This is a genomic window from Paracoccus homiensis (assembly GCF_900111675.1).
Lineage (GTDB): Bacteria > Pseudomonadota > Alphaproteobacteria > Rhodobacterales > Rhodobacteraceae > Paracoccus > Paracoccus homiensis.
Genome location: NZ_FOHO01000011.1, coordinates 1 through 56,501, shown reverse-complemented (window position 1 = coordinate 56,501; position 56,501 = coordinate 1). Strand labels below are relative to the sequence as shown.

General features: G+C 63.4%; 51 protein-coding genes and 1 pseudogene (1 of these 52 running past the window's edge). 27 read left to right on the top strand and 25 right to left on the bottom strand.

The features are described 5' to 3' along the window. Together BMX67_RS14065 and bcoG are read right to left on the bottom strand one after the other, a co-directional pair. Positions 1-1,080: the 5' portion of a carnitine 3-dehydrogenase gene (locus BMX67_RS14065; RefSeq protein ID WP_090736274.1), read on the bottom strand. Its footprint begins 345 nt before the window's first position; only the first 1,080 of its 1,425 coding nucleotides appear in the window; it begins with the start codon at positions 1,078-1,080; its stop codon lies off the left edge, out of view. Positions 1,081-1,136: 56 nt separating this feature from the next. Next, entirely contained in the window at positions 1,137-2,054 is a 918-nt protein-coding gene (gene bcoG / locus BMX67_RS14060) for a 3-dehydrocarnitine:acetyl-CoA trimethylamine transferase BcoG (RefSeq protein ID WP_090736271.1), read from the bottom strand. Between the two features lie 255 nt (positions 2,055-2,309). Here bcoG and BMX67_RS14055 point away from each other — a divergent pair, with 255 nt between their 5' ends. Beyond that, positions 2,310-3,284 carry a GlxA family transcriptional regulator gene (locus tag BMX67_RS14055; protein ID WP_090736268.1) on the top strand — a complete coding sequence of 325 codons (975 nt, stop codon included), beginning with the start codon at positions 2,310-2,312 and terminating at the stop codon, positions 3,282-3,284. A 9-nt stretch (positions 3,285-3,293) separates the two neighbouring features. Here the strand turns inward: BMX67_RS14055 and BMX67_RS14050 are convergent, their stop codons facing one another. Genes BMX67_RS14050 through BMX67_RS14040 form a run of 3 tightly spaced genes read right to left on the bottom strand, consistent with a single transcriptional unit; the run spans position 3,294 to position 7,270 of the window. Beyond that, positions 3,294-4,079, bottom strand: a complete 786-nt coding sequence (locus tag BMX67_RS14050) for a carnitinyl-CoA dehydratase (protein ID WP_090736265.1) — start codon at positions 4,077-4,079, stop codon at positions 3,294-3,296. Then, positions 4,076-6,106: an acetate--CoA ligase family protein gene (locus tag BMX67_RS14045; RefSeq protein ID WP_090736263.1), complete on the bottom strand. Its 2,031-nt coding sequence runs from the start codon at positions 6,104-6,106 to the stop codon at positions 4,076-4,078. Before BMX67_RS14045 ends, BMX67_RS14050 begins: the two co-directional genes overlap by 4 nt. A 3-nt stretch (positions 6,107-6,109) precedes the next feature. Further along, positions 6,110-7,270 (bottom strand): acyl-CoA dehydrogenase family protein, encoded by a 1,161-nt coding sequence (locus tag BMX67_RS14040; RefSeq protein WP_090736260.1) that lies wholly within the window; start codon positions 7,268-7,270, stop codon positions 6,110-6,112. A 75-nt stretch (positions 7,271-7,345) separates the two neighbouring features. Between BMX67_RS14040 and BMX67_RS14035 the strand changes: the two genes are divergently transcribed. Beyond that, the gene (locus BMX67_RS14035) at positions 7,346-8,296 is read left to right on the top strand and encodes a GlxA family transcriptional regulator (protein WP_245739462.1); all 951 of its coding nucleotides are present in this window, start codon (positions 7,346-7,348) and stop codon (positions 8,294-8,296) included. A gap of 16 nt (positions 8,297-8,312) precedes the next feature. Here the strand turns inward: BMX67_RS14035 and BMX67_RS14030 are convergent, their stop codons facing one another. The 4 genes from BMX67_RS14030 to BMX67_RS14015 form a co-directional block, all read right to left on the bottom strand. Continuing rightward, positions 8,313-10,250, bottom strand: coding sequence for a monovalent cation:proton antiporter-2 (CPA2) family protein (locus BMX67_RS14030; RefSeq protein WP_090736253.1), 1,938 nt, complete (start codon positions 10,248-10,250; stop codon positions 8,313-8,315). Next, the gene (locus tag BMX67_RS14025) at positions 10,247-10,849 is read right to left on the bottom strand and encodes an NAD(P)H-dependent oxidoreductase (RefSeq protein ID WP_090736250.1); all 603 of its coding nucleotides are present in this window, start codon (positions 10,847-10,849) and stop codon (positions 10,247-10,249) included. Before BMX67_RS14025 ends, BMX67_RS14030 begins: the two co-directional genes overlap by 4 nt. Before the next feature lie 152 nt (positions 10,850-11,001). Then, complete coding sequence (locus tag BMX67_RS14020; RefSeq protein ID WP_090736248.1) at positions 11,002-11,718, bottom strand: glutathione S-transferase family protein; 717 nt, start codon at positions 11,716-11,718, stop codon at positions 11,002-11,004. A 37-nt stretch (positions 11,719-11,755) separates the two neighbouring features. After that, on the bottom strand, positions 11,756-12,355 hold the full coding sequence (locus tag BMX67_RS14015; RefSeq protein ID WP_090736246.1) for an NAD(P)H-dependent oxidoreductase: 600 nt from the start codon (positions 12,353-12,355) through the stop codon (positions 11,756-11,758). A gap of 140 nt (positions 12,356-12,495) precedes the next feature. Between BMX67_RS14015 and BMX67_RS14010 the strand changes: the two genes are divergently transcribed. Continuing rightward, entirely contained in the window at positions 12,496-12,864 is a 369-nt protein-coding gene (locus BMX67_RS14010) for a winged helix-turn-helix transcriptional regulator (RefSeq protein WP_090736243.1), read from the top strand. Between the two features lie 32 nt (positions 12,865-12,896). On the opposite strand, the gene BMX67_RS14005 is transcribed toward BMX67_RS14010, so the two are convergent. Beyond that, positions 12,897-13,934, bottom strand: a complete 1,038-nt coding sequence (locus BMX67_RS14005; protein ID WP_090736240.1) for a zinc-dependent alcohol dehydrogenase family protein — start codon at positions 13,932-13,934, stop codon at positions 12,897-12,899. Between the two features lie 136 nt (positions 13,935-14,070). Between BMX67_RS14005 and BMX67_RS14000 the strand changes: the two genes are divergently transcribed. Further along, complete coding sequence (locus BMX67_RS14000) at positions 14,071-14,541, top strand: Lrp/AsnC family transcriptional regulator (protein WP_090736237.1); 471 nt, start codon at positions 14,071-14,073, stop codon at positions 14,539-14,541. A 6-nt stretch (positions 14,542-14,547) separates the two neighbouring features. Here BMX67_RS14000 and BMX67_RS13995 read toward each other — a convergent pair whose 3' ends face one another. Beyond that, positions 14,548-15,219: a TetR/AcrR family transcriptional regulator gene (locus BMX67_RS13995; protein ID WP_175479914.1), complete on the bottom strand. Its 672-nt coding sequence runs from the start codon at positions 15,217-15,219 to the stop codon at positions 14,548-14,550. Positions 15,220-15,458: 239 nt separating this feature from the next. Here BMX67_RS13995 and BMX67_RS13990 point away from each other — a divergent pair, with 239 nt between their 5' ends. Together BMX67_RS13990 and BMX67_RS13985 are read left to right on the top strand one after the other, a co-directional pair. Continuing rightward, complete coding sequence (locus tag BMX67_RS13990) at positions 15,459-16,529, top strand: efflux RND transporter periplasmic adaptor subunit (RefSeq protein WP_175479913.1); 1,071 nt, start codon at positions 15,459-15,461, stop codon at positions 16,527-16,529. Beyond that, positions 16,526-19,576 (top strand): efflux RND transporter permease subunit, encoded by a 3,051-nt coding sequence (locus BMX67_RS13985; protein WP_090736231.1) that lies wholly within the window; start codon positions 16,526-16,528, stop codon positions 19,574-19,576. Before BMX67_RS13990 ends, BMX67_RS13985 begins: the two co-directional genes overlap by 4 nt. Positions 19,577-19,791: 215 nt before the next feature. Here the strand turns inward: BMX67_RS13985 and BMX67_RS13980 are convergent, their stop codons facing one another. The 5 genes from BMX67_RS13980 to BMX67_RS13960 all read right to left on the bottom strand — a co-directional run bounded on the left by BMX67_RS13980 (position 19,792) and on the right by BMX67_RS13960 (position 24,307). After that, positions 19,792-21,069 (bottom strand): TRAP transporter large permease, encoded by a 1,278-nt coding sequence (locus tag BMX67_RS13980; RefSeq protein ID WP_090736228.1) that lies wholly within the window; start codon positions 21,067-21,069, stop codon positions 19,792-19,794. Between the two features lie 3 nt (positions 21,070-21,072). After that, positions 21,073-21,612, bottom strand: a complete 540-nt coding sequence (locus BMX67_RS13975; RefSeq protein ID WP_175479912.1) for a TRAP transporter small permease — start codon at positions 21,610-21,612, stop codon at positions 21,073-21,075. Between the two features lie 59 nt (positions 21,613-21,671). Continuing rightward, positions 21,672-22,607, bottom strand: coding sequence for a sialic acid TRAP transporter substrate-binding protein SiaP (locus BMX67_RS13970; protein WP_245739460.1), 936 nt, complete (start codon positions 22,605-22,607; stop codon positions 21,672-21,674). Between the two features lie 253 nt (positions 22,608-22,860). After that, complete coding sequence (locus BMX67_RS13965; protein WP_090736219.1) at positions 22,861-23,280, bottom strand: DoxX family membrane protein; 420 nt, start codon at positions 23,278-23,280, stop codon at positions 22,861-22,863. 169 nt (positions 23,281-23,449) lie between these two features. Further along, positions 23,450-24,307, bottom strand: a complete 858-nt coding sequence (locus BMX67_RS13960; RefSeq protein ID WP_090736217.1) for a MurR/RpiR family transcriptional regulator — start codon at positions 24,305-24,307, stop codon at positions 23,450-23,452. Between the two features lie 265 nt (positions 24,308-24,572). Between BMX67_RS13960 and BMX67_RS13955 the strand changes: the two genes are divergently transcribed. From BMX67_RS13955 to BMX67_RS13940, 4 genes are read left to right on the top strand one after another with little or no spacing between them, the layout of a single operon-like run. Next, positions 24,573-25,535, top strand: coding sequence for a Bug family tripartite tricarboxylate transporter substrate binding protein (locus BMX67_RS13955; RefSeq protein ID WP_175479911.1), 963 nt, complete (start codon positions 24,573-24,575; stop codon positions 25,533-25,535). Continuing rightward, complete coding sequence (locus BMX67_RS13950) at positions 25,532-26,470, top strand: BMP family protein (RefSeq protein WP_175479910.1); 939 nt, start codon at positions 25,532-25,534, stop codon at positions 26,468-26,470. Before BMX67_RS13955 ends, BMX67_RS13950 begins: the two co-directional genes overlap by 4 nt. Then, positions 26,458-26,898: a tripartite tricarboxylate transporter TctB family protein gene (locus BMX67_RS13945; protein ID WP_090736209.1), complete on the top strand. Its 441-nt coding sequence runs from the start codon at positions 26,458-26,460 to the stop codon at positions 26,896-26,898. Before BMX67_RS13950 ends, BMX67_RS13945 begins: the two co-directional genes overlap by 13 nt. A gap of 1 nt (position 26,899) precedes the next feature. Continuing rightward, positions 26,900-28,417, top strand: a complete 1,518-nt coding sequence (locus tag BMX67_RS13940) for a tripartite tricarboxylate transporter permease (RefSeq protein ID WP_090736206.1) — start codon at positions 26,900-26,902, stop codon at positions 28,415-28,417. Between the two features lie 94 nt (positions 28,418-28,511). Here BMX67_RS13940 and BMX67_RS13935 read toward each other — a convergent pair whose 3' ends face one another. The 4 genes from BMX67_RS13935 to BMX67_RS13920 are packed head-to-tail and all read right to left on the bottom strand — an operon-like array spanning position 28,512 to position 32,918. Continuing rightward, positions 28,512-29,348 carry a PPC domain-containing DNA-binding protein gene (locus BMX67_RS13935; RefSeq protein ID WP_090736204.1) on the bottom strand — a complete coding sequence of 279 codons (837 nt, stop codon included), beginning with the start codon at positions 29,346-29,348 and terminating at the stop codon, positions 28,512-28,514. A gap of 5 nt (positions 29,349-29,353) precedes the next feature. Beyond that, positions 29,354-30,949 (bottom strand): acyl-CoA synthetase, encoded by a 1,596-nt coding sequence (locus BMX67_RS13930; protein WP_090736201.1) that lies wholly within the window; start codon positions 30,947-30,949, stop codon positions 29,354-29,356. After that, positions 30,946-32,115: an acetyl-CoA acetyltransferase gene (locus BMX67_RS13925; protein WP_090736199.1), complete on the bottom strand. Its 1,170-nt coding sequence runs from the start codon at positions 32,113-32,115 to the stop codon at positions 30,946-30,948. The genes BMX67_RS13930 and BMX67_RS13925 overlap by 4 nt, the downstream gene beginning before the upstream one ends. Before the next feature lie 5 nt (positions 32,116-32,120). Beyond that, on the bottom strand, positions 32,121-32,918 hold the full coding sequence (locus BMX67_RS13920; protein WP_175479909.1) for an IclR family transcriptional regulator: 798 nt from the start codon (positions 32,916-32,918) through the stop codon (positions 32,121-32,123). 158 nt (positions 32,919-33,076) lie between these two features. Between BMX67_RS13920 and BMX67_RS13915 the strand changes: the two genes are divergently transcribed. The 9 genes from BMX67_RS13915 to fba all read left to right on the top strand — a co-directional run bounded on the left by BMX67_RS13915 (position 33,077) and on the right by fba (position 41,092). Then, on the top strand, positions 33,077-34,084 hold the full coding sequence (locus BMX67_RS13915) for a DctP family TRAP transporter solute-binding subunit (RefSeq protein ID WP_090736193.1): 1,008 nt from the start codon (positions 33,077-33,079) through the stop codon (positions 34,082-34,084). A gap of 52 nt (positions 34,085-34,136) precedes the next feature. Next, the gene (locus BMX67_RS13910) at positions 34,137-34,616 is read left to right on the top strand and encodes a TRAP transporter small permease (RefSeq protein WP_090736382.1); all 480 of its coding nucleotides are present in this window, start codon (positions 34,137-34,139) and stop codon (positions 34,614-34,616) included. Further along, a complete protein-coding gene (locus BMX67_RS13905; protein WP_090736190.1) occupies positions 34,609-35,922 on the top strand; it encodes a TRAP transporter large permease in 1,314 nt (437 codons plus the stop codon). Before BMX67_RS13910 ends, BMX67_RS13905 begins: the two co-directional genes overlap by 8 nt. Before the next feature lie 25 nt (positions 35,923-35,947). Then, positions 35,948-36,703, top strand: coding sequence for an SDR family NAD(P)-dependent oxidoreductase (locus tag BMX67_RS13900; protein WP_090736187.1), 756 nt, complete (start codon positions 35,948-35,950; stop codon positions 36,701-36,703). Between the two features lie 335 nt (positions 36,704-37,038). After that, on the top strand, positions 37,039-37,812 hold the full coding sequence (locus BMX67_RS13895; protein WP_090736171.1) for a DeoR/GlpR family DNA-binding transcription regulator: 774 nt from the start codon (positions 37,039-37,041) through the stop codon (positions 37,810-37,812). Positions 37,813-37,823: 11 nt separating this feature from the next. Continuing rightward, complete coding sequence (locus tag BMX67_RS13890) at positions 37,824-38,582, top strand: triose-phosphate isomerase (protein ID WP_090736168.1); 759 nt, start codon at positions 37,824-37,826, stop codon at positions 38,580-38,582. Positions 38,583-38,594: 12 nt separating this feature from the next. Then, positions 38,595-39,056: a D-erythrulose-4-phosphate isomerase gene (gene derI / locus BMX67_RS13885; RefSeq protein WP_090736165.1), complete on the top strand. Its 462-nt coding sequence runs from the start codon at positions 38,595-38,597 to the stop codon at positions 39,054-39,056. 18 nt (positions 39,057-39,074) lie between these two features. Next, on the top strand, positions 39,075-40,052 hold the full coding sequence (locus BMX67_RS13880) for a class 1 fructose-bisphosphatase (RefSeq protein ID WP_090736156.1): 978 nt from the start codon (positions 39,075-39,077) through the stop codon (positions 40,050-40,052). Between the two features lie 5 nt (positions 40,053-40,057). Beyond that, positions 40,058-41,092 carry a class II fructose-bisphosphate aldolase gene (gene fba, locus BMX67_RS13875; RefSeq protein WP_090736153.1) on the top strand — a complete coding sequence of 345 codons (1,035 nt, stop codon included), beginning with the start codon at positions 40,058-40,060 and terminating at the stop codon, positions 41,090-41,092. Positions 41,093-41,155: 63 nt separating this feature from the next. Here fba and BMX67_RS13870 read toward each other — a convergent pair whose 3' ends face one another. The 4 genes from BMX67_RS13870 to BMX67_RS13855 are packed head-to-tail and all read right to left on the bottom strand — an operon-like array spanning position 41,156 to position 46,226. After that, entirely contained in the window at positions 41,156-42,094 is a 939-nt protein-coding gene (locus BMX67_RS13870; RefSeq protein WP_090736379.1) for a sugar-binding transcriptional regulator, read from the bottom strand. A 55-nt stretch (positions 42,095-42,149) separates the two neighbouring features. Next, positions 42,150-43,082: a sugar phosphate isomerase/epimerase family protein gene (locus BMX67_RS13865; RefSeq protein ID WP_090736150.1), complete on the bottom strand. Its 933-nt coding sequence runs from the start codon at positions 43,080-43,082 to the stop codon at positions 42,150-42,152. 10 nt (positions 43,083-43,092) lie between these two features. Continuing rightward, positions 43,093-44,610: a glycerol-3-phosphate dehydrogenase gene (locus tag BMX67_RS13860; RefSeq protein WP_090736149.1), complete on the bottom strand. Its 1,518-nt coding sequence runs from the start codon at positions 44,608-44,610 to the stop codon at positions 43,093-43,095. Next, complete coding sequence (locus tag BMX67_RS13855; RefSeq protein WP_090736144.1) at positions 44,607-46,226, bottom strand: FGGY-family carbohydrate kinase; 1,620 nt, start codon at positions 46,224-46,226, stop codon at positions 44,607-44,609. Before BMX67_RS13855 ends, BMX67_RS13860 begins: the two co-directional genes overlap by 4 nt. Positions 46,227-46,786: 560 nt before the next feature. Between BMX67_RS13855 and BMX67_RS13850 the strand changes: the two genes are divergently transcribed. The 7 genes from BMX67_RS13850 to BMX67_RS13820 all read left to right on the top strand — a co-directional run bounded on the left by BMX67_RS13850 (position 46,787) and on the right by BMX67_RS13820 (position 55,254). Then, entirely contained in the window at positions 46,787-47,452 is a 666-nt protein-coding gene (locus tag BMX67_RS13850; RefSeq protein ID WP_090736142.1) for a DUF2291 family protein, read from the top strand. Then, on the top strand, positions 47,449-49,005 hold the full coding sequence (locus BMX67_RS13845) for a sugar ABC transporter ATP-binding protein (protein WP_245739459.1): 1,557 nt from the start codon (positions 47,449-47,451) through the stop codon (positions 49,003-49,005). The genes BMX67_RS13850 and BMX67_RS13845 overlap by 4 nt, the downstream gene beginning before the upstream one ends. Before the next feature lie 26 nt (positions 49,006-49,031). Next, positions 49,032-50,078: an ABC transporter permease gene (locus BMX67_RS13840; protein WP_090736141.1), complete on the top strand. Its 1,047-nt coding sequence runs from the start codon at positions 49,032-49,034 to the stop codon at positions 50,076-50,078. Positions 50,079-50,176: 98 nt separating this feature from the next. Continuing rightward, the gene (locus BMX67_RS13835) at positions 50,177-51,124 is read left to right on the top strand and encodes a D-ribose ABC transporter substrate-binding protein (RefSeq protein WP_090736140.1); all 948 of its coding nucleotides are present in this window, start codon (positions 50,177-50,179) and stop codon (positions 51,122-51,124) included. A 97-nt stretch (positions 51,125-51,221) separates the two neighbouring features. Beyond that, entirely contained in the window at positions 51,222-52,085 is an 864-nt protein-coding gene (locus BMX67_RS13830) for a DeoR/GlpR family DNA-binding transcription regulator (protein ID WP_090736137.1), read from the top strand. Between the two features lie 17 nt (positions 52,086-52,102). Further along, positions 52,103-53,617, top strand: coding sequence for an FGGY-family carbohydrate kinase (locus tag BMX67_RS13825; RefSeq protein ID WP_090736135.1), 1,515 nt, complete (start codon positions 52,103-52,105; stop codon positions 53,615-53,617). After that, entirely contained in the window at positions 53,614-55,254 is a 1,641-nt protein-coding gene (locus BMX67_RS13820; protein WP_217645859.1) for a glycerol-3-phosphate dehydrogenase/oxidase, read from the top strand. Before BMX67_RS13825 ends, BMX67_RS13820 begins: the two co-directional genes overlap by 4 nt. 133 nt (positions 55,255-55,387) lie before the next feature. Here the strand turns inward: BMX67_RS13820 and tnpC are convergent, their stop codons facing one another. Next, a complete protein-coding gene (gene tnpC / locus BMX67_RS13815; RefSeq protein WP_245739458.1) occupies positions 55,388-56,266 on the bottom strand; it encodes an IS66 family transposase in 879 nt (292 codons plus the stop codon). Here tnpC and BMX67_RS13810 point away from each other — a divergent pair. Continuing rightward, positions 56,232-56,492, top strand: a pseudogene (locus tag BMX67_RS13810) (transposase); the annotation flags it as partial. The gene tnpC and the pseudogene BMX67_RS13810 sit on opposite strands and share 35 nt — an antisense overlap. Positions 56,493-56,501: the final 9 nt, after the last annotated feature.

The following is a 56,501-nucleotide window of genomic DNA, read 5'->3' as shown; positions in this document are numbered from 1 at the left end:
TTCCATGAAGCGGTCCGTCGCCTGCGCGGAAACCTCGCTGTAATGCGCCTCGTTCATATGGCCGTTGTAATCGGTCCAGCTTTGGGGGACGGGGCGGTTGACGGTAACCGGCAGATCGGCGGCGGCGGGGACCTGCAGCCCGGCTTCGTGGGCGTTGATCGTGCCGCCCGCGCCGGTGCCGGATTTCTTCAGGGCCCGCATCATGCCGACAAGGTTGTCGTCGCGCAGTCGTTCCAGATCGCGGATCGACATGTGGCCCGATTGGGCATCCGACTGGCCGGCGATCAGATCGACCAGCTCTTCGGTGAAGGCAGGCACATCCATCAGCTTGGTCCAGGGCCATTCCAGCGCCGGGCCGAACTGGGCCATGAAATGCTTCATCCCGGCCTCGCCCCCGGCGATGCGATAGGTTTCGAACAGGCCCATCTGCGCCCATCGCAGGCCAAAGCCCATGCGGATCGCCTCGTCCAGTTCCTCGGTCGTGCAGATGCCGTCCTTGATCAGCCACAGCCCCTCGCGCCAGACGGCTTCCAGCAGGCGATCTGCGATATGGGCGTCGATTTCCTTGCGCACGGTCAACGGATACATGCCGATCTGACGCAAGATGTCCGAGGCCCGCGCACAGGTTTCCGCATCCCCGACCAGTTCCACCAGCGGCAGCAGATAGACCGGGTTGAACGGATGCGCGACGACGGCCCGCGCGCCCTGTGCGTTCAGGTCCGATGGCTTGAACCCTGAGGTCGAGGACCCGATCACCGCATCCGCAGGTGCATGGGCCTGAATCTGATCGTGGATGCGATGCTTCAGATCCAGCCGTTCCGGCACGCTTTCCTGAACCCATGCGGCATTCGCCAGCGCCGATGCCATGTCGTCGTGAAAGCTTAGCCGACCTTCGGCGGGCAATGCCCTGTCGTAAAGCGATGGCAACGATCGGCGGGCATTGGCCAGCACCTCGCCGATCCTGCGCTGTGATTGTGGGTCGGGGTCAAAGACCTGCACGTCCCAGCCGTTCAGCAGAAATCGCGCGGCCCAACCGCCGCCGATGACGCCGCCGCCAATGATTGCCGCTGTTCTGGTCATGCCGGGTTTCCTTCCGTTTGCGTGGTTCGGGGTCGCAGCAGATGCACTGGCTGGGCTCATGCCGCCACCGGGACGCGCTTGGTCAGGCCAAGTTTGGCGCGCACGGCCTCGGGGCCGATGATCCGCGCGCCCATTCCCTCGATCACGCCGACCGCGCGTTCGACCAGCTGCGCGTTGGTGGCCAGAACGCCCTTGTCCAGAAACAGGTTGTCTTCCAGCCCGACACGGACATTTCCGCCCGCCAGAACCGATTGCGCGGCATAGGGGATCTGGTCGCGCCCCAGCGAAAACGCCGACCATGTCCAGTCGGAGGGCACATTGTTGACCATCGCCATGAAGGTGTTCAGGTCGTTCGGCGCGCCCCAGGGCACGCCCATGCACAGCTGCACCAGTGCGTTGCCCGCCAGGATACCTTCCTGCACCAGTTGCTTGGCAAACCACAGATGGCCGGTGTCAAAGGCCTCGATTTCGGGCTTCACGCCAAGATCGGTCATCATCCGACCCATCGCCCGCAACATGCCGGGCGTGTTGGTCATGACGTAATCGGCCTCGGCGAAGTTCATCGTGCCGCAATCCAGCGTGCAGATTTCCGGCAGGCATTCCGCGATATGGGCCATGCGTTCCGTGGCCCCGATCATGTCGGTTGCGGCCGCGTTCACCGGAAACGGCGCTTCGGTCGAGCCAAAGACGATATCGCCGCCCATGCCCGCTGTCAGGTTCAGGACCACATCGACCTCGGACTCGCGAATGCGGTCGGTCAACTCGCGATACAGGGCCAGATCGCGCGATGGCACGCCGGTTTCGGGGTCGCGCACATGGCAATGGACGACCGCCGCGCCTGCCTTGGCGGCGGCGATCGCCGAGTCCGCGATCTGTTTGGGCGAGCGCGGCACATGCGGCGATTTATCCTGCGTCCCGCCCGAGCCGGTGACGGCGCAGGTGATAAAGACGTCGCGATTCATGGTCAGGGGCATTGTGCGGCTCCTTTCGGGTCAGGTCATGCGGTCGGTGTCCGGCCCGCAGGCGGCACCGGGCTTCGGTGGATCAACGTTTCCAGGCATGACGACGGGATCGGCCGTCCGGTTGCGGCGGCCATGGATCGCACCTTGACCGACAAGGGTGCGAGGGGTGGTGACATCCTGCGGCTCAGGCCGGGAAACTTGACTTCCCGCTTGGGTAGCGCAGAACCTGACCTTGGGTTTATACAATTTCAGCCATATTCTGCACCAATGTCGCCAAAATCGCCGCATATCTTCGAGTTCCTGCTGTTTGACGGCTTTTCCAACATGGTGCTGGCCAGCGCGATGGAGCCGCTGCGCACGGTGCGGATGAATCTGGGGCAGGGCGTGGCGGATTGGCGGGTCACCTCGGGTGATGGTGCGCCCGTCACAAGCTCTAGCGGCCTGAAGATCACGCCCGATGCCGCATTCGATGACGGGCGCGGCGGGCGCAATCTTGTGCTGGTCGCGGGTTACGACGTGCGCGAGCAGGCCAGCCCTGCATTTCTGACGCGGCTGCGCAGGGCTGTGCGCGGGGCCGACAGTGTTCTGGCACTGGACAGTGCCGCCTGGCTGCTGGCCAGTGCCGGGGTGCTGGACGGCCACAAGGCCACCATCCACTGGCAGGAACTGGACGCCTTCGTGGATAGCTTTCCAAGGGTCGAGGTTCTGACCGCGCGGTTCGTTCGGTCGGGGCCGTTTCTGACCTGCGGCGGGGCCAGCACGGCGCTGGACATGATGCTGGCGCTGATCCGGCAGATCTATGGCCCGGCGGCTGCCTTCGGGGCCTCGACCATGTTCGTCTATGACCCGTCGCGCCAGTCCGAATTGAACCGCGGTGCCGCGCGATTGCAGCAGAAGGGGTCGCCAAAGGTGCTGCAAGCCACGAACCTGATGGTCGAGACGATCCAGTCACCCCTGCCGATGGCGGTTCTGGCAAGACGGGTCTCGCTGTCGGAACGCAGTCTGGATCGCGCCTTTCAGCGCGAGCTGGGCATGACGCCGGGCAAGTATTACAAGCTGCTTCGCCTTCAGCACGCCCGCTATCTGTCCGAGGAAACCAATCTCAGCCTTGAACAGATCGCGCTGCGCTGCGGGTTTTCATCGGCCTCGTCGCTGGCGCGGTCCTATGGCGGGCATTATGGCCGCACCATCCGCGAGGGGCGCACACAGGAACGCCCCTGGACGGTGCCGGATGACGAATAGCCGCGTCGCCTAGCGGCCCGTCCAGACCGGATCGCGCTTTTCGGCAAAGGCGCGCGCCCCTTCTTTCTGATCTTCGGACCGATACAGCCGTTCGACGGTTTCGAACTGGCTGCGGGTGATGCGGTTCATGGCGTCCTGAAACTTCATGTCCTCGGCCTCGCGGACGACCTCCTTGATCGCGGCGAATACCAGAGGCGGGCCAGAGGCCAGATCATCGGCCATGGAACGCGCGGTCGCCATCAGGTCAGCGGCGGGCAGCACGCGATTGACCAGACCCCAGCGCGCGGCCTCGTCGGCATCGAACCAGCGACCGGTCAGCAGCATCTCCATCGCGATGTGATAGGGGATGCGCTTGGGCAGCTTGATCGAGGCGGCATCGGCCACGGTTCCGGAACGGATTTCCGGCAGGGCGAAGGTCGCGTGATCGGCGGCAAGGATGATGTCGGCGCTAAGCGCCAGTTCCAGACCGCCGCCGCAGGCGATGCCGTTCACCGCCGCGATCACGGGCTTGTTCAGCCCGCGAAGTTCCTGCAACCCGCCAAAGCCGCCCTTGCCGTAATCGCCATCGACGGCATCCCCACCGGCGGCGGCCTTCAGATCCCATCCGGGGCAGAAAAATTTGTCGCCCGTCGCGGTCAGGATGGCGACGCGCAGGTCGGGATCATCGCGAAACCGGGTAAAGACCTCGCCCATGATCCGGCTGGTGGCAAGGTCGATGGCATTGGCCTTTGGCCGGTCAAGCGTCACCTCGAACACGGCGCCGCGACGTTCGGTGCGGATGGGGTTGTCGGTCATGGGGTCTCTCCTTGGCGGATGATGGCGTCGGCGGCGATGGCATCGGTCGGGGTGCAGATCAGGGGATTGACCTCGACCTCGTGCAGCGTGGCAAGATTGGCCTTTACAAAGGCCTGAACGGCAAGCACCGCGTCCAGCACGGCTTCCAGATTGGCGGGCGGCTTGCCGCGATACCCCGCCAGCAGCGGCCAGCAGCGCAGGCCTTGCAACGCGGTGCGGATCTGATCGCGGCTGGCGGGCAGCAATAGCGACGTTGTGTCGCGCATCAATTCGGTCAGCACGCCACCCGCCCCCAATGTCAGCACGAAGCCATGCGCGGGGTCGCGCACCACCCCGATCAGCAATTCGGCAACGCCGCCGGGGATCATTTCTTCGATCAGATAGCTGTCGGCGACCATTTCGCGGGCCGCCCGTTCCACGGCCTGCGGGTCGGCCAGGTTCAGGACAACGGCGCCGGCCTCGGTCTTGTGGGCGATGCCCTCGCCCTTGATCACGACCGGAAAGCCGATCCGCGCGGCGGCGGCGGCAGCCTCGGGCGGGGTCTGGGCCCGTGCCGCACCGGGACTGCGCAGCCCGGCCGTGGCAAGGGCGGCCTTGGCCTCGGCCTCGGTCAGGGTTCTGTCGCCTTGCGGATCTCCGGGCTGCCAGGGGTCCGGGGTGATTGCGGGCCTGACCATCCCTGCGGCGATTGCGATGGCGGCCAGCGCCTGGGACATGCCGGCAAAGGGAACGATGCCGCGCGCAATGCAATCCTGCGCCACGGCTTCGGGCATGTTTTCGGGCAGGGATGAGATCACCGCCAATGGTGCGCGGCCATCCGTCAGCGCCATCGCATCCAGCACCTGTTGCCATTCCGGTGCGGCAAAGCGGTCGGGTCGCGGAAAATCCAGAACCACACAGCCAAGCGCCAGATCGCCGCGCATCATCGCGCCGAAGCAATGCGCCATGGCCTGCGTGTCGCCCCAGATATAGGTGTGATAATCCAACGGATTGGCCAGCGCGACACGCGGCCCCAGCGCCTGTCGCAGCCCCTCGCGCTGTGCAAAGCCAAGCTGGGGGAACACGATGCCCTGCGCCTGTCCCAGGTCGGCCATCAGGCTGGCCTCGCCCCCCGAACAGGACATCGAGGCGATCCGGTTCGACGTGATCCCCCCGGTCACATGCAACAGCTTCAGCGTTTCCAGAAACACCGCCGGATCATCGCAGATGCCGATGCCCAGACGGTGCAGCAGGGCCCGAGCCCCGGCATCGCTGCCCGACAGCGACGCGGTATGCGAAATCATCGCCGCCTGCGCCGCCTGCGAGGCCCCGACCTTCAGCGCCACGACCGGCTTGCCCAGATCCCGCGCCTGACGGGCCAGCGCCAGAAACGCGGGCAGATCGCCGATGCCTTCGATATGCAGCCCCAGCGCCGTCACGCGCGGGTCGTTCAGCAGCGCCGCGCCGATCTGGGCCAGTCCGATCTGCGCCTGATTGCCGGCCGTGGCCATATAGGCGATGGGCAATCCGCGCCGCTGCATCGTCAGGTTGATCGAGATATTCGAGGATTGCGTGACGATGGCCACGCCCTGCGTGCAGCGCTGCATCCCGTGCAGATCGGGCCACAGCGCGGCACCGTCCAGCGCGTTGATCAGCCCATAGCAGTTCGGCCCCAGAATTGGCATGGATCCGGCCGCCGTGACCAGTTCGCGCTGACGCTGCGCCCCGTCCGGCAATTCTGCCGCCGCCTCGCTGAACCCCGAGGCAAAGCAGATCGCGCCCCCGGTCCCGCGCTGTGCCAGCTGCCCGACGATCTGGACGCTGGCCTCGCGGTTGACGCCGATGAAGGCCGCGTCCGGGGCGGCGGGCAGGTCGGCGATACTGGCAAAGGCGGGCAGGCCCTCGATCTGGTCCCTGGACGGGTGGACCGGCCAGATTGGGCCGTCAAAGCCGATCTGGCGGCATTGCGCGATCACGTTCCGGCACCATGTGCCGCCGCCCACGACCGCGATGCTGCGCGGACGCATCAGCCGTTCCAGCCGGGTCATGGCCTAGGCCCCCAGTGGGCGGAACAGGTCGCGGCTGATGATATGGCGCTGGATCTCGCTGGTGCCGTCCCAGATACGCTCGACCCGCGCATCGCGCCAGAACCGTTCGATCGGGAAATCATCCATCAACCCCATCCCGCCATGAATCTGCAACGTCGCATCGGTCACACGCGCCAGCATTTCGGATGCGTAAAGCTTGGCCGAGGCGATTTCGCGGTTCGCGGGCAGGCCCTGATCCAGCCGCCACGCCGCCGCCAGCGTCAGCCAGTCTGCGGCGTCGATTTCGGTGATCATGTCCGCGACCTGAAAGCCGACGCCCTGAAACCGGGCGATGGGCTGGCCAAATTGCCGCCGCTGGGTCGCATAGGACAGCGCCATGTCGAAACAGCGCCGTGCGCGCCCGACGCAGAAGGCCGCGACCGTCAGGCGGGTTGCGTAAAGCCAGGTGTTCATGACGTCGAAACCGCCATCAACCGCGCCCAGCACCTGCGCATCGGGCAGGCGGCAATTGTCGAAATACAGCACATAATTCTTGTAACCGCGATGCGAGACCGAATTGTAGCCCGGCTGCACCTGAAATCCCGGCGTGTCGCGATCGACCAGAAAGCAGGTGATGCGCTTTTTGGGGCCATGCGGCGTGTCATCGACCCCGGTTGCCACGAAGACGATGAAGAAATCCGCATGTTCCGCGCCCGAGATGAAATGCTTGGACCCGTTCACCACCCAGTCGCCGCCTTCGCGCTGTGCGGTGCATTTCATCCCGCGGATATCGGAGCCGGCATCGGGTTCCGTCATCGCCAGTGCATCCATGCGTTCGCCACGCACGGCGGGCAGCAGGTAACGGTCGCGCTGATCGCCGGTGCAGGCCATCAGGATGTTCTGCGGCCGGCCAAAGAAATGCGTCAGCGCCATCGACCCGCGCCCCAATTCGCGTTCGACCAGCGTGAAATCCAGATGCGACAACCCGGCGCCGCCAACCTCTTCGGGGAAATTGCAGGCATAGAAACCCAGGTCGATGACCTTTCGCCTGATCTCTTCGCCCAGTTCCAGCGGCACCGTGCCGCTGCGCTCTACCTCGGCCTCATGCGGATAGATTTCGTTCTCGACGAATGCGCGAACGGTCGAGACGATCATTTCCTGTTCGTCGTTCAGCCCAAATTGCATGTGACACCTCTTGTCGCTTTGGTGCGATGATGCGTAGGCTTCGGTCGCTGGATCATGCAGAGATGGGCGATTATCGTGCAGATATGGAAATCTTCGGAAACCTGCCGCAGCATCGGCGTGCTGCTGTTCGACGATTTCTCGAACCACTGCCTTGCCAATGCGATCGAGCCATTTCGCGCGGCCAATACGATGGCGCGCAAGCAATTGTATCGCTGGCAATTTCTTAGTCTGGACGGTGCGGCGGTCGTGTCGTCCAGCGGGCTGCCGGTGCATCCCGGCGCGGCCTTGGCCCGGCATCCGGGGGGCGATTACCTGTTCGTCATGCCCAGCTATGGGTTTCAGGCGCATGCGACCCCGGCCTGTGCGCGCGGACTACGGGCGGCGCGGCGGCGGTTTCGCACGCTGGTCGGGATGGATACGGGCAGCTGGCTGCTGGCCGATGCCGGGCTGTTGGAAGGGCGGCGGGCCACGATCCACTGGGACGAGCTGGGAAATCTTGCCGAAACCTATCCGGGCACGCGGGTCACCGATGACCGCATGGTCGATGATGGCGATATCCTGACCTGTGGCGGCGTGACGACAACCTTCGATCTGGCGCTGCACCTGATCGAGGCGCATCACGGCGCGATGCTGCGGCTGGAGGTGGCATCCCTGTTCATGCATGGCGAGGCGGCGGCCCCCCTGCCGGGTCCGTCGCAGATGCCGCGCAACCGCAAGGCCGAGGCCGCCGTCGCGCTGATGCGCCGCAATATCGAAACGCCACTGCCGATCCCCGACATCGCCCGCCAGATCGGGTTATCGGCCAAGGCGCTGTCGCAGATCTGCCAACAGCGCCACGGTCTGGGCGCGGCGCAGTTGTATCAGGCGATCCGCCTGCGCGAGGCGCGGCGGCTGATCGAGCAGACGGGCTTTGGCATCGAGGAAATCGCCGGGCGCTGCGGCTATCAGAATGCCAGCGCCATGACCCGTGCCTTCCATCGCGAATTTGCCACGACCCCGCGTGATCTTCGGCGGTCCGGCCCGTGACCCCGGCGGATGGGGGCTATGATCCCTGGCTGTCGGCGGCGGCCTTCACATCCGCGGGGCTTGGCGGGGTCCAGCCACGTTCGGACCGTTCGTGGAATGCGCCACGGCCACGGGCGCGGATCTGCTGGGCCTGTTCTTCCAGCAATTCCTTGGCGCGTTCGCGATAGGCGTCGTTCTTGTGATTAGGGATGTCCGGGTCATACAGCCCTGCCAATTCGCGCAGGGTCCGCTGGTTTTCATCGACAAAGGCGCGGGCGGCGCGTTCAGCCTCGAAGGCATGGGTGCCAAGCGCCTCATACACGGAACGGCCCGTGCGCACCGCGCTGTCGAACGTGTCGCGGATGATGTCGCGACAGCCCGCGCCCCACAATTCGTAGACATGGTTGCGGTCCATGGCCCGCGCGGTGATATGCACATGCGGGTGGTGTTCGGTGACATAGCGGACCATTTCGGTCGCGCGGTGGCGGTCGTCGATGGCGATGACCAGCACCTTCGCCTGCTCGATCCCGGCGGCATGCAGCAGGTCGGGCCGCGTGGCATCGCCGTAAAAGGCCCGGACACCGAAGGCGCGCAAACGCTCCAGCATCTCGGCATTGTGGTCCAGAACCGTGGTTTCATGGCCCGCGCTCAGCAGCATCCGGTTCACGACGCTGCCAAAGCGGCCATGCCCTGCGATGATGATATGGCTGGGGGCGGTGATTTCGTCAGCCTCGCGCGGTTCGGCATCCTCGAAGCGGGGCAGGACCAGCTTTTCATAGGCGATGAACAGCAGCGGCGTCAGCATCATCGACAGCGTGACGATCAGTGTCAGACGCGGCGCGATATCGGGCGGCAGGACCGAACTGGCCGCCGCGAACGAGATCAGGACAAAGCCGAACTCGCCCGCCTGCGCCAGCCCCATGCCGAACAGCCAGCCCTGTTCGTCGCGGACCTTGAAGATACGGGCCAGCGCGAACAGAACCCCCGCCTTCAGCGCCATCACGCCCACCGTCAGGCCAAGGATCAGCATGGTTTCACGGCCCAGAAGGCCGAAATCGATCCCTGCGCCGACGGTCATGAAGAACAGGCCCAGAAGCAGCCCGCGGAAGGGGTCGATATCGCTTTCCAATTCATGGCGATATTCGCTGTTGGCCAGCACAACGCCGGCCAGAAAGGTTCCCAGCGCCGGCGACAGCCCCACCAATGTCATCAACAGGGCAATCCCGATCACGAAGGTCAGGGCGGCGGCGATGAAGATCTCGCGCAGATGCGCCTGTGCGATAAAGCGAAAGGCCGGGCGGGTCAGATACATCCCCGCCGCAATGACCAGCGCAATTGCCGCCAGCGTGACCAGCGCGGTCTGCCATCCCGCCAGACCATCGACCAGCGACAGCGTGGCGCCGTGATCGCCCTCGGCCCCATGGCTGTCGCCGCCATGCGCAGCCCCGCTGCCCGCCAGCCCCGGCAGCGCCAGCAGCGGCAGAAAGGCCAGCATCGGAATGACGGCGATGTCCTGAAACAGCAGGACCGAAAACGAAGCCTGCCCGCCATCGCTTTTCATCAGGCCCTTTTCGTTCAGCGTCTGCAACACGATCGCGGTCGAGGACAGCGCGAAGATCAGCCCGATCGCGACCGAAACCTGCCAGACCTGCCCAAAGGCATAGGCCGCCGCAGCAACCAGCGCCGCCGTCACCCCCACCTGCAGGCCGCCAAGGCCCAGCAGTCGGGCACGCATGTCCCACAGCAGGCGGGGCTCCAACTCAAGGCCGACAAGGAACAGCATCATCACGACGCCGAATTCCGCAAAATGCTGGATCGAGATCACATCCACATGCAGCAGCGCCAGCACCGGGCTAAGCAGAATGCCCGCGATCAGATAGCCCAGCACCGATCCCAGCCCAAGACGCGAGGCGATGGGCACCGCGATCACCCCGGCGATCAGGAACAGAAAGGCCAGAAGCAGGAAATCGGTCATGTCGGCGCGCCTTCGGTCAGGGGAAGCGTGTCATGTGTCAGGAATTGCGCCTGCTGGGCCCGTGACAGATCCAGCCGGTCATCGCGCAGCGCACGCAGCAGATCTGCAAAGCCGCGCGCATGGGGTGCGGGGTCTTCCTTCAGCGCGCCGAACTGGACATAGGGGGCCAGGAAAGTCATCTGCGACAGCCGCGCGGTCTGTTCGAACGGGGTCAGAAAGGTGCGCAGCTCGAAATGCTGATAGCCTTGGTGGCTATAGGCGTCCTGCGGCCCGCCCGCAGTCACGGCCAGCATCATCTGCTTGCCGCGCAGCCGGTCGCCGCCCTGACCATAGGCAAAGCCGTGTTCGAATGTCAGATCGATCCATTCCTTGACCAGCGCGGGCGCGGAATACCAGAACAACGGAAACTGCAGCACAAGCACGTCGTGATCCACAAGACGTTGCTGTTCTTTTTCGATATCAATCGCATAGCGTGGATATGTCGAATACAGATCAAGGCTGTCGATGCCGTCGATCCCCTGCGCGGCCCGCCACATCGACAGGTTTACCCGCGAGGTGGCGCGTCCGGGATGGGCAAAGATATGCAAAAGTCTGGCCATGTTTGCGGTCCTTTCGTCATGTCCCGGACCGGCGATGGCGCGGGGCGCGTGCAGCTGGTCACTGTCAACTGTGTCACAGGCGCGCGCCCGAATGCCAGCCCGCGCCCGAAACCGTGTGACCTTTTCCCGCTATGACGCGGATGGCCCGATCCTTAGTCCCTGGCGTCATGGGCAAAGCGGGCGGCGTTCTCGGCGGCGAAGCTGTCATCCTCGGCACGGGCATCCCAGAATTGCGGCTGCGGTGTTGGGATGGTCAGGGCCTTTTGCACGGCGGGGCGGGCATCGATGCGGTCGAACCAGGCTTGCAGATGGGGCAGGCCGTCCACCTGGACCCTGGCCCAGGGATAGGCGCGGGCCCAGGGATACATGGCCATGTCGGCAATCGTATATTCATCGCCGGCCAGCCAGTCGCGCCCCCGCAGGCGCGTATCCAGAACCTGCAACAGGCGGCGGCTTTCGTCGCGATACCGCTTGATCGAGAAGGGCTGATCATGCCCGTTCGGCGCGGCGATACGCTGAAAATACATCGCCTGTCCCATCATCGGCCCGACATGGCCGACCTGAAAGAACAGCCATTGCATCACCTCGGATCGCGCCACTGCGTCATGGGGCAGGAATGTCCCGTATTTCTGGGCCAGATGCCACAGGATCGCGCCGGATTCGAAAATCGCGCGGCCCTCGGCGCGATCCACGATGGTCGGGATCTTGCCGTTCGGGTTCAGCTTCAAATAGTCGGGCGCCTTCTGTTCCTGCCGTCCGAAATCGACCAGCGTCAGGTCATAGGGAACGCCTGCCTCTTCCAGAAAGATCACCGGCTTGTAGCCGTTCATCGTGGCAGCGGTGTAAAGATGAATGTCGGTCCGGGTCATGACGCTGGTCCTTGTGTGTGGGGGCGTGGGGCGGCGGTCAGGCAGGAACAACCGCGAAGATATCCCGAAGATGTGCGTCGAACCGCGCAAGATCCAAGGCGATGTCGGGGTTTTTCATCACGTCAAAGGCGGCAAAGCTGGGCAGCGGGGTCATGCCGAAGAACCTGGCGTTCAGGTGCAAGGGGCGCAACAGATCGTCCAGCGATAGGCCCTGAAAGAATGGCTGGGCGGGATCGTCGAAGGCCTCGGCCGGGGCGTTCAGCGTGGCCGACAGCAGATAGCTGGTGCCCTGCAAGCTGCCGCCCATGCCGTAATTGGCCTTGGGATCCCGGGCGTGGCGGCCATCCCCGGCACACAGGCGTCCGTCCATGCCCGCGGTATAGACCTCATCCATGTATTTCTTGAACGTCCAGGGCGCGCCCATCCAGTTGACCGGAAACTGCATGATGACGGTGTCGGCCCAGACATGGTTGTCGACCTCGGCCTGGACATCATAGCCCTCATCAATCGTGGTCACGCGGACCTCGTGGCCCAGGGATGTCAGCAGCGATCTGGCACGGTCGGTCAGCGTGGCATTCAGCCGCCCGGGCGCGAAGTCGTAGGGCTGCGTTCCGTTCACGATCAGGATCTTTGTCATGGTTCGGGTTCCTTGGGTCCGTCATGTTGCATCGCCGCCCCTTGACCCGGGGCGGGCTTGCGATGAAATGCGCAGGACGGAAACCTAAATCAACCAGTATACTTTTGGTAACCTAGAGGCGCCGCGATGAGGAGGGTCCGATGAAGGCAAGGATAAGTCATGATGCGCAGGGTCGCCGCATCGCCCATGATGTCTGCACCGAGCCATGCCCGATAGAACGCGGGATGCGGATCATCGGCGGCAAGTGGACCGGCTCGATCCTGTGGCATCTGCGCGACGGGCCGGTGCGCTTCAACGATCTGGCACGGATGATTGGCGGCGCGTCGAAGAAGATGATCACCGAACGCCTGCGTCAGTTGGAGGCGCAGGGCCTGATCACCCGGCATGTGCTGGATACCGCCCCCGTCTCGGTTCAGTATCAGATCACCGCGACCGGTCTGACCGCCATCGGGTTTCTGGACGAGATCCGAAAATGGAGCGAGGGCCTGCGCGAGGCCGGGCAACCCTGATCGGCGGGTTCAGGATTGCCGCGTCGCGCGGATCAGAAGCGGGTGATGACGGTTGCGCCGACCGATTGGAACTTGTCCATATCCATCAACGCCTGTGGCGCATCTGCCAGGGCGATCCGATCGCCGACCAGCCGCGCAGGGTTCAGCTTGCCGCTGCTGACCATGTCCAGCATCGCGCCATAGCGATGCGCCTGCATCCCGTGAGAGCCCAGAAGCTGGATTTCCTGCCCGACGATCCTGGGCATCGGGATTGCGGGCGCAGCGTGTTCGCCCAGCATCAGGCCCACCTGAACATGCTTGCCGCGCGGACGCAGGCACAGGATCGAATTGGTCATCGTTACCGGATGCCCCAGCGCATCAAGCGATACATGCGCACCGCCACGGGTGATGTCGCGGATGGCGCCGGGCACGTCCGCCTCGCGCCCGTCGATCGCCGCGACGGCCCCCAGTTCGCGGGCGAGGCTCAGTTTCGCCGGATCAAGATCGACGCCGATGACATTTGCCCCGGCTGCCGCAGCGATCATCACGGCCGATAGTCCGACCCCGCCGCAGCCGTGGATCGCGATCCATTGGCCCGCGCTGACCCTGCCCTGATCGATCACCGCCCGGAACGATGTAGCAAAGCGACAACCAAGGCTGGCTGCCGTGGCGAAATCCATGCTGTCGGGCAGCGCGACAAGGTTCAGGTCGGCCTGATGGATGCCGACATATTCGGCAAAGGATCCCCAATGGGTGAAACCGGGCTGTTCCTGATGCAAGCAGACCTGCTGTTGACCCGCGTGACATTCCGAACAGCTGCCGCAGCCGCAGATGAAGGGCACCGTGACCTTGTCGCCGACCTTCCAGTTCGTGACATCCTTGCCCACCGCCTCGACGATGCCCGCCAGTTCGTGTCCCGGCACATGGGGCAGGTCGATATCGTCGTCATGGCCCATCCATCCGTGCCAGTCGCTGCGACAGACGCCCGTGGCGGCGACCTTCAGCACGACCCCATCTGGCTGAGGCGCGGGATCCTTCGCCGTGACCAGCCGCGGGGCTTCCTGAAATTTTTCGAACATGACGGCTTTCATCGCGACCTCGTGCTGATTGAGTTTCGGTGGCGATCATAGGAAGTGCAGCGGCAAATCCATTGCCATTCCTGGCCTGATATTCGAATAATGGGGCAATATCTTTTCTGTTGTGACGAATTTGAAGGGGTTTCTGCCCATGCCTGATATCGATGCTGTCAATGCCCGGCTCTTGTCGCTGTTGCAGGATGATGGCCGCATGACCAATGCCAGACTGTCCGAGCATCTGGGTATGAGCGAGACGCCCTGCTGGCGCCGCCTGAAGCGGCTTGAGGAAAGCGGTGTCATCGAGGGCTATCAGGCCAATCTGAATCGCCGCAAGCTGGGGTTGGGTGTGATGGCATTCGTGCAGCTGCGCTGTTCGGAACATGATCAGGCCGCTACGGCCGAGTTTCAGCGCATCGTGCAGACCACGCCGAACATACTGTCCTGCCACAACACGACCGGCGCAGATGATTTTCTGCTGATCGTCGTGGCGCGTGATCTGGATGATTACAGCAGCTTCGTGGACAGCACCCTGCGCCGGCTTCCGGGCGTGACCAGCATCCGTTCGAACCTGTCGCTGAAAGAGATGAAGGCTTCCAGCAAGCTGCCCGTCGCCGCGCGGTAGGCCCGGTCAGCCCGGTCGCGGGCTGACGGCATCTTTCGGCGCTGCCGCCGACAGGAAAAAATCGACTGCCGCGTCCAGAACCTGCAGCCTGTCTGCCGTCACCGTCAGTTCGCCCATTTCGAACAGCGAATCCCACGCATGCGGCAGCAGGACGGATTCGCAGAAATGCCGGGCCAGAAACCCGGCATCGCCCTGTAACTGACCCTGCGCGATCAGACGTTCCATCACCAGCTGAACCATCTCAAGCCCCGGTCGACGCCAGCGCCGCTCCATCATTTCGGCCAGATCGGGCGCGGCCTGGCATTCCGAAATCACCAGCCGCAGCATCATGACCGAGTCGCGGTCCATGATCGCGTTCAGCATGGCGCGGGCCAGTTGCCGCAATATCTGATCCGCCGGGCCGTCAGCGGCGGCAAGCTGGCGCGGGGTCTGCAACTTGCGTTCGGTGAAGGCGGTCACGACAGCCTCCAGCAGCGCCTTCTTGTCGGGAAAGCGGGCATAGATGGTCTGCTTGGATCCGCCAAAGCGCCGCGCGACATCCTGCATGGTCGTGGCCCCGTAACCCTTGCCAAGAAACAGCGCGGTTGCGGCCTCGACGATCCTTTCCGCCGCCCCCGCCGAAGGGGGCCTGCCGCGCAAACGGCAACCTCGGGTCAGTTCCTTGATTTCGGCTTTCACTTTGACGGGAACCTCGCTAAAGAATTCCGGAACTGCCCGGTTCCGTAATTGTCTAGCCAAGATCCGCTGAAGTTTGAAGGCATATCGCACATGATTTCGCAATTTTCCGGAACACGGGCTGTGACCCGGCTGCGCGTGCGGCCCGGTCGTCGTCATGACGCGCCAGGGCCATGAGGGCGGCATCCGTCCAGACGCCCGCCACCTTTCCCCCATTTCAGGTTTCACTTCGAAGGTTTCTCATGAGATCACTCTCTCTTCTTGTTTCCGGGCTGCTTGCGCTGCTCTGCGCCGTCCCGGCCTTGGCGCAGGAGGATCTGCGACCGGCCAAGCTGATGGTGGTACAGCCGTCGCAGGATGTCGTCAGTCGCCGTTTCTTTGGCCGGATCACGGCGCGGAATACCGTCGATCTGTCCTTCCGCGCCGGCGGCCAGATCGAGGAATTGCCCATCCGCGAAGGCGAATTCGTCAAGCAGGGCGATCTGCTGGGCAAATTGGATACCGGTCCCTTCGAACGCGCGGTGCGCGAGGCGCAGGCCCAGCTGGATCAGGCCGAAAGACAGTTGAAACGCGTGACCGAACTGGGCGCCGGGATCGTGCCGCAAGCCGATATCGACGATGCCCGCACCGCCCGCGACGTGGCGCAGGTCGGCTATGACGATGCGGTCGAAAACCTTGAGGATGCGGCCCTGATCGCGCCGTTCGACGCGCTGATCTCGCAGCGTCTGGCGGACCGTTATGCGACCATCGCGGCGGGCGAGCCGATCGTGCGCGCCCATGATATGAGCGAGATCCAGATCGAGATAAAGGCCCCCGAGATCCTGTTTCGCAAGTTCGGCGAACAGCCGGAATTCGCGGCCAAGGCGCGGCTGACCCATGACGGCCCGCTGTATCCGCTGGAATTTCGCGAATTGACCGCCGAGGCGACCGAGGTGGGCCAGACCTATCGCGTGTCCTTCGCGCTGACGACGGACACGCCCGACCATCTGTTGCCCGGCGCCTCGGCGACCGTGCTGACCGAAATCTCGCGCGCGGATGGCAATGGCGTGGTGATCCTGCCTGCCAGCGCATTGCGTTTCACGCCCGATGGCACGGCGCAGGTGCTGGTCTTTGCCGCCGATGACGGCGACGCGCAGACCGGAACGCTGACTGCCCATGACGTGGTGATCGAGCCCGGATCGGGCACCTCTTTCCGCATGATCGAGGGGCCGGAGCACGGCGCGACCATCGTGGCTGCAGGCGCGGCCATGCTGTCCGATGGCGACCGTGTGCGTCGCTTTGCCGGTCTGTCGGATGACGGGGGGCAGCCATGAACCTTGCACGCAAGGCAATCGAAGCCTCGCTGCTGACCTGGCTGCTGATCCTGGGCTGTCTGGGGGGCGGGCTGTGGGGCTATCTGAATGTCGGGCGGTTGGAAGACCCGGCCTTCACGATCAAGACGGCGGTGGTCTTTACCAGCTATCCGGGCGCCTCGGCGGCGCAGGTCGCGCGCGAAGTGACCGAGCCGCTGGAATCCGCGATCCAGCAGATGGGCGTGCTGGACACCGTGACCTCATCGAACAAGCCCGGCCAGTCGCGCATCGACGTGGAAATCCTGCCGACGGTCAAGGGCGATGAGCTGCCGCAGGTCTGGGACGAGCTGCGCAACCGCGTCGCCGATGCCGCCGGGCAACTGCCCGAAGGCGCGGCCCAGCCCATCGTCAACGACGATTTCGGCGATGTCTTCGGCATCTATTTCGCCGTGACCGCGCCGGGTTTTTCCGATGCCGAGATCCACGAGATTTCCAGCTTTCTTCGGCGCGAGATCCTGACCGTCGACGGTGTTTCCGACGTGTCGGTCGCGGGCCTGCCCGAAGAGGCGGTCTATGTCATGCCCGACATGGCCATCGCGTCCAATCTGGGCGTCCCGCCCGCCGCGCTGACCCAACAGATCAGGGCCGCCGCGCAGATCGCCTCGGCCGGGTCGCTGGCCGCGGATGGCAAGCGGTTCGATCTGGACGTGCCGCGCAGCACCGACAGCGTGGACGCGCTGCGCGAATTGACCATCAATGTCGGCAGCACGGTCGTTCAGATGACCGATATCGCCACGGTCGAACGGGGCCGCGTCGAAACGCCGGGCCAAATCATCCGTTTTAACGGGCAAGAGGCGTTCACCCTGGGTGTCGCCGGGATCGCGTCGGAAAACATCGTCGATATCGGCAATCGCGTGGATGCAAAGCTGCAGGACCTGCGCGGCGATCTTCCTCATGGCGTTGAATTCCACCCGATCTATCAGCAGCATGTCGTGGTCGATGAATCCTCGACCGGGTTTCTGAAGAACCTGGCCATGTCGGTCGCGCTGGTGGTGATCGTGCTGGCGGTGTTCATGGGGTGGCGGTCTGCGGTGGTTGTCGGCGCGACGCTGTTTCTGAACGTGATCGGCACCTTCTTCTTCATGGCGCTTGGCGGCATCGAGATGGAGCGGATCTCGCTTGGGGCGCTGATCATCGCCATGGGGATGCTGGTCGACAATTCGATCGTCGTGGCCGAGGCGATGCAGATCAAGATGCAGGGCGGCAAGACATCTCGCGAGGCGGCGGATGAGGGCGCAAGCCGCATCCAGTTGCCGCTGCTGGGCGCGACCGTCATCGGGATCATGGCTTTTGCCGGGATCGGGCTTTCGCCCGACGCGACCGGCGAATTCCTGTTCTCGCTGTTCGCTGTCGTCGGGATCTCGCTATTGCTGTCCTGGGTGCTGGCGCTGACCGTCACGCCGCTGCTGGCGCATTACGTGTTCAAGCGCGGCAACGAAGGCGATGACGGCTATTCCGGCCCGATCTTCAACGCCTATCGCAAGGTGCTGGGCTTGTCATTGCGCGTGCGCTGGCTGTTTCTGGCCGGCTTGGTCGTGGTGACGGCGCTGTGCTATCGCGGCTTTGCCCAGGTTCCGCAGCAGTTCTTTCCCGACAGCAGCACGCCGATTTTCTACGCTCATTACAAGCTGCCGCAGGGCAGCGACATTCAGGCGGTATCGCGCGATCTGGAACAAGCCGAGGATTGGCTGCTGCAACGCGATGACGTCACCTCGGTGGCAAGCTTCGTCGGCGGTGGCGCCACGCGCTTCATGCTGACCTATTCGCCCGAGGAATCAATGCCGACCTATGGGCATCTGATCATCAGGACCGAAACGCTGGACGCGATTCCGCCCCTGCTGGACGATCTGAATGCCTTTGGCCGCGAGACCTTGTTCGCGGGCGAGTTCCGCACCGAACGCCTGGCCTTCGGGCCGGGCGGCGGGGCGCCGATTCAGGCGCGGATTTCAGGGTCCGATCCGGCGGTGCTGCGCGATCTGGCCCAGCAGGTCAGCGATACGCTGAAGGCGCAGGACGCGCCGCTGATGGATATCCGCACGGATTGGCGCGAATACGAACCCGTGCTGGTGCCGCAATATGCCACCCAGCGTGCGCAGACGGCGGGCATCACACGCTCCGACATTGCCGATGCCAGCCTGATGGCGACCGAGGGCATGACCGTTGCCACCTATCAGGAAGGCGACCGGCAGATCCCCATCCGCATCCGGTCGCGCGAATTCGGGGAAACCCCCGATCTGTGGGAGCAGATGATCTATTCCGATGCGGCGGGCGATTACCTGCGGATGGAACAGCTGATCGACCAGATCGGCTGGCAGCCGCGCAACACCCTGATTCAGCGGCGTAACCGCGTGCCCACGATCACGGTCGAGGCGGGCCTGCCAAGCGGCACCAACGCCTCGGCGGTCTTTGCCCGGATCCGCGACGCGGTCGAGGCCGTGCCGATGCCCAGTGGCTATCGCATGGAATGGGGCGGCGAATATGAAAGCAGCACCGATGCGCAGGAAAGCCTGGGCGGGCAATTGCCGATGACGATCCTGATCATGATCCTGATCTCGATCCTGCTGTTCGGCCGGTTGCGTCAGCCGCTGATCGTCTGGCTGCTGGTGCCGATGGCGGTGAACGGTGTGGTGATCGGCCTGCTGATCACCGGGTTGCCGTTTTCCTTCACCGCGCTGCTGGGCCTTTTATCGCTGTCGGGGATGTTGCTGAAGAACGGCATCGTGCTGGTAGAGGAAATCGATCTGGTCCGCGCCGAGGGCGTGCCCTTCCGCCACGCGATCATCGAGGCATCGACCTCGCGTCTGCGGCCCGTGGTTCTGGCGGCGGCGACGACGATCCTGGGCATGGCGCCGCTGTTGTGGGACCCGTTCTTCGCCTCGATGTCGGTGACGATCATGGGCGGGCTGGCTTTTGCGACGATCCTGACCCTGATCGCCGCGCCGACCTTCTACTATGTGCTGTTCAGCCGCGAACATAAGGCCGAGGCAGCGATTCAGCCCACGCTTTAGCACCTGTCATGCCAATCCGCCGTGGCCCCGGATGCGGGGCCACGGTTCTTTCAGGATAAGATGGTCAGCGGCAGGCCGCGCCGATAGGCCAGGAGCCTCGGTGCCTGTCCCTTCACCGCATAGGCGGAAAAGTCCCAGTCCGGATGGGTCTACCGGAATGCTTGCAGCACGTGATCCGCGGTCCCGAACATCATCGAAAACCACGGGCATTCGGGTCACTTGCCGACCGCCATCGGCAAGGCCAGCGACAATTGTGGAACGAAGGCCACCAGCAGCAAGACCGCGACCAGCGGGATCAGGAAAGGCGCAGTCGCCCGGACGCAGCGATCGAAGCTGACGCCCGATACCGCCGCCAGCACATACAGGACCAGACCGACAGGCGGCGTCAGCAATCCGATCATCAGCGCCAGCACGATGACCACGCCCAGATGGACCGGATCGATCCCGACCGAGGTGGCAACGGGCAGCAGCACCGGCACCAGAATGGTGATCGCCGCGACGGTTTCCAGAAACAGCCCAAGCACAAGGACGATCAATAGGATCGCCAGCATCACGAAGGCCGGGCTGTCCGAGATTGACAGGATCGACCCCGAAAGATGGGCCGCGATCTGGTTCGACACCAGAATCCACGCAAAGATCGCCGCGCTGGCGATGATCAGAAGGATCGCCCCGGTGGTCTGCAACGTGTCGAACATGACGCGCAGAAGATGTCGCCAGGTCAGGGACCGATAGACGACAATGCCCAGAAACAGGGTCCAGGCCACTGCGGCGACGGCGGCCTCGGTCGGGGTGAACGCGCCGGTGGTGATCCCGCCGACGATCAGAGCGGGTGTCATCAGCGGCAGGAAGGCATGGCGAAAACTGACAGCGGCATGGCGCAGGCTGAACCCGTCGTCGCGCGGATAGCCGCGCCGCCACGAACACCACGCCACCATGATCATCAGCGACACCGCCATCAACATGCCCGGCACCATCCCAGCCATGAACAATTGCCCGATCGAGGCGGACGCCATGACGCCGTAGACGATCATCGGCAGCGAGGGCGGGATGATCGGCCCGATGGTCGAGGAAGCCGCCGTCACGCCGACCGCGAAATCGACGTCATAGCCCGCCTTGCGCATCGCCTTGATCTCGACATTGCCAAGGCCGCCCGCATCCGCGACCGCGGCGCCCGACATTCCGGCGAACAGGACGCTGGCGCCGACATTCACATGGCCCAACCCGCCGGGCATCCAGCCGATCAGCGCGCGGGCAAAGGCGAACAGGCGTTCCGTGATGCCGCCGGTATTCATCAGGTGCCCGGCCAGAATGAAGAAAGGAACGGCCAGCAAGGGAAAGCTGTCGACCCCGCCGACCATGCTGTGCAGGACAACGACATCGGGCAGTCCGGCAACAATGACATAGGCAAAGGACGCAAGCCCCAGCGCCACCCCGACAGGCACGCCAATGATCAGCAGGACCGCCAGCAGCGCGAACAGAAGAAACATCGGCATGGCTCAGATGCCCCCGATGGCGCGAGATGCGATGTCTTCGGGCGTGCGCCGCGCGATCCGCAGAAGGTTCACAATCCCATACAGCATCGCCAGTCCGCAGCCGAGCGTGATCACCGTATAGGCGTAGGATTTCGGGAAGGGCAGCGTGATCATCATCTGCCGCGAGGTGCGCTCGATCATGGTCAGCCCAAGCCAGGCCAGCCCGCCGAAAAAGCCCGCCATGGCCAGTTCGTTGAACATCGCCAGCGGCTTGATGGCAGGCCGGGGCAGGTGGCGGAAGATCACGCCGATCAGAAGGTGGCTGCCCTGACGCACGCAGATCGCCGACCCAAGAAAGGTCAGCATGATCAGGCAATAGCGCGCGGCCTCTTCGGTCCAGGCCAGGCTGTCATTCAGCGCATAGCGTGTGAAGAACTGCAATCCGACGATCAGGATCATGAACGTGAACAGCGCCAGGGCGGGCGCGTCTTCCCATCGGATCTGGCTGATATCGTCGGTGACCTCTTCGTAATCCTCGAAATTGTCGTCTGTGGTGGTCGCCAATTCGGCTACTCCTTGAAAGGCGCACCGGAAACGTCCTGCGCTTCCGGGCCGATCTGACATCACTCGTTGCCGGGCAGGGCCTGCAAGGCGTCATATTGTTCGCGCGTGAAGGGCACGTCGGATTCCAGCAGCACGGGGGTCACGGCGTCGATGAAGGGCTTGCGGTCCACGTCATGGACATTCACGCCCTGATCGCGGAACCAGTCCGCCAGTTCACCCTCGGCGGCGACGATCTGTTCGGTGACCGTCGTTGCGTTGTCGCGCAGAAGGCCGCGCAGCAGGTCTGCGTCTTCGTCGCTCATGCGGGAATAGGCCATGGGCGAGACCAGCGTCAGGGTCGAATTCATGATGTGACCGGTCAGGCTGATATCGCTTTGGACCTCGTACAGCTTCTTGGCCTGAATCGTCGTCAGCGGGTTTTCCTGGGCATCAACGACACCCTGCTGCAGGCCCAGATACACTTCTGAAAAGGCCATCGGCGTCGGGTTCGCGCCCGTCGCCTCGGGGAAGATCAGATAGGCCGGCGCGTTCGGGACGCGGATCTTCAGCCCGTCCATGTCGGAAGGTTGCAGTACCGGTTTGTTCGCGGTCACATGGCGTGCGCCGTAATAGCTGACGGCTGCGACCTCGACGCCGCCCATCGCATCGCCCAGTTCCTTCTTCATCCCCGCCAGCAGATCGCTTTCGCGGAAGGCCTGCCAATGGTCGATGCCGCGCAGCGTGAAGGGATAATCGGTCATTCCGATCGGTGCGTAATAGGCCGAAACAAAGCCGATGCCGGTATAGATGATGTCGACGGTGCCAAGGCTCAGCCCCTCTGACAGCGCCAGTTCCTCGCCAAGGGACGAGGCCGGGAACACGTCGATCTTCACGCGGCCTTCGGTGGCCTCTTCGATTTGTTCGGCGACGTTCAGTGCGCCCTGATGCAGCGGATGGCCGGTTTCGTAGACATGCGCGAATTTAAGCGTGGTGTCGGCAAATGCCTGCGTCGACACGGTGCAAGCCAGTGCACAGGCAAGTGATAGGACTGCCTTCATATTCCCCTCCCGTTTCGTCTGTCCTTTTTGTCAGACCAAACGTAATTTATGAGGAGTCAAAATTTTGTCAACTGGAGATAATCAGGCGCAAGAATCCCCTGATTCGGAAGGCATTTCGCGGATTCCGGATCTTGCCCGAATTTTTCGTCACACCAAAAATGGATGGAATCGCGGGCCGCCATTGATGCGGCCCGCTGAAGTTGCGCTGCCGCTAGGCTTTTGCGGTTCTGATATTGTCCAAGGCCAGAAGTGTGTCGTCACTGCGCGCGACGAACAGCCCGAAAATCGCACCAAGGATCGGCAGGCCCGCCATGAACAGCAGATTGGACCCCTCTGCCAGCGGAAGCAGGATGTGGCTGGCGGTCGCCAGCGTTGAAACAGCGTGGATGGCCAAGCCCGCGCCGTAGGTGATGGTTTTGAATAGCCCCAGGATGATCGCCACCGACAGTGCGACCTGCAATCCACCCGCGATCATCGAACTGGCGGCGCCCAGGCCTTCGATCCCGTAGAATTTTGCGAAGATGCCTGAGGTGCCCTCGGGGTTCACGAATTTGTTGAGGCCCCAGACCAGCAGAAACAGGCCAAAGGAAACGCGGATCGCCAGAAGCGCGATCTTGACGGAGAGGTGCATGAGAGATCCCTTGATATTGTAGCACGCGGGAACCGGCCTATTGCGCCGAGCCCACAGCCCACTTCGTTCCGCAAGGGGTATTCATTACAGCCATTGGCCGGAAATTTTCGCGATCAGGCACACAAAGCTGCGAGCGGTCCTGTCGCGTTGAAATGGCGCCGGGCGACCTTCAGACCTCGCCCAGACGTTCATTCGCTTCGTCGATCAGGCGCAGCCGGTTGCGCGCCTTTTGCCCGGCCTTCAGCGTCGTGCGCGTCACGATCTGGTGGCACAGCGACATGACGGCGGCATGGTTGAATTGCGGGCTGCTGGTTTCGATGCGGGCGCGAAAATGCCACCTTGCGCGATCGTCCGGCTGGCTGCCCTCATCGGTGATCAGCGCGGTCTGGGCGGCCTGCCTTGCACATTCCTGGATCAGCGGCAGCGTATTGGCCGCCTTGCGGCGCAGCGCGACGATGATGACGACATCTTCGGAGGTCATCTCGGCAGTGTATTCGCCAAGGCTTTCGCCAGCCTGCGGAATGATCGAGGCCGAAGGAACTACCTTCAGCAATTGCCAGTACAGATAATCGGCAAAGACCCGGCTGATGCGGTAGCCCACAAGCCACACGCGCCGGGCCGAGATGATGGCCTGGGCCAATGCCTCCAGCTCGGCTGTGTCGATGCGGTCGAATGTCCAGGCGATATTCGCCATCTCTTCCTGAATGCTGACCGATAGCTGGCTTTCGGGGGGGATATCCTCGGCATGGGCAAGGAAGTGGCGTGATCCGGTCTGCCGTTCGTCCCGCGCGGCCCGGCGGGCGGTTTCATAATTGTCGAACCCGATGCGGCGCACGAACCGCGATACCGTGGCCTTGGAAACCCCGCTGAGCCGCGCCAGTTCCTGCGCATCATAGGAAGCAAGATCCCCCGGAAAATCCAGAAGAAAGCTGCCCAACTTGCGTTCGGCGCGGTGCAGTTCGGGCAGGGCGGACCTGATACGTGACAGGAAGGCCGTCGGAGGGTGGTCGTGAAACTGTGGTTCCATATGACTTCTTTGGGGCAGCAGGCAGTCATTGGCAAGAAGATTGCGGGATGCCGGTCACCTTCCGGCGCGTTTCGCGTGATTCGGGGATTTTCACGCCGCAAGGTGTTTGTTTGTTGCCCAAAAAGCGCTCAGTTCGGTGCAGGGTTGCGCACGCTTGCAAGGAACTGCGGTTTCTATTGGCATCAGATATGAAACCAAGGTTTCTTTTCTTTTGCCCATGCTCGGACTTCTGAAACTGTGGTTCCATAACCAGAGAGGTAATCCGATGAAGCGCAGACTACTGCTTATCGCAAGCGCCGCTACGGTCGCAACGGCAACCCTGCCGACACTGGCGCAGGCCGCGTGGCCCGAACGACCCGTCCGCATCCTTGTGTCGTTCCCGCCCGGCGGATCGTCCGATCTTGTGGCACGGCTTCTTTCGGAAAAGCTGTCGGCCAGTCTGGGAATGCAATTCGTCGTCGAGAACAAGCCGGGCGCGGCGGGAACGGTCGCGGCCTCGGCCTTGGCGCAGGCCAAGCCTGACGGCTATACGCTGATGCTGTCGAACCTGACGCCGTTCAGCGTCGCCCCGGTTCGGTTTCCGGACACGACCTATGATCCGATTTCGGATTTCGACCACGTGACCTATGTCGGGACGGTTCACCTTGGGCTGTTCGCGTCCCCTTCTGTCGGGGTCAGCGACCTGCCCGCGTTTATCGAGATGGCGAAGGCCGATCCGGGTCTGTTCGAGTATGGCAGTTCCGGCGTCGGTTCGTGGGGGCATATCATTGCCCAGCAATTTCAGGACGAGACCGGATCCGAATTGTTCCACATCCCCTACAAGGGGTCCGGGCCGATGCGCCTTGATTTCATGGGCGGTGTCGTGCCGCTGATGTTCGACGCCGTTCCGCAAAATCTGCCGTCCGTTCAGGAAGGAACGGCCATTCCGCTGGCCGTGTCGGCACCACAGCGCATCGCGTCCTTGCCCGATGTGCCGACCTTCGTCGAAAGCGGCTATGACATTGTTGCCGAGAACTGGTTGGGCGTCAGTGCCCCCAAGGGCGTGCCCGACGATATCCGGGAAACGCTTGATACCGCGTTACAGGAAGCGATGAAAATGGCGGATGTTCAGGCGCAGTTCGATAATTGGGGTATCATCCGCGAACCCAAAACCAGTGACGGTTTCAGCGATTATGTCGAAGCGCAGTTGAAACAATGGACACCACTGGTCATGGCGGTCTCGGAATGAGCGGCCTGATGCGTATCGCCGTGTTCTTCGTCGGAGAAGTTCAGGATAACGGCTTCAACGCCAGCGCCTTTTCGGGTGCCGAGCGCGCCGGACAGGCGGGCGTCGCGGATATCCATATCGTATCGGGCGTGGCCTATGATCAGGATGAGATCCGAACGCGCCTGGCAGAAGTGCTGCCCGGGGTCGACGGTCTGATCTTCATTGGCGGCCAGGGGGACATCGCCACGCCAGAGGTCGCCGCGCTTTGTCCCGACAAGCGCTTTGCGATCATTCAGGGCAACAGGACCGGGCCGAACCTTGCAAGCTATGATGTCCGGCAGGAAGATTCCGCCTTTCTGGCCGGCGTGTTGGCGGCCAATCTGACGCGCAGCGGTATCGTGGGCCACCTGTCGGGGCATCGGGTTCGTCCCGGTCTGAAAGGTCGTGCGGCCTTTGTCGCCGGGGTGAACCATGCCGCCCCGCAGGTCACCGTTCTGACCGGTTTCTGCGGCACACAGGACGACAGCACCGTCACGCGCGGCTGGGCCGGGGCACAGATCGCGGCGGGTGCGGATATCATCTTCACGATGCTGAACGATGCCAGACAGGGTGCGATCGACGCCTGTCGCGCCGGAAATATCTGGCAGATCGGCAATGCGCTGGACTGGGTCCAGCACGACCCGCAGGTTTTTGTCGCGTCCGCCCTTGCACGGATCGATATCGGCGTCGAATGGGCGATCCGCGACATGGTCGCAGGCAGAACCCCGCCCGAGATTGTCGAATTCGGCCTTGGCGAAGGGGATGTGGTCGCATTGAGCCTTGGCAAGGCGGTCCCGGATGCCGCCCGCGACGCGGTCAAGGCCGCAGCGGCGGACATTCGCGCAGGCCGCATCACGATTTCGGACATATATGAGGGTGCCGAGTTTTCACCCAAGGACGCCCGATGCGAGGTCTGATCGTGCATCTTGGGCCGATCCTGATGCTGATGGCGGGGCTTTTCTTTGCCATCGGCGCGGCCACATCGCTTGATCTGGGGTCGTTTCGCCGGATGGGCCCCGGGGCCTTTCCGCTGCTGGTCGGCGGTCTGCTGTGCCTTCTGTCGCTGGTCGCACTGGTCGATGGCCTTCGGGCGCCGCGCGATGTCCGGCGGGGGGACCCGTGGGCTGTTCTGGGTGTCGTCAGTGGCGTCGCGGCCTTTGCCTTTCTGACCCCGCTGACGGGCGTTCTGCCCGCCACCGCGATCGCGGTCATCGTCACGGGTCTGGTCATTCCCGAATTTCGCTGGCCGCACAGGTTGATCCTGTCCGTCGGTGTTTCGGCGGCGGTCTGGCTGGTCTTTATCACGGGGCTGGGCATCCCGCTTGTCGCCATTCGAGGGCTGTAACATGGATCTGCTGGCAAATCTTTCGGTAGGGCTTGCGACCGCCGCCACGGCACAGAATTTGATCTATTGCTTTGTCGGCGTGTTTCTGGGGACGTTCATCGGTGTCCTGCCCGGTGTCGGGCCGTTGGCTGCCGTCGCAATGCTGCTGCCGGTGACCTTCTACCTGCCGCCCGAAACCGCGCTGGTGATGTTGGCGGGCGTCTATTACGGTGCCGAATATGGCGGGTCGATCGCGTCGATCCTGCTGAATATTCCCGGAACCCCGTCGGCCTCGGTGACCTGCCTTGACGGGTATCCGATGGCGCAGCAGGGCCGGGCGGGGGTTGCGCTTTTCTCGACAGCGATGGCCTCGATGTTCGGCGCCATGTTCGGGGTCGTGGTGATGATCCTGCTGGCCCCGAGGCTTGCGGAATTTGCGCTGCTTTTCCAGCCGGCCGAGTATTTTTCGGTGATGGTGCTGGGGCTTGTCGCGGCCTCTATCGTCAGCTCCTCGGGGGCGGTGCGCGGATTGATGATGGTCTGTCTGGGGGTTCTTTTGGGCACGATCGGGATTGATGTGAATTCGGGCGAGACCCGCTTTACCGGCGGCATTCAGGAATTGCGGGACGGGGTCTCGCTTGTCGTGGTCGCCATGGGGCTGTTCGGCATATCCGAGGTGATGGTGGCGCTGCGCGGCGCAACGCAAAGCTATGCCGGGGCGGGGTTGACCGGACGGTTGCTGCCAACAGGGGCCGAGTGGTTGCGCAGCATCATGCCCGCACTCCGCGGATCTGCGATCGGTTCCTTCTTCGGAACGCTTCCGGGAACGGGCCAGACGGTGGCAAGTTTCGTCGGATATGCGCTGGAAAAGCGCCTGAACCGAAACCGTGCGCAGTTCGGCAAGGGCGCGATCGAGGGCGTGGTCGTTCCCGAAAGCGCGAACAATGCGGCCGCGCAGACGGCCTTCATCCCGACCCTGACCCTGGGCATTCCGGGTTCGACCACGATGGCGCTGATGCTGGGCGCCTTGATGATCCACGGTATCACCCCCGGCCCTCGGTTGATCGCCGACCATCCGGACCTGTTCTGGGGGCTCGTCGTCAGTTTCGTCTTTGGCAACATCTTCCTGCTGATCCTGAACATCCCCCTGATCGGCATCTGGGTTCGCCTGCTGCGCGTACCGCATTACTATCTGTATCCAACGGTCATCGTGCTGATCTGTGTCGGTGTGTTCGGCATCTCGAATTCGCTGACCGATGTCTGGGCAACATTGATATTCGGGGTGATCGGCTATGTCCTGCGGCTGTTCCGGTTCGAGCCGGCGCCGATGCTGATCGGCTTCGTGCTGGGCCCGATGCTGGAAGAGTATTTCCGGCGGGCGATGCTGCTGTCGCGCGGCGATCCGACCGTCTTTCTTTCACGCCCGGGCAGCGCGGCCCTGCTGGCCGCCGCGGCGCTGCTACTGGCGGCGACCCTGTTGCCCTGGAAAGAGTGGCTTGTGCGATCCGCCCGGACGGCAGGGCGTCCCCGCGCCAGGTAATCCGCCGGTCTTGCCTGTGGGCCCGTATTGCCACGGCACTCCCAATTCTTCGATCCGTATCACCGAACAGGTGCAAGCCGTGATGGGCCCAACGTCACGCGGAGGAATGTCGCGGGGGAGGATCGACCGCCAGCAGCTCTGCGGTGATGCATATCGGATTTTCGCCCGATAGCCAGCCTTGGCGCGGACTGCCGTCCCGCGCGACCGCGGCGATGCGCAGGCGCGGTGCGGCGTGTTCAAGGATGACAATCTCGGTCGCTGGTGGGGGCAGGGATGGCGCTCCGAGAAACTGCGCGCCGATCAGGCTGCCCAGCCCCATGACGGTCGAATGGGGCGCGATCAGGCCGCCAAGCGTTGAGGCAAGGTCCAGATGTGGGCGCAGGCGCAGCAGGCGCGCTGGCTGGCCGCCGCTATGTGTCAATTCGGTCCGGCGAGGCGTGAACAGATCAAAGCCGGTTTCGGGGTCCGGCACACGCTGGAAAATGGCGCCGTCTATACCCCAGCCGGTGATCTGCACGTCCCGCGCAAGATATGTCTGTTCAGCTCGCAGATGGCCCATATGGGTCCTGCTCTGTGCATCGGTCCACAGCCCATGCGCGTGAATATCCGCACCATCAGCGCCCTTGCCCAAATGCAGCCCCATCGCGGCGATGCAGGGCAGGGTATCTTCCTGCGGCCTCAGGACATAGGTGTCGCTGTAAAAGGCCACGCGGCCATCGCCGGGCGGCGGACCGGGGATGACATAGGACAGCTGGTCGCAATGGGCTTCCGCGACCCATAGCCAGGCGGCGTAAAACCCCGCGCGGTGCACGGCCTGGACAATCGCCTCGTGCAGCGGCCTGCCCGATTTCAAGGTCAGGTCCAGACGATGCGCATGGCAGGGTGTGTCCAGAATGCGGATCGGATCGGCAGGGCCGGGATGGGTCAGCATCGTGGCTAACCGGCCTTGGCGGTGGCGTCGGGCCATTCGCCGCGCTCGATCAGCGCCTGTCGGATCATCTTGCGGGTGATTTTGCCATAGGCCGATTTCGGCAACGCATCCCAGATCAGCAGCCGTTTGGGCAGTTTATAGCGCGCGATATGGGGCGCGAGCCATGCCAGAACCGCCTTGGGATCGGGATCACGTCCCGCGCGGGCGACACAGACCGCCAGGCCGGTTTCACCCCAGACCGGATCGGGGGCGCCCAGAACGATCACCTCGGCCAGATCGGGATGGGTCAGCAGCTTTTCCTCGATCTCGCGCGGGTAGATGTTTGACCCGCCAGATATGTACATGTCGGACTCGCGTCCGGTCAGATACAGAAAACCCTGTTCGTCCATATGGCCCAGATCGCCCGTCAGGAACCAGCCGTTGCGAAAGGATTTGGCATTGGCCTGTGGGTTGTCGTGATATCCGGCAAAGACGGCGGGGCCGATGACGGCGATCTCTCCGGTCTGCCCGGCGGGCAATTCCTCGCCTTGGGCGTCCTGAACCTGCACCTGCATGCCCGTACGCGTCAGCCCGCAGGTGCCGATGCGCATTGCGGCGTCATCAACGGAATGATGGGCGGGTGGCAGAACCGTGATATTGCCCGTCACCTCGCCCAGGCCGAAATACTGAACCAGCACCGGGCCAAGCTTGTTCAGCGCGCGGATCTGATCGGCGCGATACATCGGCGCCCCGGCATAGATGACATAGCGCAGGCTGGTGTGATCGAAGTGATCTACCGATGCGTCCTCGACCAGCAGTTTGACGATGGTGGGGACGGTGAACATGTTCGTCACCCGATATTTTTCGACCAGTGCCCAGATCTGCGCCGGATCGAAACGGTCGCCCGCTGGCAGGATCGTCGGCACCCCACGCGCCACCTGCGTCAGCTGGTGGATGCCTGCCCCGTGCGACAGAGGCGCGACCACCAGCGAGGCGTCGACTTCGGTCGTGCCGGGCATCAGGTCGCACAGATGGTTGGTGATGACAAAAGCCAGCTGGCCGTGGGTCAGCACCGCCGCCTTTGGCCGGCCCGTCGTCCCCGAGGTGTAGAAGAACCACGCCGGATCGTCGCGCGCCACGGCAGCCTCTGACGGGTTTTGCCCCATATGCCGGGCGATCAGCGCGTCGTGATCGGCGCCGCGGGGCGAGGCGCCGATCGGAATGACAAATTCCACGAACTCTGCGCAGGCGCTGGCATGGGCATCGAATTCAGCCCCACAGAACATCACCCGCGCACCTGATGATTGCGCAAGCCACGCAATCTCGGACGGCGACATACGGAAATTGGCGGGCACCCAGATCGCACCCGCGCGCCAACAGGCGAACATGGTTTCGAACATCTGCAGGCAGTTTGCGGATTGCACCAGAATGCGATCGCCTTTGGCCACCTGATAGTCATGGATCAGCGCATGGGCCAACGCACCCACGCGGGCCTGCATCTGCGACCAGCTGGTTGTCGCATCGCCGTGAATCAGGGCGGGCGCATCGGGCAGACGGCGCGCATTCAGCGTCAGAAAGTGGCACAGGTTCATGACCCGGTCGGACACGGGCGGCATGCTCATTTCACGCGCTCCATGATGGACACATAACTGGTGACGGCCGCCCCGCCCATGTTGAAGACCCCCGCCAATCTGGCATTCGGCAGCTGCATCTGACCCGCGTCATCGCAAAGTTGCATCGCCGCCATGACATGCTGCGAGACGCCCGTGGCGCCGATGGGGTGGCCCTTGGATTTCAGCCCGCCGGACAGGTTTACCGGCAGACGACCGTCGCGGTGGGTTATGCCGTCGCGGATGACGCGGTGGCCCTGACCGGGTTCGGCTAGGCCCATCGCCTCGTATTCCAGCATCTCGGCGATGGTGAAGCAGTCATGGGTTTCGACCAGCGACAGATCGTCCAGCGTCAGGCCAGCCTGATCCAGCGCCTGAGCCCATGCGGAACGGGCCGCGCGAAATTCCAGCACATCGCGGCGCGACAGGGCCATGGGATCGTTGGCATGACTGCGCGCCCTGAATGCGACGGCGCGCCGCATCGTGGTTGCCATGTCCGCATCCGCCAGCACCAGCACGGCCGCCCCGTCCGAAATCAGCGAACAATCGCTGCGCCTTAGCGGACCGGCCACGCGCGGGTTCCGGTCCGAGATCGTATCGCAGAAATCGACGCCAAGGTCCTTTTGCATATGCGCATAGGGGTTCGACATGCCGTTTGCGTGATTCTTGGCCGCGATCATGGCCAGTTCGCGCGATCGGTCGCCATAGCGTTGGAAATAGCTTGCCGTGATCTGGCCAAAGAGGCCCGCGAAACCGGCGTCGATGCCCGCCTCTTCGGCGCAAAAGCTGGCGCCCAGCAAGATGTCGCCGACTTCTGCCGTGGGGGTCGCGGTCATTTTTTCCGCGCCGATGACCAGGGCGATCCGGCCCCGTCCCGCGGCGATGAAATCCATCGCGCCGTACAGCGCGGCAGAGCCGGTGGCGCAGGCATTTTCGTAACGGGTGGCGGGAACCTGTGCCAGATCGGGAACCGCCATACCCGCCAGCGCCCCCTGAAAGTCCTGCGCCGAGAAGCCGTTGTTGAAGACGCCCGTGAAAATGCCATCCACATCTGCCGCGCTGATGCCTGCGTGATCAAGGGCGGCGGGAATGGCCTCGGCCATCAGGGCGCAGGTGTCGGGCGCGTCGGATTTTCCAAAGCGGGTATGGCTCCAGCCGACGATCATCGGGTCTGTCATGACGGTTATCCTTTGAGGGGTGCGGTTCGGGCCAGTCTGGTTTCGATCTGGGCGGCTTCTGCGCGCAGATGGCGGGTCAGGTCAGGCAGCCGGTCGGGGCGCATACGCGCCTCGACCGCAGCGACGGACAGGGCGCCGGCCAGACGCCCGTCGGGATAGTGCAGCGCGATGCCCAGTCCCCATGATCCGTCGATCACGAGGCCCGGATTCAGCGCGATACCGTCTGTACGGGTCCGTTCGATCAGGCGCATCAATTCGTCGGGTGGCAGACGCGGGTAACGGTCGGCCAATACCGGCGTGATGGCAGCCAGCACGCTGGCGATTTCATCATCGGGCAGAGAGGCCAGCATCGCCAGCGATCCCGCCCCGACCCCCAAAGGATGTGTCTGCCCCGCCACCAACGCATGCGACCGAAGGGGATAGCTGCCCTCTTCGCGCATCACGCACAATGTGTTGGCACCGCGCCGGACCGTCAGCAAGGCGGCATCGCCCGTGACCTGCCCAAGGCGCATGACGCTTTCCTGTGCGGCACGCATCAGGTTGGGGCGGCGCGACGCCTGCGCGCCCAGCACCTGCAGCTGCATGCCCAGATAATAGCGGCTGTCATCATCCTGCTCGACCATGCCCGCACGGATCAGCGCCAGCAGCAGCCGCCTTACCGTGGCCTTGTTCAGCCCGGTATCCGCCACCAGCCCAGCCAGCGTTCCGCCATCATCGCCACATGCGCCAATGCGCTGCAACAGCAACAAGGCGCGGTCCACGCTTTGCGTGCCGGTGTCTGTATGGTCTACATTGTGAACCATTAAGGGTAAGCCCGCATCATGCAATAAGCCGCATATCCTAAGCATGATGGAAGAAATGCATTTCCTTATGCAAGTTTTTTCTTGCATGACGCCTTTACAAAGTTTCATGATATGAACCAAGCCACGGGAGGGTGGTCGGTTTCATGAGGGAGGATGCGATGAAGACGGCAGGATGGAGACGGCTGGCTTTGGCCACGGCACTTGTTGGCGCGCTTGGGGGCGGGGCGGCAATGGCGGAAACGTTGCGGCTTTCGCATAACACGGGCGATGGCACGACCTGGCATCAGGGTGCCGAACGCTTTGGCGAGTTGCTGGCCGAACGCAGCGATGGCGATATGACATTGCGTGTTTTCCCCAATGCACAGCTGGCAGGCGGCGATCAAATGCGGCAGGCTGATATGGTCGGGCGTGGTGCGCTGGATTTCGTGATGACCTCGGCCATCAACGTGACGCCTCTTGTGCAGGAAATGGCGGTTTTTTCACTGCCATATATGTATGAAAGCTATGAGCAGGTCGATGCGACGACCGCAGATGGCGGCCCGGCCGAGGCGCTGCGCGAGATCCTGCGCGACAAGGGGATCGAGGTTCTGGCCTGGGGCGAAAACGGCTTTCGCGAGGTGACGAACAACACGCGGCCCGTCAAGACGCCCGAGGATATGAAGGGGCTGAACATGCGCGTCGCGGGGCCGATGTATATCGACGTGATGAACGCGCTTGGCGCCAATCCGCAGCAGATGCAGTGGACCGAAACCATGACCGCGCTGCAACAGGGTGTGGTGGATGGTCAGGAAAACCCCATCGGCGCGGTGATCATCCCGCAGCAGGTCTATGAAGTGCAGAAATACCTGACCGCATGGCATTACTCCTACGACCCCATCTTCCTGGGCATGTCCAAGGCGAAATTCGACGCGCTTGACCCCGAAACCCAGACCATGATGCGCGAAACCGCCGCCGAGGCGATGGATTACCAACGTCAGATCAGCCGCGAAGGCACCGAAACCGGCATCGCCTTCCTGCGCGACAATGGGATGGAGGTGTATGAACCGACCTCGGAAGAGCTGGCCGCCTTCCGCGAGGCCACTCAGCCTGCCTTCGATCAATGGGCTGAAAAGGTCGGGCCCGAGCTGGTCTCGTCCTTTCAGGATGCGATCGCGCAGGTGAAGTAACCAAGAGGCGGGGGGTGCAGCACATCCCCTGCCCATGTCCCTTGAGGTGCCGATGCTAGCCTTCCTGTCGCGCGAGGCCGAGCGGTTGATTTGCGCCGTTCTGTTCATGGGCATGACCCTGCTTGGCTTTGCCAATGTGGTTGTGCGCTATGCCACCAATTACTCGCTGGCGTCATCCGAGGAACTGCTGACCAACGGCTTTCTGCTGCTGACCGTCTTTGGCGCGGCCATCGCGGCGCGTCATGGTCAGCATCTGGCGGTGACGGCGGTGGTGATGATGCTGCCCCGCAGGCTGGCACGGGCGGTGATCGTGGTATCCGGGATCTTGTCGGTGGGGTTGCTGATCGGCTCGGCCTGGCTGGCATGGATGTCGCTGCGGACGCTTTATGACAACGGACTGACATCCTATGCGCTTGGCATTCCGGCCTGGTACTATCAGGCGGCACTGCCTTTCGCCTTTCTGCTGATCGCGCTGCGCTTCGTGCAGAACGCGGTTGAAGAATACCGGCTGGCGGAGGCGGAGCATGATTGAGATCGGACCCGGCACGCAGATGATCGTGCTGTTCTTCCTGCTGTTGGCGCTGCGCGTGCCGGTGGCGTTCTCGCTTGGCCTGTCGGCGCTTTACGCGATGTGGCGAATGGGCTTCGGGCTGGATCTGGCGGGCGATCTGATCACGGCAGGGGTGGCACGTTATTCATTGCTGGCGATCCCCTTCTTCATCCTTGCGGGCGCATTGATGGGCAGTACCGGCATCGCCGAACGGATGATCCGGTTCTTTCGCGTGCTTGTGGGCGGGTTGCCCGGCGGGATGGGTGTCGTCGGCACGGTCGTCTGCCTGTTCTGGGGCGCGGTCAGCGGATCTGGCCCGGCATCGGTCGCAGCCATCGGGCCGATGATCATCAAAGGCATGGAGGAAGACGGCTATTCCCGCGCACATGCCGCGGGCCTTGTCTGTGCAGGCGCGGCGCTTTCCATCGTCATTCCGCCGTCGATCGGGTTGGTGCTGTTCGGCGTCATTGCCGAGGTCTCGATCTCGCAGCTGTTCATCGCGGCGATCGTTCCGGGGCTGTTCATGGGCCTGACGATGCTGGCGGTTCTGCCGTTCATCGCGCCCAAAGGCGCGGGCGGGACGCTGGACCGACTGTTGCCTGCCCCGAATGCCGGGTTGCCCTATGGCACCCGCCTGTGGCGCAGCTTTCGCGACAGCTTCTGGGGGCTGCTGACGCCGGTGGTGATCCTTGGGGGTATCTATTCGGGCATCTTCACCCCGACCGAGGCCGCGCTGGTCGCTACCGTCTATGCGCTGCTGGTCGGCGGGCTGATTTATCGCAGCCTGACACTGGCCGCGCTTTACAACACGCTGGCCGAGGCCGCGGGATCATCGGCCACGGTCATGCTGATCGTCGCCTATGCGGGCCTGTTCGGCTGGGTCATCACGGTCGAGGATCTGGTGGGCACCTATTCGACGGGGCTTTTGCAGATCAGCGACAACCAATGGGTGATTCTGCTGATCATCATGTTGATCCTGCTGATCGCGGGCATGTTCATGGACGCGATCACCGTGATGTTCATCACGCTGCCCATCGTGCTGCCCGTCATGCATGAGCTGGGCTGGGATCCTGTCTGGTTCGGTGTTGTGGTCATGATCAACCTGGCCATCGGCCTGATCACGCCGCCTGTCGGGGTGAACCTGTTCGTCGCCGCGAACGTGACGAATATCTCGATCGAGCGTGTTGCGCGCGGGGCCTTGCCCTTCCTGATTGCCACGCTTCTGGGCCTGGGGGTCATCGCGGCTTTCCCAGACATGTCATTGTGGATGGTTCACTGGTTGAAATAGCCCCGGGCGGGCAAGGGGGAATGTCATGACGAAGAAAACCGCAATCATCACGGGGGCCGCACGCGGTATCGGACTGGCCACGGCGCGGCTGATGTCAGGGCAGGGCTGGCGCGTGGTGCTGGCTGATATTGACAGCGACGAACTGGCCCTTGTGGCACAGGGCTGGGACGATGCGCTTGCCGTGCCCTGCGATGTGTCGGACCCCGATCAGGTGGCGGCGATGGTCGATCAGGCCGTCGCTTGGTCTGGGGGCATCGACGCTTTGGTCAACAATGCGGGCGTCGCCGATTTCCGTCCGATGGGTGAAACCGATCTGGCGATCTGGCGACGGATCATGTCGGTCAATCTGGATGGTGTGTTCCTGTGTTCGCAGGCGGCGATCCCGCATCTGGCCCGGACCGGGGGTGCGATCGTGAACATCGCCTCTATTTCCGGGCTGCGGGCCAGCACCTTGCGGGTGGCTTATGGCACATCGAAGGCGGCGGTGATCCACCTGACCCGTCAGCAGGCGGCCGAGCTGGGCCAGCAGGGCATCCGCGCCAATTGTGTTGCCCCCGGTCCGGTCGATACCAAGCTGGCGCTGGCGGTCCACAGCCCCGAAATCCGCGCGGCCTATCACGATGCAATTCCCCTGAACCGCTATGGCCGCGAAGATGAAATCGCGCAGGCGATTGCGTTTCTGTGCAGCGAACGGGCGTCCTATGTGACCGGGCAGGTGCTGGCCGCAGATGGCGGGTTCGAGGCGACGGGCGTCGGCCTGCCCGCGCTGCGCGCCGTCTAGCGCAGCGCGGACCAAGCGCGCTTCCTGATGGCTGTGCGGATATGGATTTCGGCATGGGCCGCTGTCATGTTGCCACCCTGCACCTCAGGTAGCCGACATCCGGATCCGCGGCGCGTTCACGAAGCGCCGCCAGGCACCCCGAAACCTTCTGAAAGGCAGACGGGAAAAGGGCTTTGGCCAGGAAATCGATGACGGCAACATGATTGGGCAGGTGTCAGCGGACGCAATATCTTAACAATTAACATCACAAAGTAACAGAAATTATGTTGCGTTAGCCGCGCCCGATGTTACAAACAGCCCAGAGACGACTCGGGGTCTTCTCTGGAGGAGGGGGTATGAAGCGCGACGAGCGCCGCCAAGCGATCATGGATATCCTGGTCGAGGATCGGGCGGTCGATCTGGATGATCTGGCCGATCGCTTTGCCGTTTCCAAGATGACCATCCATCGCGATCTGGATGATCTGGAACAGGCCGGGCTGCTGCGCAAGGTTCGTGGCGGCGCGACGATCGAGACTGGTACCCAATTCGAAAGTGATTTTCGCGTGCGCGAGCTTCAGGATAGCGCAGCCAAGTCGCGAATGGCGCGCGCGGCGATGGAACTGGTTGAACCGGGCATGACCGTGATGATCAACGATGGGTCCATGGCCTCGCTTCTGGGTGCACGGCTGGCCGACAAGGCACCGCTTACGGTGATCACGAATAATGCGGCGGTTCTGGATCACCTGAAAGACGCGCCGCGGGTCACCTTGATCGCGCTTGGCGGGGTCTTCAGTGCAAAGTTCAATGGATATTTCGGTCTGGTGACCGAACAGGCGTTGGCAGGCCTGCGGGCTGATATCGCCTTCATCTCGACCCCGGCGCTGTCAGGGCTGCAGGCCTTTCATATGGACGAGCCGGTGGTACGCGCCAAGCGCGCCATGATCGAGGGGGCTGAGCGGCGCGTCCTTCTGGTCAACCATCTGCGCTTCGGGCGTCCGGCGCTGCATGTGCTGGCCGACCTGTCGGAATTCGACGCCATCATCACCGACGCACCGCCCGCGGCCGAAGACCGCGCGGCGCTGGATCGCGCCGGCATCGCCTTGACCGTCGCCAAGGCCCCCACGAACTAAGGATTGACGACATGAGCTTCTGGATCGGCACCAGCTGGAAAATGAACAAGACCCTGGCCGAGGCCCGGATCTTTGCCGAAGGGCTGGCCGCCGCCGATGCCGATCGCGACGACCGCATCCAGCGCTTTGTCATTCCGCCCTTCACGGCCATGCGCGAGGTCAAGGCGATGCTGGCACAGACCAGCGTCAAGGTCGGCGCCCAGAACATGCACTGGGCCGATGACGGCGCCTGGACGGGCGAGATCAGCCCACTGATGCTGACCGATTGCAACCTGGACATCGTTGAACTGGGCCACAGCGAACGGCGCGAGCATTTCGGCGAAACCGACGAAACGGTCGGTCTGAAAGCCGAGGCCGCGGTGCGCCACGGGCTGATCCCGCTGATCTGCATCGGCGAAACCCTTGCCGAGCGCGAGGCGGGCCGCGCACAGGACGTGCTGGAGGCGCAAGTTCGTGGCGCGTTAGGGCGGCTGTCCGGCGATCAGAAGCTGGCACCGATCCTTCTGGCCTATGAACCGGTCTGGGCCATCGGCGTGAACGGAATTCCCGCCAGCGCCGATTATGCCGATGCGCGGCAGGCCGAGATTGTTGCCGTTGCGCAAAATGTGTTGGGGCACAAGGTTCCCTGCCTTTATGGCGGCTCGGTCAATCCCGAGAACTGCGAAGAACTGATCCAATGCCCGCATATCGACGGGCTGTTCATCGGACGCTCCGCCTGGAAGGTCAAAGGTTATCTGGACATTCTGGCGCGCTGCGCCGCGACACTGTGAAGGAGAGACGATATGAAACTGGCAATCGCAGGTGACAGCGCGGGCGAGGGTCTGGCCAAGGTTCTGGCCGACTACCTGAAGGACAAGCACGAGGTGTCCGAAATCAGCCGCACCGATGCCGGCCCGGACGCATTCTATGCAAACCTGTCGGACCGCGTCGCATCGCAGGTTCTGGACGGCACCTATGATCGCGCGATTCTGGTCTGCGGCACCGGTATCGGCGTCTGCATTGCGGCCAACAAGGTGCCTGGCATCCGCGCCGCGCTGACCCATGACACCTATTCGGCTGAACGCGCCGCGCTGTCAAACAACGCGCAGGTCATCACCATGGGCGCCCGCGTGATCGGCGCCGAGGTCGCCAAGACCATCGCCGACGCGTGGCTGGCCGAGACGATGAATTTCGACGCCGCCGGCAAATCCGCCGGCAACGTGAACGCCATCGACGAGGTCGATGCGAAATACAACAAGGGCTGAGGCCCCCGGATCACCGCCATGCTGACCTTGCCCAATGACGGCCCCGCGCAGGGCCGCCCGATCCGCGACGTGCTGGCCCATGACGGGCCGGAGGCCATCGTGCTGGCCCTGGCGCAGGCCCTGCCGCCCTTGGCCACGCGTCTTGCCGCGGGGCGCTTGCACGGAGACCCTGAAGAGATCGTGGGCGTCAATGACAGCGGTGACAAGCAGAAGGCACTGGATGTGGCGGCACATCATCACATGCTGCAAGTGCTGCGTGTGGCGGGAGTTCGGCAGGTGCTGTCGGAAGAGGCCGACGAGGTGATCGCCCTGAACGATGCCGGTGCGTTCGACGTGGCGATCGATCCCATCGACGGGTCGGGCAGTATCGGCATCGGCGCGCCGTTGGGGATGTTGTTCTCGGTCATGCCCGCCGCGCCGGAAGGGTTTCTGCGCAGCGGTCGTGCCATCGTGGCGGCGGGATATGCGTCATTCGGACATTCGCTGGATTTCGGCTGGTCGGTGGGGCAGGGCGTCCAGATCGCGGGCTTTGATACCGGAACGGGTGAATTCCGGCTGGTGCGCGAAAATGTACTGCTGAAGCCTGCGGCCTCGACCATCGCCTACAACGCCTCGAACGAACGCCACTGGTCGCCGGGGTTGCGGGCCTGGCTGCGCGATCTGCGCGCCGGTGCCGACGGTCCTCGCGGTCGCGACTTCAACATGCGCTGGCTGGCCGCCGCCGTGGGCGAATTGCATCGCATCCTGCTGAAGGGCGGCGCATTCCTTTATCCTGCGGATGCCCGCGCGGGCTATGAAGACGGTCGGCTGCGGCTGATCTATGAGTGCGCCCCGATCGCCTTCCTGATCGAACAGGCCGGCGGCGCGGCCAGCGATGGGCGCGGCCCGATCCTGGATCGACAGCCCGCCGGACTGCACGATTTCACCCCCCTCATCTTCGGCGCACGGGACGAGGTCGCGACGATCCTCGACTATCTTGCCGACCATCAAGGATAACAGCCATGGCCATGATCACGCTTCGCCAACTTCTGGACCACGCCGCCGAGCATGGCTATGCGGTCCCCGCCTTCAATATCAACAACATGGAACAGGGACTTGCGGTGATGCAGGCCGCGCAGGCGACCGACAGTCCGGTGATCCTGCAGGCCAGCCGGGGCGCCCGCGCCTATGCCAATGATCTGGTGCTGGCCGGGTTGATCGAGGGCTTTGCCCGTGCCTTTCCAGAGATCCCGGTCTGCATGCATCTGGATCACGGCAATGGCCTGTCGACCTGCGCGACCGCGATCCAGAACGGCTTTACCAGCGTCATGATGGACGGCAGCCTGAAGGCCGATGGAGCGACCCCCGCGGACTACGACTATAACCGCGACATCACCGCCCGCGTGGTCGAGATGGCCCATGCTTGTGGCGTCTCGGTCGAAGGCGAGCTGGGCGTTCTGGGCAGTCTGGAAACCGGGATGGGCGATCAGGAGGACGGCCATGGCGCGACCGAGAAACTGTCCGAAGATCAGCTGCTGACCGACCCCGACGAGGCTGCGCGCTTTGTGGCCGATACCGGCGTAGATGCGCTGGCTGTCGCGATGGGGACAAGCCACGGCGCCTACAAGTTCACGCGCAAGCCCGATGGTCAGATCCTTGCTATGCATGTGATCGAGGCGATCCACGCGCGCATTCCGAACACGCATCTGGTCATGCATGGTTCCAGTTCGGTCCCCGAGGATCTGCAGAAGATCATCAATGCCTATGGGGGCGATATCCGGCCGACCTGGGGCGTTCCGGTCGAAGAAATTCAGCGCGGCATCAAGTCGGGCGTGCGCAAGGTCAATATCGACACCGACAACCGCCTTGCGATGACTGCGGCGATCCGCCGGACCCTGACCGAGGACCCGTCAGAGTTCGATCCACGAAAATACCTGAAGCCTGCGATGGCGTTGATGTCCGAGGTTTGTCGCAACCGCTTTGAAGCCTTTGGCACGGCGGGCAATGCCTCGAAGATCCGTCCGCTTACATTGTCCGAAATGGCCGGGCGCTACTGAACCCGTTACGGCCGGGGCGGGCCGGGCCATGCCTGCCCCCTTGGCCCGCCGCCGACAGGCAGGTCACGCCAGAAGTGCGCGGGCCGTGGCTTCGTCGGTGATCAGGCCGGACAGGCGCCCGCTGTTCAACACCGCGCGGATCGCCGGATGTTTGTCCGTGCCACCGGCGATCGCCACCAGATGCCCGCCGAGATCCGCAGAGAGCGTGCGTCGACCGACGCGTGTTTCCAGGACATGGCCACGGGCGTCGAAGAAATGGCCCAGGAATTCGCCGACGCCGCCAGCCGCGTTGATTTCGGCAATTTCATCGGCTTCGATCATGCCCGAGGCAACAAGCTGCGCCCGCGCATCCGCCGGACCAAGCCCCGCGAATTTTAGATCAGCCTTGTTCGCCCGATCCATGATCTCGCGCACTCCGGGCTGGGCCAGCAGGACTTTTCGATCCTTCTCGGAATTTGCGAAGAAGGGCACCGGCAGGACATGGGCCGCCGCGCCGGTCTTTTCGGCAATGCGATGCATCACGTCATGGGGGTTGGCGGTATAGTGCCGCGTCAGCCCGCCAAGCAGGGATACGAAGGCGACGTTGCGGGCGTCCATCCGGGGAAGCTGCTGCACGGCGGCCGCCATGGTGCGGCCATGGCCAAGCCCGATCATGGCATGTGCGCCGCGCTCGATTTCGCGGCGCATGAAGGCTGCTCCGGCCATGCCCAATGCCCGCAGCGGCAGGCCGGGTTCACCCAGATCCGGGGCGACTTCGCAATAGTCCAGATCGTATCTGGCGCACAGCTGATCTTCCAGCATCGCGCATTCCACGATCTCACCCTCGATCGAGACCTTGACGACCCCTTCGGCAACCGCCCTGGCGATCAGTCGATGCGTCTTGACGGATGTCAGGCCCAGACGTTTCGCGACGGCAGCCTGTGTCAGGCCGCCGATATAGTGCAGCCAGGCTGCCCGCGTGGCCAGGCTGTGATCCGGGTCGATGGGTCCGCGCGCAGGCATCAGCATTTCCTTTTGGTCGGCGTTCAGGTCATCGCGCATCCCTGCCGCGACCTCTTCAGATATTCAGCTTGTCGGCGCCCGTGTCGATATGCGGAGCCCAAAAGGCAACGCTTTCGGCGATTTGCGGAATGACCTCGCGGTCATTCGGTTCGCGTTCCTTGAAGCTGAGTTCAAGACAGATCTCGTTGTCCTTGGCGCCACCCTCGGCCAGTGCCGCCAGCAGGGGGGCGGGCTGGATGCGGCCCCGCGCGTTGAATTCGGCGGTGAAGGGGCGGTGGCCGCCCTTGTCCATCAGCGACTGCTTGATATGGATGATCGGGCTGACCCTGGGCACAGCGCGCGCCCAGGCATAGGGGTCATAATCGTCGGGATCGGCGCTGGTGACGTCGCCATGGTCGATATCGGCCATCATCCACATCGGCACGGCCATATCGGCCGTGCTTAACCGGTCCTGCAGTGCCATGCAGGCCGCGATCGTCTCGCCGAATTCGCGTCCGATGCTCATCGGTTCCCAGAACACATACTCAAGGCCGGCTCCCTTGGCATGTTCGGCGACTTCAGCCCAGCAATCGATGGCGATCTTGATCAGGTCTTCGCGGCGGGCCTGGTCGTCATAGTCGCGATAGGTGAAGATCGCGAATTGCGTGCCGACGCTGCTGCCGCCCAGATCGGCGGTGATATCCGCAAAGGTCTTGAACCAGTCAACATAGTAGCGGCGCACATCGCGGTCGGGATGGCCGAAATGGTTCAGCCGCCCATAGGGACCGGTCATGCCGCTGGTCACGCGCACACCGGTGCGGTGCAGCGCTGCACCCATCTGCCGGGTCAGCCGCCGGATGACCGGCGCGGGCCATGAGGGGTTGATGAACTCATGGGTCAGTTGCAGGTCGCGGATGCGCAGATCGCGGGCGACGGTGTCGATCAGGTCGCAGGGATCGGCAAAGCGATTGACCAGCGGATTTGTGTTCAGCGACAGGGTCAGGGGCATGGGGTGTCCTTCAGGCTGCCTTGGCCAGATCCGAGGTGTTGAACCAGTCGACAAAGTCCTGCCGCTGCGACGCCGACAGGTGCAGATAGTGCTTGGTCCGCCGCCACAGGATGTCTTCGGGGCGCAGCGCCCATTCCTTGCGGACCAGATAGCGGGCCTCGGCCTCGTAAAGCTGTCCGCCGAAATGGCGGCCAAGATCGGCCAGGTTCATCGCACCTGCGACCACGTCCTTTGTCCGCGCCCCGTAAAGCCGGCCGTAATGGTGAACCAGATCGCGCGGCATCCACGGATGCAATTCGCGCAGCAGGTTGGCATAGCTTTCATAATCGGCATTGGCGATTTCACCGCCCGGCAGCGGGGCGGTTTCGGTCCAGTCGCCGCCCATCTGCGGAAAGATGTCCCGAAGCTTGTGCATCCCGCGCTCGGCCAGTTCGCGGAAGGTCGTGATCTTGCCGCCAAAGACGTTCAGCAGCGGCGCACCGCCGGTCTGGTCCAGATCGAAGACATAGTCGCGCGTCACCGCCGAGGGGTTGCCCTGCCCGTCGTCGAACAGCGGGCGAACGCCGGAAAACGTCGTCAGCACATCCTCGCGCCGCAGCTTTTCCTTGAAATACCGGTTCACGGCGCTCAGCAGATATTCGATTTCTGCCTCGTCGGCGGTCACATCCTCGGCGCGGCCGTCATAGGCGATGTCGGTGGTGCCGATCAGCGCCTTGTCGCCTTCATAGGGATTGATGAAGATCACGCGCTTGTCGTGGTTCTGCACCAGATAGGCGTTGTTGCCCTGCCAGAATTTCGGAACGATGATGTGGCTGCCCTTGACCAGCCGCACGTTCCGGGCCGAGTTCGCACCCGCGACACGGGTGATGAAATCGGTGACCCAGGGGCCGGCACAATTGACCAGACAGCGCGCACGGAACGTCCGGGTCTGGCCGGTGATGTCGTTGCGCGTCTGGACGGTCCATGCGCCATCCTCGCGGCGGGCCGAGATGCAGGGGCTGCGGGTCAGAACCTCGGCACCCTTTTCGGCGGCGTCCACCGCATTCAGCACCACCAGCCGCGCGTCGTCCACCCAGCAATCGCTGTATTCGAAACCTTTGGTGTATTGGTCCAGCAGCGGTGCGCCCTCGGGGTCGCGGGTCAGGTCCAGCGTACGGGTGCCGGGCAGTTTCTTGCGCCCGCCAAGATGGTCGTACAGAAACAGCCCCAGCCGGACCAGCCAGGCGGGCCGGTCCTGCGGGCTGTGTGGCAGCACGAAACGCATCGGCCAGATGATATGCGGGGCGGCACGCATCAGCACCTCGCGTTCGATCAGGGCCTCGCGGACCAGCCGGAATTCGTAATATTCCAGATAGCGCAAGCCGCCATGCACCAGCTTGCCGGACCGGGACGAGGTGCCCTCGGCCAGATCGTCCTTTTCGCACAGGACGACCTTCAATCCGCGCCCCGCCGCATCGCGCGCGACCCCGGCGCCATTGATGCCGCCGCCGATCACGAACAGGTCGATCATGTCGCTGTCTTTGCTCATTGCTGAATTCCTTTCGTCGATGCCACGCGGGCGGCGGACAGGGCGTCCCAGGTCGGGGGCAGGGCGGTGCGGGCCGCCGTGAATGCGGGAAACAGGTGGTCATAGGCGGAAACCAGTGCCGCATCCGGGGGTTCGGCCGGGCCAAGCAGGGGCGTCACCCATTCGGCGATGCAGGACTGCATGTCGGGATAGGCGCCGATCGCCACGGCCGCCATCATCGCCGCGCCGGCGGCGCCCGCTTCGTCGCGGTCGGAAACGCGGACCGGGGCGTTCAGGCTGGCCGACAGGATGCCGCGCAGACCTTGCGACCTTGCCGCACCGCCGGTCAGGCGCAGTTCCGAGGGCAGGGGCCCCATCGCCGCATAGCAATCGCGCATCGCCATCCCGATGCCCTCGGCCACGGCGCGGACCAGATCGGGATAACGATGCCCTGCGGAAAGCCCGGCGAATCCGGCTCGGGCGTCGGCATTGACAAAGGGGCCACGCTCGCCCGCGTCGGAAATATAGGGATGATAGACGATCTGGCCGGGCTGCGATTGCGCCAACCAGTTCTCGACATGGGCGATCAGGTCACGATGGCTGACGGCGGTGCCCATATCCGACATGATCCCCGCGGCGATGTTCAGAACCCAGTCCAGGTTCAGCGTCGCGGCCATATTGGTCTGGACCTGTGTCACGATGCCGGGGATCGGCAGGCAGATCACATATCCGGTGCCTTCGGCGTTCAGATGCACATCACCCGCGCCGACGGCCCGAAGATGCACTCCGGTCGAGCCGACGGTCGAACAGGCGATATCGCCGTACGCCCCGTCATAGACGCCCGCGCCAAGCGCGGTCATCACCATATCGACATAGCCAAGACTGACGGGCGTTCCCGCCAGCAGACCGGTTTGTGCCGCCGCCTCGGGCGTCAGCGGATGCGTGACCTTGGCACCTTCGATGATTTCGGGCAACAGCTTGCGGCGATGGGTCAGGCCAAGCGCCTCGATGACGCTTTCATCATAGGCGCGGTCCCGGAAATTGCCGAAAGTAAAGCTGGCTTCCGAGGGGTCGGTCGCGCGGACCCCGGTAAGGTTCAGATAAAGCCAGTCCTTGCAGTGCAGCGCAACCTCGGTCCTGTTCAGCAGTTCAGGAAAATGGGCGTCCATATGCGCCATCTGACTGCCCTGTTGGCAGGTGTTCAGGCCGGTGCCTGTCGCTTCGAACCGCGCACGGTTCTGCGGGGCCGCGGCAAGGCGGCGCACCGTCAAGGCGGCACGGGCATCAAGCCACAGCCAGGCATCATCAACCGGCCCGTCTGGCCCGACCAGCCAGGTGCCATCCCCTTGCGCGGTCACAGACAAAGCGGCGGTGCGTTTCGCCAGATCAGGCACCTTTTCGGTCAGACCGCGCAGCGCCGCCGAACAGTCGGCCCAGGTCTGCGACAACGATTGCGTCGCGCTGCCGTCATGGCCCGTATGATAGCGATTCGGCACCGAGGCAGCGGCGACCTGACGCCCACGCAGCGTGAAGGCCACGGCCTTGATGACCGAGGTTCCGGCATCGATTCCAACAATAAGATCAGATGCCTGACAGAAATTTGTCGCTGATTCCGATCCGTTGCCTGTGCCGGTCATGCCACCCCTCCCTTGCGGTGATCTGCCTGAGAGCCGCATATGATCTATATCGCAGAGTTCTAACATAATGAATGCATTTTATTGCCAGCGAGGAAATAAATTTCATCTCCCGATCGGGCGCGTTTGTGGCGCGCAACTGATCTGGCATGTCGCTGGTACGTCGCCACTGATGCGGATAGTTGCAGCGGAATGATTCATGGCAGTTCGTTGTTAATAGAAGGATAAATATCTATTTCCGGATCCATTGCCGCGCTATACTCCGGCAGCCACAGCCAACGGTTCTACCGAAGCGAAGCGGGCAGTAGCGTCGATTCTTCGTCGCCCGGGACGGTGAGATCGCCCCGCTCTCGGGCAAAGAACGATTTTCTTTCTTGATCTGTTTATATCACTGTTCTATCACAGGTGGCACGGCTTCGACGTCAGCTGGGGAGAGCGGGCGACGAGACCGGGTTGAGGGAGGACATCATGCGCATCACTTCGCGAACCTGCCTCGCATTTGTCGGGATCGCGGCCCGCAATCAGGGTGGCCGGCGGTCGTTCCAATTCTCGGAGGTTCGCAGATGACATCAGGCAGCACCCTGTCCGCCCCCGCCCAGAAAGCGCCTGCTCCGTCGCGCCGCGGCCTATATATCGGCTTCGGCGCCGCCATCGTTGTTCTGGCAGCCATGGCGATCGACACCACGGTCGTGCAGATCGGGTCGGATGCCGATGTCCGCGCGCAGGTCTTTTCGCCAGACAGTTATGGCCAGGCCGAATTTCCGCGGATCGCCGAGGTGGTGAAAAGCCGTGCGGTCGATGCCGCGACGCTGGCCCCGGCGGTTCTGGCCGACAAGAATGCCGCCGCCGAGGAATATGGCGTTCCCGCCTCGACCGGGGCGATCATGTTCACGACCGTGACCGGCACCGTCGGTGAAGGCAAGTCCGGCGTCTACAAGCTGCAAGCCGAGGGCGTGCCCGACGACATTACCGTTCGCGTCCAGACCGGCCCCGCTGTCAATGGCACCGATCTGCGCGATGCGCCGGGTGATATCGAATTCGGTCAGTTCAAGAACCAGATCGAATATCAGGATGCCGGATCGGGCATCAACCGGGCCATGAAAGCCGCCATTCTGGACCCGATCGACAATTCGGATCTGACCGGCAAGACCATGACGGTCACCGGCGCCTTCCGCCTGATCAATCCCAAGAACTGGATGATCACCCCGGTCGAGCTGAGCGTCGAATGAGCGCGCCGGTGAATATCGCGGGCGAGATGCCCGAGGGCGATCCCGATGCGCGCGAAGTCGTTCTGGCCGCCCGCAACGTCGCCAAATCCTATGGCCAGGTCCATGCGCTGAAAGGTGTCAATTTCGACATCCATCGCGGCCAGGTCACCACGCTGTTCGGTGAAAACGGTGCGGGCAAATCGACGCTGATGAAGATCCTGTCGGGCGTGATCCAGCCGACCAGCGGCGAGATCATCCTTGATGGTCAGCCCGTCGCCTTCAACAACTCGACCGAAGCGCGAGAGCAGGGCATCTCGATCATCCATCAGGAACTTAGCCTGGCGCCGAACCTGTCGGTGCGCGACAACATCTTCATGGGCCGCGAGATCAAGGGTCCGACCGGCGTGAATTTCGCCGAGGAAGAGCGTCAGACCCGCAAGCTGATGGCAGAGCTTGAAGAGGATATCGACCCGCTGACCCCGGTCGAGGAACTGCGCCTTGGTCAGCAGCAGATCGTTGAAATCGCGCGCGCGCTGTCGGTCGACAGCCGGATCCTGATCATGGACGAACCGACCAGCGCCCTTTCGGCCAGCGAGGTCGAGGTGTTGTTCAAGGTCATTCGCGACCTGACGGCCAAGGGTGTCAGCATCGTCTATATCTCGCACCATCTGGAAGAGGCGCTGACCATCACCGATCATGCGGTGGTGCTGCGTGACGGCAACATGACGGCCTATGCGCCGCGTGCCGAGATCGATCTGGAATGGATCGTTCGCAACATGGTCGGCGAGAATTATGATCTGGGCAGTCCGCCGGACACCGCGCTGGGGCAATCCGCGCTGTCGATCCGTGATCTGACGGTGCCGGACCCGGCGGGTGGCTTCAATCTGGTCGACGGGCTGTCGCTGGATATCCGCGCGGGCGAGATCGTCTGCATCTATGGCCTGATGGGCGCGGGACGGACCGAGTTGCTGGAAACCTGCGCGGGCAAGCTGCGTGCCAGTTCCGGCGAGATCGTCCTTGAAGGCAAGGAAGTCTCGCATCTGTCCATCGCCGAGCGTATCGCCCGCGGCCTTGCCCTGGTCCCCGAGGATCGTCAGCGTGACGGCCTTGTCCAGACGATGAGCGTGGGCGAAAACCTGTCGCTGGCCTCGATTGCCAGTTTTACCAAGGGGCTGTTCACCCAAAGACGGGCCGAGCGTCAGCTGGTCGACAACAGCATCCGCGAAGTGACGGTCAAGACCTCGGGGCCGGGTGCCGCCATCGGGTCGCTGTCGGGCGGCAATCAGCAGAAGGTCGTCATCGGCAAGATGCTGGCTACGAAGCCGCGTGTCATCATGTTGGACGAACCTTCGCGCGGGATCGATATCGGTGCCAAGGCCGAGGTGTTCCGCCTGCTGTCCGAAGAGGCCAGGCAGGGGCTTGCGGTCATCTATTCGACCTCTGAAGTCAGTGAATGCCTGTCGATCGCGCATCGGATCATCGTCATGCACAAGGGCCGCATCTCGGCCGAGTTCGATTCCACCGTCACCAAGGAAAAGATCATGGCCGCCTCGGGCGAGTCCGTGGCCGCCTGATGGGCGAGAGTGAGAGGAAGAAATCCATGTCCGCCGCTACGACCACCGCCGCCGCGAATGGCAAGAAGAAGGCAGATTTCAGCATCGGCCGGCTGCTGCTGGAAGGCCGGGCCTTTTTCGCGCTGATCGCGATCATTGTCGTCTTTTCGCTGCTGTCCCCGAATTACCTGACCGTCAGCAACCTGCTGATCATGTCCAGCCATGTGGCGATCTATGGCATTCTGGCCATCGGGATGCTGCTGGTGATCCTGAACGGGGGCATCGACCTGTCTGTCGGCTCGATCCTGGCGCTGGCCGGGGTCAGCGCGGGCGCGATGATGCAGGGTCTTCAGATCGAGGCGATGGGCGTCATCCTGTATCCGCCCGTCTGGGCCGTGGTGGTCCTGACCTGCGTTCTGGGTGCGCTGGTTGGCGCGGTGAACGGGGTGCTGATATCGGTGTTCAAGGTCCCGGCTTTCGTTGCGACACTGGGCGTCATGTATGTGGCGCGCGGGGTTGCGCTGCTGATGACGAACGGGCTGACCTATAACAACCTGTCGGGCCGCCCCGAACTGGGCAATACCGGCTTCGACTGGCTGGGCTTCAACCGCATCGCGGGGGTGCCGATTTCGGTCATCGTGCTGGCGGTGCTGGCGATCATCGGCGGACTGATGCTGTCGCGATCATCCTTCGGGCGTTGGCTTTATGCCTCGGGCGGCAATGAACGCGCGGCCGAACTGTCCGGCGTGCCGACCCGGCGCGTGAAGATCACCGTCTATACGCTGTCGGGGATGCTGTCCGCGGTGGCCGGTCTGGTGCTGGCCTCGCAGCTGACATCGGCCGGCCCCACCGCCGGTGTGACCTATGAGCTGACCGCGATCGCGGCGGTGGTCATCGGTGGCGCCGCCCTGACCGGCGGGCGCGGCACGATGCGCGGCACGATGCTGGGTGCCTTCGTCATCGGCTTTCTGTCCGACGGGCTGGTGATCATCGGGGTGTCGTCCTACTGGCAGACCGTCTTTACCGGCGCGGTGATCGTGCTGGCCGTGCTGTTGAACTCGCTTCAATACGGGCGGGGTGGCCGCAAGGGCTGATCCGTCGCTGACCTTCCCCGCCCGGCGCATTGCCAAGCCAGCCGGGTGGAAAGACGGCCCCGTCGGGGTCGAACCATCAACCAAGGGAGAGAAGAGAAATGATGAAGATGACGCGCCGCCTGCTTCTGGCCGCAGTTGCCACCGCGCCTTTGATGGCCAGTGCCGCCCAGGCCGAAGGCCTGATCTCGATCATCGTCAACGACCCGGCGAACCCCTATTGGTTCACCGAGGGCGAGGTCGCCAAGGCCACCGCCGAAGAACTGGGCTATGATGCGAATGTCGCGGCCCACAAGGGCGACACCAACAGCGAAAGCACGCTGGTCGATACCGCGATCACCAACAAATCCGTCGCCATCATCCTCGATCCGGCGAATGCGGACGGATCGGTCGGCGCGGTCAAGAAGGCCGTGGATGCCGGCATCCCGGTATTCCTGGTCAATGCCGAAATCAACCAGGAGGGTCTGGCCAAGGCTCAGCTTGTGTCGAACAACGCCCAGGGCGCGGCGCTGGGTGCGCAGGCATGGGTCGAGGCCGTCGGTGACAGCGGCAAATATGTCGAATTGTTCGGCAACCCCGCCGACAACAATGCGCAGACCCGCTCGAATGGCTACGAGACTGTTCTGACCCAATATCCGGATCTGGAAAAGGCCGGGCAAGAGGTTGCCAACTGGGATCGTACCCAAGGTTATCAAAAGGCGCAGTCGCTGCTGCAGGCCAATCCCGATGTGATCGGCGTGATCTCGGGCAATGACGAGATGGCGCTGGGGGCTATCGCTGCGCTGAAAGAGGCGGGCAAGCTGGATCAGGTCAAGGTCGGCGGTTTTGACGGATCGCCCGATGCGGTCGAAGCCGTGAAGGCGGGCGAGATGCAGTATACCGTCCTGCAGCCCGTTGCCGTCTTCGCCGAAGAGGCCGTTCGTCAGGCCGACAATTTCATCAAGACCGGCGAAACCGGCGCCGACAGTGAAAAGCAGCTGTTCGATTGCCTGCTGATCACCAAGGACAATGTCGAAAACTACACCGCAGCCTTCGTGCTGGAACAGTGATCGACCACAGGGGGCGCGTTCTTTGGCGCCCCCTTTTCCTGCCGGGTCGGTTTGGACCGACGGCCAGCCGCCGCCGATGGCAGGACAGGAACGCGCCATGACCGATGTCAAAGCAAATACCCCCCGCCCTGACCAGATCGAGCGACTGGTCGCAGACGACCTGCCCTCGGACAGTCGTCAGGCGCGGCAGATCGCCCGTCGCCAATTGATCGCCGAGGCGGTGATGGCCGAGGGGACGATGCGGATCGAGGATCTGGTCGAGCGTTTCGGCATCAGCCTGATGACCGCCCATCGCGATCTGGACGAGCTGGTCGCCCGCGGCCTGCTGCGCAAGACGCGCGGGGTCGTGTCTGCCGCGCCGACCAGCCTGATCGAATCCAGCGATGCTTATCGAGAAACCCGCCAGGGTGCCGAAAAAACCGCCATCGCGGCGATTGCCGCGCAGTATATCGAACCGGGGCAGGCGGTCTTTCTGGACGATTCCACGACGGTTGCCCGCATGGTGCCGCATCTGGGCGCCAAGGTACCGCTGACCGTCATCACCAATTCGCTGATGATGATGAATGCGCTGAAAGATATCCGCGATCTGACCTTGCTGGGTCTGGGCGGGCAGTTTCATCAGTGGTGCAATGCTTTCATGGGCCATGTCACAACGCAGGAAATCCGCAGCCTGCGCGCGGACACGGCCTTTATCTCGCTTTCGGCGATCACCGACGGGACCGTGTTCCACCAATCCCCCGACACGGTCGAAACCAAGCGCGCCATGTTCGCCAGCGCGCGCACCCGTATCCTGTTGGCCGATCATACGAAATTCGAACGACGCGCCCTTCATGCGATGGCGCCACTGGGCGATTTCGACATGATCATCGTCGATGACGGCACGCCAGCGGCCCTGACCCGGCGGATGCGGTCGCAGGGCATCAATGTCGTCGTGGCCCGCCCCGACGGCACGACCGCCTGACGATCAAGGACGACGCCATGCCTTTGCTTTTGGGAATCGATAACGGGCTGACCGTCACCAAGGCGGTCATCTTTGACGAGGGGGGGCGCGTCCTGTCGCTTGCGCGGCGGCGCGTACCGCAATTGATGTCCGCGCCGCGCCATGTCGAACGGGACATGGACGTCCTGTGGACCCAGACCGCCGCCGCGATCGCCGAGGCGGTTCAGGCCTGTCCGCGCCCGGCATCGGATATTGCCTGCGTAGCAGCGACCGCGCATGGCGATGGGATCTATCTGCTGGATCGGCAGAAACGTCCGCTGGGGCCGGGTATCCTGTCGCTGGACAGCCGGGCGGGTGACGTCGTCGCCCGATGGGAACAGGACGGGACCGCCGCAACGGCTTTGGCGCGGACCGGGCAGATGCCCCACGCCTCGGCGCCATCGGCGTTGCTCGCATGGATGCAGTCGCAGGACCCTGCGCGTTTTGGGCAAATCGCGCATGTGCTGGCCTGCAAGGATTGGCTGCGCTTCTGCCTGACCGATCAGGTGGCCACCGACCTGACCGAAGCCAGCACCTCGTTCACCGATGTCCAGACCCAGGACTATGCCGCCGACATCCCGGCCATCTTCGGTCTGCCGGACCTGTCTGGCAAGCTGCCCCGCATCCTTGGCCCCGACGCCATCGCGGGCCGGATCAGCAAGGCCGCCGCATCAGCGACGGGTCTGGTCGCCGGCACGCCGGTGGCTGGTGGTCTGCATGATGTGACCGCCTCGGCGCTTGGGGCAGGGGGCTATGGCAAGGGCGTGGTCGCAATCGTTGCCGGAACCTATTCCATCAATGAAACCGTTTGCGATCAGCCCAAGGTCGATCCCCGTTGGTTCTGTCGAAACGGGCTGCGGCGCGGCGAATGGAACAGCATGGCGATTTCGCCCGCCTCGGCGGCGAATTACGACTGGTTTCTGGACAACCTATGCGGCGTCGAGCGTCGTGCAGCCGAGGCAGAGGGCCGCGCCTTTCACGCCGAGATCACGATAGAAATCGAGGCCGCGATGGCGCGACCGTCAAGTGCGATCTTTCATCCCTATCTGTTCGGATCGCCTTTGGGTCCGACCGCTAGCGGCGCCTTTCTGGGGCTGCGTGGCTGGCAGGATCGAGGTGATATGCTGCGGGCCGTGATCGAGGGCATCGCATTCAATCATCGCGCCCATGTCGATGCGCTGCGCGACGGTTTCGATCCGCAGACGGCCCGGCTGACCGGGGGGATTTCGCGAAGCCCGCTATTTGCGCAATTGTTTGCCGATGCGCTGAACATGCCGGTCAGTGTCAGCGATACGGACGAAGCCGCCGCCTGGGGCGCGGCCTTGTGTGCCGGTGCCGCAATCGGGGTCCTTGCCGATCCCTGTGCCGATCCGCGCGACATGGCCGCCCTGACCCGGACCTATCGCCCCGACCCTGCCCGCGCTGCGGATATGCAGACCCGCTATGACGTATTCAATGAACTGACCCGTGCCCTGGCCCCGCTATGGCCGCGAATCGAAAGGTTGGCAGAATGACCGCGCCCCGTGATATCGATGTGCTGATCCTTGGTGCGGGGATCAATGGCGCGGGTCTGTTTCGCGACCTGTGCGAACAGGGTGTCACCTGCATCATCAGCGACAAGGGCGATTTCGGCGGCGGAACATCCTCGGCCCCGTCACGATTGATCCATGGCGGCATCAAATATCTTGAGACGGGCGAACTGGGCCTTGTCGCGCAATCCTCGCTTGAACGGAACCTGTTGCTGCGAAATGCGCCGCATCTGGTGCGGCCCTTGCCGACGGTGATCCCGATCTTTTCCTGGCTGAAAGGGATCATGCCCGCGCTGCGCACGCTGTTTGGCTCGACCACGGCGCCGCGCAGCCGGGGTGCCGTGCTGATGAAGATGGGCCTGTCGATCTATGATTTCTATGGTCGTCGCCATCGGGTCATGCCGCGCCATCAACTGTGGTCGCGCAAGCGCGCCTTGCGCGAGATACCACCGCTGACGCCCCGGATCGTGGCCGCAGGCCAGTATTACGATGCCACCGTCACCCAGCCCGAGCGTCTGGTCTGGGAATTGCTGGCTGACGGGATGCGGGCCAACCCGGATTGTCAGGCGATGAACTATACCAGCATCACCGGCACCGACGGCCAGATCGTGACGCTGCAGTCGCCGGGCGGCCCGGTTTGCGTGCGGCCGCAGATCGTGGTGAATGCGGCGGGCCCGTGGATTGACCGCGTGAATGATCAGCTGGGCGCCCCCTCAAAGCTGATCGGAGGCACTAAAGGTTCGCATATCCTGCTGGATCATCCCGCCCTTCTTGATGCCCTGAAGGGGCGGATGATCTATTTCGAGGCCGATGACGGGCGCATCTGCCTGGTCTTTGATTATCTGGGACGCGCGCTGGTCGGATCGACGGATATCCGCGCCGACGATCCCGATGAGGTCCGGTGTGAGGAAGATGAAATCGACTATTTCATCGCCGCCCTGCGCGGGCTGTTGCCGGGGCTGCATTTCGACCGCGACCAGATCGTCTATGCCTATTCAGGCATCCGTCCCTTGCCGGCCAGCGATGGCACCGCGCCCGGCCTGATCAGTCGCGATCACTCGGCCCCGGTGGCCGAACCGCATGGAGACAGGCAATGGCCGATCCTGTCGCTGGTCGGTGGAAAATGGACCACCTTTCGCGGCTTTGCCGAAGAGGTTGCCGATCTGCTGCTGGCCCGGCTGGACAAGCCGCGCCGGCACAGCACGCAGCATCTGCCCATCGGCGGCGGACGCGACTATCCTTCGGATCCCGATGCATGGGTTGGGCAGGCAAGCGCCGCGCCCGACCGCGCCGGGATGCTGCTGTCACGCTATGGCAGCTTTGCAAAGGATATCTTGGCACAGGAGGACGGCGCACCCGAACCCGTCATTGATGCCCCGGACTATTCCCGGCAAGAGCTGGCCTGGGTGATCCGCGAAGGTCAGGTGCGACACCTGACCGACATTCTGATGCGGCGGACCGCCCTTGCGGTGACGGGTCGGCTGACCAAACGCAATCTACGGCAGATCGCGGAAATCTGCGCCGAGGTGCTGGGTTGGGACGCCCCCCGTCTGGAATCCGAAATTCGCGACGCGACCATGACCCTGCAAAACCGTCACCGGATGCGGTACTTGAACGACTGAAAGGCAGGGCCGAAAGACCCTGAGATGGCAATGGCTGTCCATCGGCCATGCGCCAGACCCCGGACATTTGGGTCAGGATACATTGATTTTGCGGGAACAGCATGATTCACGGCCTGGAAAACGGAGCCGTGAATCACGCCGTGCGACCAAAATCAATGCATCCTGACCCTAGGTAAGCAAGGGGCTCAATGCCATTGATTTTTGCGGTGGCGATCAGGGAGGCGATGCGCGCCCAGGATCGACCGCCCTCGTCATGGCCGGCGAAGAGTGCATTCTTTCTGGTCGGGGCAGTCGGTCGGATCAGGTTCTTGGCATTATTTGAGTCGATCTCGACACGGCCATCGCGCAGGAAGGTCTGCAGCCCATCCCAGTGGCGGTGGATATATGCCAGCTTTTCACCGAGACGCGACTTCATCGATAAGCGCCAGCATTGCGCCTGCAGCCATTCGCCGGAGGCCGCGACCAGCGGCGCCGTGCGCGCCTGGCGGGCCGACAGCCGATGGTCCGGGCAGATGCCGCGGATCTCAGCCTCGATCCGGTAAAGCTCGGCAATCCGGCGCAGACCTGCGGCGGCGATCCCGGATCCGTCGCGATAGAAGATCTTCTTCAGCTTGCGTCGGGCATGCGCCCAGCAATGGGCGACAGTGATCGGCGCGCCGCCTGTCCGGGACGGCCGCGTCAGGCGGTCGTAGCCGCTATAGCCATCCAGCTGCAGGATGCCGTCAAAGCCCTGCAGGATGTGCTCTGCGTTCTCGTCCGCACGGTCAGGCGCATAAGCGAAGACCACACCGGGGGGATCGTCCCCCCCCCGCCCCATGAGCAGCCATCGTATGCCAGAGCCCAGAGGTAGCCCGTCTTCGTCGGTCCACGGCCAGGAGCGGTCGTCTCGTCCATCAACAGCTTGTTCGGTAATCTCCCCCGATCTTAAGGGGATGCGGAAGTAGAATTTTCTCGGCAGGATGAACGAGGAGATTCCGATGAAGAAGACACGATTCACCGAGGCCCGGATCATGGGCGTGCTGCGGCAGATGGAGGGCGGTGTGCCCGCCGCCGAGCTGTGCCGCGAGCACGGGATGAGCAGCGCCACGCTGTACAAGTGGCGGGCGAAGTATGGCGGCATGGACGCCAGCCTCATCAGCGAGATGAAGGCGATGGCCGAGGAGAACCGGCGGCTGAAGCGCATGTACGCCGACGTCAGCATGCAGAACGACCTGCTGAAGGAGGCGCTCGGAAAAAAATGATCCGGC

Excerpts from the sequence above, each read along its gene's own strand:
- derI (WP_090736165.1), top strand. The coding sequence starts at position 38,595 with ATGAAACTGGCAATCGCAGGTGACAGCGCGGGCGAGGGTCTGGCCAAG.
- BMX67_RS14025 (WP_090736250.1), bottom strand. The coding sequence starts at position 10,849 with ATGGCCAGACTTTTGCATATCTTTGCCCATCCCGGACGCGCCACCTCG.
- BMX67_RS13935 (WP_090736204.1), bottom strand. The coding sequence starts at position 29,348 with ATGCTGACCCATCCCGGCCCTGCCGATCCGATCCGCATTCTGGACACA.
- BMX67_RS14030 (WP_090736253.1), bottom strand. The coding sequence starts at position 10,250 with ATGACCGATTTCCTGCTTCTGGCCTTTCTGTTCCTGATCGCCGGGGTG.
- BMX67_RS13900 (WP_090736187.1), top strand. The coding sequence starts at position 35,948 with ATGACGAAGAAAACCGCAATCATCACGGGGGCCGCACGCGGTATCGGA.
- BMX67_RS14010 (WP_090736243.1), top strand. The coding sequence starts at position 12,496 with ATGAAGGCAAGGATAAGTCATGATGCGCAGGGTCGCCGCATCGCCCAT.
- bcoG (WP_090736271.1), bottom strand. The coding sequence starts at position 2,054 with ATGCCCCTGACCATGAATCGCGACGTCTTTATCACCTGCGCCGTCACC.
- BMX67_RS13925 (WP_090736199.1), bottom strand. The coding sequence starts at position 32,115 with ATGACAGACCCGATGATCGTCGGCTGGAGCCATACCCGCTTTGGAAAA.
- BMX67_RS13855 (WP_090736144.1), bottom strand. The coding sequence starts at position 46,226 with ATGACCGGCACAGGCAACGGATCGGAATCAGCGACAAATTTCTGTCAG.
- BMX67_RS13980 (WP_090736228.1), bottom strand. The coding sequence starts at position 21,069 with ATGCCGATGTTTCTTCTGTTCGCGCTGCTGGCGGTCCTGCTGATCATT.
- BMX67_RS13945 (WP_090736209.1), top strand. The coding sequence starts at position 26,458 with ATGCGAGGTCTGATCGTGCATCTTGGGCCGATCCTGATGCTGATGGCG.
- BMX67_RS14045 (WP_090736263.1), bottom strand. The coding sequence starts at position 6,106 with ATGACCCGGCTGGAACGGCTGATGCGTCCGCGCAGCATCGCGGTCGTG.
- BMX67_RS14055 (WP_090736268.1), top strand. The coding sequence starts at position 2,310 with ATGTCGCCAAAATCGCCGCATATCTTCGAGTTCCTGCTGTTTGACGGC.
- BMX67_RS14005 (WP_090736240.1), bottom strand. The coding sequence starts at position 13,934 with ATGAAAGCCGTCATGTTCGAAAAATTTCAGGAAGCCCCGCGGCTGGTC.
- BMX67_RS13990 (WP_175479913.1), top strand. The coding sequence starts at position 15,459 with ATGAGATCACTCTCTCTTCTTGTTTCCGGGCTGCTTGCGCTGCTCTGC.
- BMX67_RS14000 (WP_090736237.1), top strand. The coding sequence starts at position 14,071 with ATGCCTGATATCGATGCTGTCAATGCCCGGCTCTTGTCGCTGTTGCAG.
- BMX67_RS13860 (WP_090736149.1), bottom strand. The coding sequence starts at position 44,610 with ATGAGCAAAGACAGCGACATGATCGACCTGTTCGTGATCGGCGGCGGC.
- BMX67_RS13820 (WP_217645859.1), top strand. The coding sequence starts at position 53,614 with ATGACCGCGCCCCGTGATATCGATGTGCTGATCCTTGGTGCGGGGATC.
- BMX67_RS13845 (WP_245739459.1), top strand. The coding sequence starts at position 47,449 with ATGAGCGCGCCGGTGAATATCGCGGGCGAGATGCCCGAGGGCGATCCC.
- BMX67_RS13870 (WP_090736379.1), bottom strand. The coding sequence starts at position 42,094 with ATGCCTGCGCGCGGACCCATCGACCCGGATCACAGCCTGGCCACGCGG.
- BMX67_RS13895 (WP_090736171.1), top strand. The coding sequence starts at position 37,039 with ATGAAGCGCGACGAGCGCCGCCAAGCGATCATGGATATCCTGGTCGAG.
- BMX67_RS14040 (WP_090736260.1), bottom strand. The coding sequence starts at position 7,270 with ATGCAATTTGGGCTGAACGACGAACAGGAAATGATCGTCTCGACCGTT.
- BMX67_RS13955 (WP_175479911.1), top strand. The coding sequence starts at position 24,573 with ATGAAGCGCAGACTACTGCTTATCGCAAGCGCCGCTACGGTCGCAACG.
- BMX67_RS13940 (WP_090736206.1), top strand. The coding sequence starts at position 26,900 with ATGGATCTGCTGGCAAATCTTTCGGTAGGGCTTGCGACCGCCGCCACG.
- BMX67_RS13880 (WP_090736156.1), top strand. The coding sequence starts at position 39,075 with ATGCTGACCTTGCCCAATGACGGCCCCGCGCAGGGCCGCCCGATCCGC.
- BMX67_RS13835 (WP_090736140.1), top strand. The coding sequence starts at position 50,177 with ATGATGAAGATGACGCGCCGCCTGCTTCTGGCCGCAGTTGCCACCGCG.
- BMX67_RS13850 (WP_090736142.1), top strand. The coding sequence starts at position 46,787 with ATGACATCAGGCAGCACCCTGTCCGCCCCCGCCCAGAAAGCGCCTGCT.
- BMX67_RS13890 (WP_090736168.1), top strand. The coding sequence starts at position 37,824 with ATGAGCTTCTGGATCGGCACCAGCTGGAAAATGAACAAGACCCTGGCC.
- BMX67_RS13950 (WP_175479910.1), top strand. The coding sequence starts at position 25,532 with ATGAGCGGCCTGATGCGTATCGCCGTGTTCTTCGTCGGAGAAGTTCAG.
- BMX67_RS13920 (WP_175479909.1), bottom strand. The coding sequence starts at position 32,918 with ATGGTTCACAATGTAGACCATACAGACACCGGCACGCAAAGCGTGGAC.
- BMX67_RS13915 (WP_090736193.1), top strand. The coding sequence starts at position 33,077 with ATGAAGACGGCAGGATGGAGACGGCTGGCTTTGGCCACGGCACTTGTT.
- BMX67_RS13865 (WP_090736150.1), bottom strand. The coding sequence starts at position 43,082 with ATGCCCCTGACCCTGTCGCTGAACACAAATCCGCTGGTCAATCGCTTT.
- fba (WP_090736153.1), top strand. The coding sequence starts at position 40,058 with ATGGCCATGATCACGCTTCGCCAACTTCTGGACCACGCCGCCGAGCAT.
- BMX67_RS14020 (WP_090736248.1), bottom strand. The coding sequence starts at position 11,718 with ATGACCCGGACCGACATTCATCTTTACACCGCTGCCACGATGAACGGC.
- BMX67_RS14015 (WP_090736246.1), bottom strand. The coding sequence starts at position 12,355 with ATGACAAAGATCCTGATCGTGAACGGAACGCAGCCCTACGACTTCGCG.
- BMX67_RS13930 (WP_090736201.1), bottom strand. The coding sequence starts at position 30,949 with ATGAGCATGCCGCCCGTGTCCGACCGGGTCATGAACCTGTGCCACTTT.
- BMX67_RS13905 (WP_090736190.1), top strand. The coding sequence starts at position 34,609 with ATGATTGAGATCGGACCCGGCACGCAGATGATCGTGCTGTTCTTCCTG.
- BMX67_RS13985 (WP_090736231.1), top strand. The coding sequence starts at position 16,526 with ATGAACCTTGCACGCAAGGCAATCGAAGCCTCGCTGCTGACCTGGCTG.
- BMX67_RS13840 (WP_090736141.1), top strand. The coding sequence starts at position 49,032 with ATGTCCGCCGCTACGACCACCGCCGCCGCGAATGGCAAGAAGAAGGCA.
- BMX67_RS13960 (WP_090736217.1), bottom strand. The coding sequence starts at position 24,307 with ATGGAACCACAGTTTCACGACCACCCTCCGACGGCCTTCCTGTCACGT.
- BMX67_RS13910 (WP_090736382.1), top strand. The coding sequence starts at position 34,137 with ATGCTAGCCTTCCTGTCGCGCGAGGCCGAGCGGTTGATTTGCGCCGTT.
- tnpC (WP_245739458.1), bottom strand. The coding sequence starts at position 56,266 with ATGATCCGGGCCTCGGTGAATCGTGTCTTCTTCATCGGAATCTCCTCG.
- BMX67_RS13965 (WP_090736219.1), bottom strand. The coding sequence starts at position 23,280 with ATGCACCTCTCCGTCAAGATCGCGCTTCTGGCGATCCGCGTTTCCTTT.
- BMX67_RS13825 (WP_090736135.1), top strand. The coding sequence starts at position 52,103 with ATGCCTTTGCTTTTGGGAATCGATAACGGGCTGACCGTCACCAAGGCG.
- BMX67_RS14050 (WP_090736265.1), bottom strand. The coding sequence starts at position 4,079 with ATGACCGACAACCCCATCCGCACCGAACGTCGCGGCGCCGTGTTCGAG.
- BMX67_RS13830 (WP_090736137.1), top strand. The coding sequence starts at position 51,222 with ATGACCGATGTCAAAGCAAATACCCCCCGCCCTGACCAGATCGAGCGA.